Origin of the sequence: Pandoraea sp. SD6-2 (assembly GCF_000389825.1) — a bacterium.
Classification (GTDB): Bacteria; Pseudomonadota; Gammaproteobacteria; order Burkholderiales; family Burkholderiaceae; genus Pandoraea; species Pandoraea communis.
The window spans coordinates 173,014-215,103 of sequence record NZ_KB944456.1 but is presented as its reverse complement, the minus strand read 5'-3'; the positions used below and the strand labels follow the sequence as shown (position 1 = coordinate 215,103).

Here is a 42,090-nt window from a genome sequence, read left to right as displayed (position 1 = left end):
GGGGGGGGGGGAGTGGACGTAACGTTACGTCGATGCGTAGCCGCTGTACCCAACGCCGGGGGGTCGGCTTCTGCGGTGTTCGAGAAGCGATTGGACAATGCGAGACGCCGCCTCCTGCGCTGAAAACACGCAAGCCTCGATCGACGCGCCGCGCAAATAATCGCCAGCGAACGAGAGACCGTCGATCATGTGCCGACGGTCCTCCAGCAATGCCCGCAACCGATAGTGGTGCGGCGCGTAGGCGCACAGCCCCGGGTCGAACAGATGGGCGACGACATCCCGCCGGTCCGAGCGCTCCACCGGGACGTATTGGCGCAGGGTCGCCTCGGCGAGATCCAGTAACGCTTCGGCATGCGAATCATCGACACTATCGGCATGCCCGGCACGTTCGATAAGCTCGCGTGCTTTACGACCGCTGAACGTATAGCGCACCATGTCCAGCCGATCGACGCCATAGGCGCCAGCGTTGCTCAACGCCTGGTCCGGACCAAATGACAGGCCCCGCACCTGGGCTGAGAATATTGGCCGGCGATACATCGCCACCAGAACCAGCACCGGGAAGTAGCGAATCCCGTCGAATGCTGCCGCGAGTACCGCATCGTGCTCACGAAGCAGGTCGGCACTGACGCCCGCTGGCGTCGCAAGCACCACGTGGTCGTATTCCATGTCACGGGTGCGGCCGTCGGCGTGACGCACCGACAAACCGCAGACCCGGCCGTTGCGAACCGCGATACGCTCGACGCGAGCCTCGCAGCGGACCTGTACCGAAGCGGTTGCCGCGTCGACGAAGGCACCCATGCCGTCCTTGAACTGATCGTAGGTATCGAGCCACATCCCCAGGTGGGTGCCGAAGTTGCCAAGGTAGATCTCGTCGGGCTCCGCGCCGTTCATTCGTACCGACATTGCCCGCACGACGGCGCGGCAAAATTCCGGGCTGAAGTGCGAACTGAGCGGCGAGTCGTCGTAGTGTCTGGCCAGACTTGCGAATGACGGGCCGTCAAGAAACCGGTTGCGCGCATCGAGCCACACTCGCAGGCAAAGTCCGCCGAGGCGCAAGGCGTCTGCCGGCGGGCAGCCCCGCATGTATGCGAAGGTACTACTCAGGCGACGCGTGCTGTCCAGCGTGACAATCCGGCCATTCCGGATACGTGACGTGTTGATGCCGAAAGGCTCGAACGCAAATGGACCGAGTTCGTGGGCGAGTGTGCGAAAACGCTCGTAGTGCCGACCGATGTTCTTGCCGCCCAGATCGATCCGGCAACCGTCGAGCGTGGCGGAACAGATCCGGCCGCCCACCGTCGCTTGCCGTTCGATCAACTCAGCAGGAATGCCGGCCTTGCGCAGATAGTGCACCGTCGCAATGCCGGATATGCCGCCGCCAACGACGGCGCATGCCGCAGTGGATGTCATCGTAGAGCCCCCGCATGTTCATGGGACATGCTTCAAGTGTCGTGACAATGACACTCGAATATCACGACATCCTAAGCATAGGTGAATGAAACAAACCGCTGTAATCCCATAGCGCGTTTACTCATAGTGAACTGTCACAGTCACTTGATAAACGTCGTGTCCTTTGCATCCCGTTGGAATTTCCAGGGCCGTTCGACGACGCGATGCCGGTTTGCACGCGTGCCTTCGCGCACAAACAGAAAGGGCCGGGTTCTGTGGAATACAGAACCCGGCCCTTGACCGAAAGACTTTGCAAACGAACGTTACGCGCTCAGTGCTTCACCTCATATGCCGTCTTTCGACGCGTGTCACTCATGCATGGCATGCGAGCATCGTCGCTACTGCACGCGTGGCGTCCCTTCGTTATCGTTGGCGCCGCTGATGTCGGCGGCCCCGGCAAGTAACGCCACATAGTGGCGCAACGCGCGCGCTCGGGCTTGTTCGTACAACAGCGCGGCAATACGCTCGGCCACGCGCTCAAACGGCGGCATGCGCCCTTTCACGCGGCGCTCGATACGTACGACATGGAAGCCATAGCGTGTGTTCACGAGTCTCGGCAACACGCCCAGACGGTCACCGCAGAACAGCACCAGCTCAAACTCCGGCGCGCCGCTACCGCGGGCAAGCATGCCCAGACTGCCGCCTGCGCGCCCTGACGGACAATCCGACATCGATTGCGCCACCGACTCGAACGAGGCCGGCTCGGCGAGCACGGCATCCAGTGCCGATTGCGCGCGTTGCAACGTGGTGGACAGCGGCACGCCCGCCGACAGCGCAAACAGAATGTGACTCGCCTGCACTTTATCGCCGACGCGAAACTGACTCGCATGTTCGTGGAAATAGGCCCGGCATTCGGCTTCGGTCGGACGACGTACCTGCACATCGCGGGTGAAAAGCGCGTCGACGATCGCGTCGTCGCTCGCGTTCGCGTCATTGGCATCGGTCAGCAGCCGCAAGTCGCGCGCGCGCTGGCGCAGCAACTCGCGGCTGACGAGCGCGCGCTGGGCAGCCGCTTCCGGATCGGCCGCGTCTCGATGCAGATCGATCTCATCGGCGACGCGGCGTGCGTCGATGACAATCCCATTGACACTCAAAGACATGACGGACTCCCACGAAAACCTTCATTGCCCCCGCTCATACGCACGCATCGGTCCCTTTCCGCGTGCCAATCGCCTGCCGTCAGAACTCGTTCTGAATACGACGGTAGGCACGTGCGAGCTGCACGTTCGTGCGGCTCACCGACTCGGAAAACTCACGCGCGTCGACGGTGACTTTCGGAATGGTCGCGAGATCGGTCTCGCGGCTGATGTGTGTGGTCGAGGGAATGTAGAAATTCTCGGGAATATCGCGTCCATCGACCACGCTGTTGTGCCGCACCACCACGCCGTCGTGCACGACGCAGTTGAACAGCACCGAATTGAACCCGATGAAGACGTTGCTGCCGATAACACAAGGCCCGTGCACGATGGAGCGATGGGCAATCGATGTGTTTTCGCCGATGGAAACGCGTGCGCCGTCCTTCGAATGGATCACAACCCCGTCCTGGATATTGGAGTTGGCGCCGATCACGATCGGCTCCATCCCGCCGTTCTCATCGACCTCATCGGCACGCAACACCGCGTAAGGTCCGATGAAGACGTTCTCCCCGACGATGATCTGGCCGCACAGAATGGCCGTGGGATCGACGAACGAGGTCTCGTGCACCACGGGGTAATCCCCGCGCGGGTTCTTTCTCAACATTGTTCAGTGACTCCGGACCGCTCGCTCGTACGCCGGGTTGCAGCAGGACATCGCGCATCTCGCACGACACATCGCTGTCTGAGCTGACCACGTCGGAATACGCCCAGTGGGCGAGCGGGGGAAAGGGAACACGGACGGGCGCCGTGATGCGGATTCTCTCACCGCCGCGAACGGTATATCGAAGTTGTAGGCGATGAGAGACAGAAAGGCAAATACACGCGATGACGGTGCGTGCACCCGTTGCGCGCCGCACACACCCGCGTGCGGCGCATGAGAAGCTCAGTGTTGCGCGCGCGCGGCCGGCGCCGGCGAATCGTTCGCGGTGCCAGTCGGACGGCCTCGCCAGTAGCCCGCGAGCAGCGACCCCGAAAGGTTGTGCCACACGGAGAACAGTGCGCCCGGCAGTGCGGCCAGCGGCGTGAAGTAGATCTTGCCGAGCGTGGCGGCCAGCCCCGAGTTCTGCATGCCGACTTCGATGGCCAGCGTGCGGCAGATCGATTCGTCGAACCCCAGCAAACGTCCGCCCCAGTAACCGCCGAGCAGACCCAGTCCGTTGTGCAATATCACGCCGACCATCACCAACGGCCCGACCGTGGCGATGTTGCCCTGATTGGCACCGACCACCGCGCCGATGATGAGCACGATAGCGACCATCGAGACGAGCGGCAGGTAGCCTTCGACAGCGCGTACCGCACGACCGAGATAGCGGTTGATGAGCAGCCCCGCGCCGATCGGCAGCGCCACGATCTGAAGAATCGACAGCAACATGCCCTCGACGTCGACCGCAATCGAGGCATCGACATACAGGCGCGTGAGCAACGGCGTGGCGAACACACCGACGAGCGTGGACATGGCGCTGATCGTGACCGACAGCGCTACGTCGCCGCGCGCCAGATAGATCATGACATTCGACGCCGTGCCGCTCGCCACACTGCCCACGAGCACCATACCGGCCGTCAGATCCGGCGGCATGTGCAACACGCGCGCAATGATCCAGGCCGCCAGCGGCATGACAAGATAGTGCAGCACCACACCAGCGACAATCGGCGCAGGACGCGTGAATACGCGCTTGAAATCGTCGAAGGTGAGCGTCACGCCCATCGCGAACATCACGACGGTCAGGAGCGCCGTGACGTGCGGCGTAATGCCGGAGAAGCTGCCGGGCGAATAAAAGGCGAGAACGGACAGCAGCAGGGCCCACAACGGGAACAGCCGGGTGACACGGGCAATCATGAAATCCTCGAAGAACAGGTACGCGGCGCGTGCGCTGACGAGCCGGTGCGGCCGGGTCACGCCCGGCATCATCGCCTCTGCCACACCCGAGCCGCCGGGCGCAAAAGGTTAATATTTTACTTATTTTGCGCGACCCGGCCTTCCGGAACCGTCCGGATGACGCTGACCGGTGCGAATCGCGGGCCGCGCCGCGACCTCGCATGACGGCGAGACGAATGCCAGACGCGCAACTCAAGTTCATCGGAATGTTGAGTTGCGCGCGCACCGTTAATACCTCTTGCGAACGCTCAGTCTCGCTTGGGTTTGCCCATCAGCAGCGCGCCCCCGGCGCCGTCACGACGCGCCGGGCGCGGACCTCGCTGGGCGAAGTCGCCGCGCTCGCCACCGCCGCCCTGTACACGAGGAGCGTTCGGTGCGTTGCGGCCTTCCTGACCTTGACGCGGCGTAGCGGAATTCTGTGCGGCACGCGTTGGTGCGCGTTGGGCATCGCCCTGGCGCTTGGGCGCCTGTTGGCGTTGCTGGGCACCTTGGCCGGCATTGCCGGCGTTCATGCCGGTACCTGCCTTGCCACCGTTGCCACCATTCCCCCCCTGACGGCCGCCGCGCTCGCCTTCGCGACGCGGCTTCGGCTCATCGCTGTGCCGTGCACCCCGGCCCGCGTCGCGCGGCTCACGGGCTTCACGCGGGGCGCGTGCCGGTTGGCGCGCGTCGTCACCGCCGCTGCGTCCGCCACGACCGCCAGCGCCACGGCCCTGTTGCGTCTTGCGAATCGGTTGCGCCACGGCATGCGGGTCCGGCTCGAAGCCCGGAATCACTTCGCGGTCGATCGTGCGCTTGATGAGGCGCTCGATCTGCGTGAGCAGTTGATGTTCGTCCACGCACACGAGCGATACGGCTTCGCCGTTCGCGCCTGCACGGCCCGTGCGGCCGATACGGTGCACGTAGTCTTCCGCCACTTCCGGCAGATCGAAGTTGACCACATGCGGCAGTTGGTCGATGTCGATACCGCGTGCGGCGATATCGGTCGCGACCAGCACTTGCAGCGTGCCGCTCTTGAATTCGGCGAGCGCACGCGTACGCGCGCCCTGACTCTTGTTACCGTGGATGGCGAGCGCGGGAATGCCGCCCTTCGTCAACTGTTCGGCCAGACGGTTCGCACCGTGCTTGGTGCGGGTGAACACGAGCACCTGAAACCAGTTGTGCTCGCGCACGAGGTGCTCCAGCAGTTCGCGCTTGCGGTCGCGATCGACCGGGTGAATCTTCTGTGCGACGGTCTCGGCCGTAGTGTTGCGACGTGCCACTTCGATGAGCGCGGGCGACTTGAGCAGGCCATCTGCCAGTTGCTTGATTTCGTCGGAGAACGTGGCCGAGAACAGCAGGTTCTGACGCTGCGCAGGCAACACCGCCAGCACCCGGCGGATATCGCGGATGAAGCCCATGTCGAGCATGCGATCGGCTTCGTCCAGCACGAGAATCTCGACGCCGGACAGGTCGACCGTCTTCTGCTGCATGTGATCGAGCAGACGGCCCGGCGTGGCGACGAGAATATCTACGCCACGCGCCAATTGCTTGACCTGCGGCACCATCGACACACCACCGAACACGGTCATGGATGTCAGGCGCAGGTACTTGCCGTATTGCGTGACGCTTTCCTCGACCTGTGCGGCCAGCTCGCGCGTAGGAGTCAGCACGAGGGCACGCACGGGTCGCTTGCCGTTCGCCTGCGCGGGACGTGCACGCGAAGCGAGCATTTGCAGAATCGGCAGCGTGAAGCCTGCCGTCTTGCCGGTCCCGGTCTGGGCACCGGCGAGGAGGTCGCCGCCTTGCAGGACGGCCGGAATCGCTTGCAGTTGAATCGGAGTCGGGTGCGTATAGCCAAGGTCGGCAACCGCACGCAGGATGTCGGCCGATAGGCCGAGCGTTTCAAAAGACATATAAAGACCAATGCGCGGACTCCACGATGTGTGTCCCCGCGCGTATCGATGTTGTTTATTTTTGGTGGAATGCCCGCGTAGGGCGTGCGACGGGCATCGCGCTCATAGGGGGCGATGCGCCGGATGACGCCGGCAAGACGACCCGCCGGCGATGAAATCAAGCGGCTTGGCGGGCGAGGCCGTCGCGGGTACGGCCGTGTCTTGAAAGCGAGTAGTTTACCATGTGCCCTTTCCCAAGTCAGTCGACATCGGTTTTTGGACGTCCGCAAGGCCCAATATTCGGATATTCCACCACGCGTGCGAACACCCCGGCCGAGCCGCTACACTGACGCCATTGCCCCAACGCCCTGCCGCCTGCCCCGTGCGATTCGACCTGACCGATCTGCGTCTTTGCCTGCTGGTTGCCGACGCCGGCAGCATCACCGGCGGCGCCGAACGCGCCCATCTGACGCTGGCCTCCGCCAGCGCGCGCATACGCGGTCTCGAAGAGGCGCTGGGCGTTGCGCTGTTCATGCGTCACCGCCAGGGGGTCATTCCCACACCTGCGGGACGCGCACTGCTCGCTCACGCGCGACGCGTGCTCGCCCAGATCGAGCAAATGCGCGGCGAATTGGGCGAATACGCGGCCGGGCTCAAAGGCAACGTACGCATCGCCGCCAACACCGTTGCGATGTCCGAGTTCCTGCCAGATCTGCTGGGCGCGTTCCTCGCCGAGCATCCGAGCGTCGAGATATCACTGCGCGAGCAGACGAGTCCGGCCGTCGTGCAAGCGGTGCTCGAAGGGTCGGCCGACATCGGCGTCGTCTCCGACTGGATCGAATTGACGGGGCTGGAGACGGTGCCGTTCCGGCAAGACCGGCTGGTCGTCGTCACGCCGCCGGGTCATGGGCTGGCCGCACAGCAAGACGTGGCATTCATCGACGTACTGGACGGCGAGTTCGTGGGCCTGCCTGAACAGAGTGCACTGGCCGAGCATCTGGACGGCCACGCGAAACGTGCGGGACGGCCCCTGCACTACCGCCTGCGCCTGCGCGACTTCGACAGCCTGTGCCGGGCCGTGGCCGCCGGAGCGGCGCTGGGTATCGTGCCACTGAGCGCCGCCCGGCGCTCGGCGGCTGTGCTGGGCATCGGCATCGTGCCGCTCTCGGACCCATGGGCGCTGCGCATGCTGGTGCTGTGCGTGCGAGCGCGCGACGCCCTGCCCGTCTACGCCCGGCAGCTGCTCGATCGGCTGGCGGCGCCCGTCGCCACAAAAGAAAACGGCACGACATAAACGTCGTGCCGTTGTGCCACTGCGCCACCCCTGTGGCGCGAAAACGAAACGTATTACATCGCCGCCGGCGTCGATGCACTGCGTCCGCGCAGCAGCGCGTAGAGGATGATCGCGCCGAACGTGGCGCAACCGATGCCGCCCAGCGAGAAGTTACCGAACTTCAGCGTGAAGTCGCCCGCACCGAGCACCAGCGTGACGGCTGCGACGATCAGGTTGCGGTTATCCGAGAAGTCGACCTTGTTCTGCACCCAGATGCGCGCACCGGCCACCGTAATCAGACCGAACACCACGATCGACACGCCGCCCAGCACCGGGCCGGGAATCGTCTGGATGACCGCGCCGAACTTCGGCGAGAAGCCCAGCACCAGCGCGATCACCGCCGCCACGGCGAAGACCACCGTCGAATAGATCTTCGTGACGGCCATCACGCCGATGTTCTCTGCATACGTGGTCACGCCCGTGCCGCCGACGCTGCCCGACACAATGGTCGCCAACCCGTCGCCGAGGAACGCGCGGCCCATGTAGCGGTCGAGATTCTGCCCGGTCATGGCGCTCACCGCCTTGATATGACCGAGGTTCTCCGCCACCAGAATGATGGCGACGGGAGCGAGCAGCACCATAGCTTCCGGCTTGAACACCGGCGCAGCGAAATGCGGCAGGCCGAACCATGCGGCGTTTGCCACGATGGAGAAGTCGATGGGCTTACCGAGGCCCATGCCGTTGGTCAGCACGGCGTAGAGCACGTAGGCGAGCAACAGGCCCACGAGAATCAACAGACGCTGCACCATGCCGCGCGCGAACACCGCGACCAGCCCCACACACAGCACCGTCACGAGCGCCATCCACGTATCGAAGCTGGTGGCCGAGACGCCCTTCACGGCGACCGGCGCAAGGTTCAGGCCGATGACGGCCACCACGGCCCCCGTCACCACTGGCGGCATGAGCGCTTCGATCCAGCGGGTGCCCACGGCCATCACGATCAGGCCGATGACGGCGTAGAGCACGCCGCACGCAATGATGCCGCCGAGCGCCACCGGGATATTCAGGTTCGGACCGCTGCCGGCATAGCCCGTCACCGAGATGACGAGACCGATGAAGGCGAAGCTCGAACCGAGATAGCTGGGCACACGCCCGCCCACGAGCACGAAGAACAGCAACGTGCCGATGCCCGACATGAAGATCGCGAGATTCGGGTCGAAGCCCATGAGCAACGGCGCGAGCACGGTCGAGCCGAACATGGCGACCACGTGTTGCACCCCCATCGCGATGGTCTGCGGCCAGGGCAGACGCTCATCCGGGGCGATCACGCGGCCGGTGCCCGTGTCCTGTTGCTGCCACTTCGGGAAATAACCCTCAGCCATGTCGATCTTCTCCTGTGTGCCGTGCCACCTCGTGCGACATGTGTGGAACGAGCGGCGCGTGGGTCGATGGGAAAACTGGCGGCAGTGTACGGAGCGCCCGCACGGAAGGCAAGGCGAGAAAAAGCACACCCCGATACGTTGGCCGGGCACGACAGCCCGCCGTCAACGCTTGCCGACCCCCTGGAGAATGACGTCGGCCAACCCGGTGTAGTTGCCGTCGAAATGATGACCGCCCGGCATCTTCACGACCTGAACGCGCTTGGGATCGAGCCCCGGGCAGTTGCTGTCGTTTTCGTCGGCGCCATATACGCACATGGCCATCCCGTCAGGCAGACGCTCCACTTCCGGACGAATCGGCAGACCGTTCTGGCTCGACATCACCCAGTTGGTCATACGGAATTCGAAATCCGCTTTCTGGCCGAGTCCCATCAGCACAAGCAACCCGACACGCTCGCGGGCCACGGGGGGCAGACGATTGACCATGAACGGCAGCACGTCGGCGCCTTGTGAGTAGCCGATGAGGATCACGCGCTTCTTGTTCCAGCGCGTTTGATAGAAGCGCATGAGGCGATCGATGTCGAGCGCGCCGGACGCCGGCGTGCGCGCCGACCAGAAGTAGCGCAGCGAATCGATGCCGACCACGGGAATGCCGTGCGCGGAGAGCGCGCCGGCGACGTCGCGGTCGAGTCCGGCCCAACCGCCGTCGCCCGAGAGCAGGATGGCGAAGGTGTCAGCCATGTTCGCCGCTGGCTTGCCCGTGGCCGGCACCTCGATGACCGGCAAGTCGGCCACCGCCGCAGGCGGACGGGCCGTGCCGGCCACGTGATGCGCGTTCAGACGCCGGAATGCGTTCTTGTACTGCGTCACCCAATCGGCCAGCACAGGGATCGACGGGGCGCCCGTGGCGGATGGCGTGCCGGAGGTATCGACAGCCCCCAGACTGCCCGCGAGCCCGCCGACGAGCCAGGTCGCGTTCGGCGTGCGCGCGGCGAATTCCTGCGCCACCCGATCCGAGCAGCGCGGCGCACGCGCGGCGGGGCCGCCCATCGGACCGCCCATCGTCATCCACGGCGCACTCATGACGGGCGCGGGCAGCAATCGCATCGGCGCGCCGCCTGCCGTGTGCGTGATGCCGCGTCCGAAATGCACGCCTTCGCCCTGGCACAGCGGCCGGGACATCGGCAGCACCGGACAGAAGTCGACGGACAACGCGCCCGAGAACGTGTCGCTTCCCGCCTGCGCGAGCATCGCGTAGGCAAACGTACCGCCTACGCCATCGCCAACGAGAATCGGCGGGGTATAGCCGGGCAGCTTCACCGCCGCCTCGACCCATCGGCCAAAGTTGTCGAGATCGCCCGCCGCGTAGACGCAGGCAATGTCGTCTTTGGTGTAGTTGGCTATCAACCGGGCGGTGTCGATGCCAGCTACGAGCGCCCCGGTGTCCGCGAGCGCGCGGGCCATGCGTTCGGCACGCGGCGTCCAGCCGTCGTCGTCAGAGAAGAACAGCACCGTCGCGTTCGGCTCGCCTTGCGGACGGAAGATGGGCACAGACTCGAAGCGGCCATGCGTCATGATCTCCGGCGCGGCGTTGCCTGCGCCGGAGGCTGCGGCAGCCTGGGGCAACACCTGCGCAGGCACGCTCGACGCTGCGGCCGGGGGCTGTGCGACCGGCCCCGTCCTGGGGGCGGGTTTGAGCACATTGGGGCGCGTTGCCGCTGCCGCCGCAGTCGCCATCGATGCCGTCGATGCCATCGGGGTCGACACCTGGGCCAGTACGGCGGCGGACGTCATCGTCACCGCGCATGCGGCGACACTGACACCGATGCGACGCGCCCAGCGCGGGGCGTGAGTGTCGTACGCGCGATTACGCGATCTCGCATGCTTTTCGTCCGCCTTGCCGCGCGTCACCATCGTGTTCCCCGTCATTTGGTAATCATCCCTTTCCAGCCACCGCCCACCAGCGCCGCCACGTCGGCCAGCGTGAACATCGGCGCGATACCGCCCGGCGTCATCAGATAACGCGCTTCCCATTGCGGATCGAATTTGTCCTTGAAGCTGCGCAGCCCCCGGAAGTTGTAGAAGCGCGCGCCGTGCGCGAACATCATGCGGCCGAAGCGATGCCAGCGAGGCGCGAGCTGATGCGTCTGCATGCCCGACATGGGCGCCATGCCCAGACCGAAACGCTGATAGCCCTGCGCTTTGAAATGCAGCATCAGCTTCGCGAACAGGAAGTCCATCGTGCCCGGCGGCGCATCGGGGACTTGTCGCATCAGGTCGATGCTCGCCTCGATGCGCTGTACGTCGGGGCACATTAGCGTGGCGAACGCCACAAGCCGCTCGTTGCGACGCACGAGCGCCACCGGCTGACGTGCGACGTAGGCATCGTCGAACGCGCCGAGCGAGAAGCCCTTCTCACGCGTGTGCTGTCGCGCGAGCCATGCATTCGACACCCTCCGCATCTCCGCGATGTACGGCGCTACGGCCTCGGGCGGCACGATCTCCAGCGTCAGCCCGTCGCGCTCGCCGCGCGTCACCCCATGGCGCAGATTCGCGCGACGCGAGCCTTGCAGGCTGAACTCCGGCAGCGAGACAAACGCCTCCTCACCGAGCTTGAAAGCGCGCAGTCCGGCGTCGATATACAGCGGCAGCGCCTGCGGACGCGTCTTGTAGAACGCCGCGCGCCCGCCATGTGCGTCGGCCAGTTCGATGAAGCGCCAGATCAGTTCGGGCCACTCCTTCTGATCGCCGACCGGGTCCGAGAGCGATATCCACGAGCGGCGATGCTTCGCGTACATGATGAACGCGTTGCCCGATGGCGAGAACAGAAAGCTCTTGTCGCCCATGAGCGCGAGACAGGCGTCGGCAGCCGCTTGCTTGCGGATGACGGCCCGCGCGCGCGCCAGTTCTTCTTCGCTTGCCGGCACCACCGCGCCGGGGGACTGACGCAGCAGTTGCCACAGCGACAGCCCCAGGCCCATCACGGCCACCACCATCAACGCACGCATGGAGCGCGGCGCATCGCCGTCGAACGTGAACTGCCACCAGAGCTGATTCGCGTAGCCCACGCGGCGGTACGCCATGAACATCAGCCATGTACACGCGCCCAGCACCGACAGCACCGCAATGATCCAGCCCGGCTCGAACGTCTGCGTGAAGAGCGACGAGCGCCGGTCGAACTGCTTGCGCGAGACGAGCAACAACGTGGCGAGCACGGCCAGCACGAAGCACTCCGACAGCGCGATGCCCTTCGGAATTGCCAGCACCGCCGCGATGATCGTCAGGCCGAGCGAGCCCCACCATGCCGCATCGAGCCGGTGCAGCAGACCACGCGCGAGGAACAGCATCGCCAGCCCGGCCACACTGCCGAGCAAGTGCGACAGCTCCACAAGGAACAGCGGCACATGAGCGCGCAGGAAGTCTTCCGCATCGCGGGTGGCCGGCGTCACGCCCGAGATCAGCAGCATCACCCCGGCAACGAGCGTGAGCGCCGCCAACAGGCCGGGAAAGAGCCGCACGGCCGCTCGCCCAATCGGTGCCGCCGGACCCTGACGCAGTTCGAAACCGGCGAGCAGGCACGCCGCGAGCATCAACGGCAGCAGGTAGTAGATGCCGCGATAGAGCACCAGCGCCCCGGCCACCTGACTGACGGGGGCGTGGCCGTGCGTCGCGAGAAGAATCACGGCCTCGAACACCCCTACGCCGCCCGGCACATGACTGAGCACACCGAGTGCCATGGCAATCGCATAGAAGACGACGAAGGTCGGCAGATCCACCACGCCCGCAGGCAGCAGGCACCACAATGCGGCAGCGGCCATGCCCAGATCGGCGGCGGAGATCAGCAACTGGCGCAATGCGAGGTCAATGGGCGGCAGCGGCACAGGCCAACGGCCGAACAGAGACACCGTGCGCCTACGGGCGCACAGGATGAGAAAGGCGACCGCCCCGGCCAGCAGCAGCACGGCGAATGCCTGCAGCATCCAAGCCGGAATCGGCACCAGCGCCGAGACGCGCGATGCGCCCCACAACATGCCGAGCGAACCGAACACCGTCATGCCTAGCCCGAACGCCCCGGCGTTGAACGCCACGGCGTGCGCGACCTTCGACGCATCGATGCCGGCGGCCGCATACATCCGCATCCGTACGGTGCCGCCCGTGAGCACCCCAAGGCCGACGGAGTTGCCCAACGCGTAAGCGATGAACGAGGTAAGTACGACGGTCGAACGCCTGACCGTCGCCCCGGCGAAGCGCAGCCCGGAAATGTCATAACCGGTCAGCGCCGCGTAGCTCGCCAGGGTTGCCAGCATGGCAAGCACCAGGCGCGTCAGGGGCGTGTTGTGAATCGCGGCAACGATATCGTCGTAATGCACATGGCGCAGCATGTGATGCAGCGCGTCGAAGACGAAGAGCCCGAGCAGCGCGATACCGGCGACGATCAGCCAGGGCCGTGCGGCGCTCCACGGAACACGCCGGAGCCAGCGCAACGGGGCTGGCAGTGCGAGCCAGGCGGCCTCGGCGGGTGGCAGCGGTGGAATGGGGGGCGGCCCGGGCGGGCTGCCACTCGCCCCGCCGGCGGCAGGTGCCGCAGCATGGGGTCCGCCGGTGGTCATTGGCAGCGCCACCGGGGAAGGAGCATCTGCGGGCCGGCTCGGGCGCGCGCGGGAGGGTTCAGTCATGTATCGGTCGAGCCTTTGGGCCGGCACGACGCCATCTTCGGGACGCCGCCCCTACGGCCTATGGGCGAGTCGGAGCCTGTTTGGGCGATAGCTTACACCCCGATGCGTGACAGGTCTTGTCCGTGACGGCTGACAAAACGGCCGTCGTCCCCGGAGAGCCCCGTGTGGCGAGAGATCCCGCCCGATCTCTTGCGATGCGAGGGAATGGCGGCGGTCCGATACCGGTGACATCCGGCGCGCCGTGCTCCGCCTCGGCGGGTTGCCTCCGCACGATTGCGCATAGCTATGAGCGGCAGGCCGCGATATGTGCAACTTAATGTAAAATACCGGGTTTTTATAGCCATTTGAACGAAGTTTTTCCTAAACTTCGATTTCGAAGATCGCCGCAATGCGGCACGTGCGCACACCGAACCATTCCGGCTCCGAAGAGAGTCGCTTCGCGGTTCGAAGCATCGTGCGCGGGGGGAGTTGTCATGAACGTCGAACGGCATAGCCGTCCGGCAGGGGCACGTCTGAATACGCCGTTGGCATTGCGATGCAATTCGCATGCCGTCGTGCGCGCTATGGGCCGATGCGGTGCGTCTGTGCGCCGTGCTGTCCTGGGTGTCCTGCTGGGCGCTGCCACGCTGATGATCGCGAGCCATGCGCTCGCACAATCCACTTCACAGGCGAGCGCTGCGAGCGCCGGCAATACAGTCGTCGCGCTACCGTCGTCCGGCATGGCCGTGCCGATCCAACCGGCCGTCCCGATCGGTCAATCGACCCTCGCACAGGGTGTCGCGCAACTCAAGGAGCGCTACAACCTGTCGCACGTCTGGTTACGCACCGAATCGGATGCCGGAGGCGTGCTCGACGCGGCGACGCCGGGCGACGAGGTTCAACAGTTACTGCCCGTCGCCAGTCTGTCGAAATCGGTGACGGCCATCGGCATTGCCTTGCTCGTGCAACAGGGCAAGCTCTCGCTCGACGCCAGACTCGGCGATCTGCTCGACGCTTATTCGAAGCAACACGGCAAGCCCCTCGATCCGTCGCTGCGCGAGTTGACCGTGAGACGTTTGCTCGCGCATCGCGCAGGTCTGGCGACGAACGGTTTCAACGATCCTGTCAATGGTCTGTTCAGCGGGCTCGCGATCCGGCGCGTCGGCGGCAGCGCCGATTTTTTCAACTATCTCGACGCGGGCGAAGCCGGGCACTCTAGCGGCAAGTCGGATTTCGTCTACTCCAACGTCTCGTACCTGCTGCTCGGCATGGTGATCGAAGCCGTCTCCGGTGAGGATTACAAGGACTTCTGCGAGAAGAACATCTTCGCACCGCTCGGAGTGACAGAGGCCAAGCTGCCGGATAGCTGGCGTCTGCTGGCGCCGTTCGCCGGATGGCAGATGTCGACGGGCGCACTGCTCAAGGTGTGGCAGGTATTCGACATTCGCCATCCGGGCCTGCTCACCGAGAAGACGTTGCGCACGCTGTTGCTCGACAAGCAGTCGGGGCCGGTGAATGCCGATCGCGACGTGTATTACACGCTCGGCGTATTCATGCTGACGGGCGCCGGCGAGCGCAGTTACCGCATCAGTCACGACGGCATTGCCGACTTCTTCCGCACGCAGTCGACCTATTACACCGTGGTGGAGAAAACCGTGCCGGGCGACAGTTGGGCGCTAGTCGTGTCGCCCATTCCCTCGCGCGGTCAGTTCGGTGCGATTCAGCGCGACGTGCGCCGGATCATTCGTCAGGCGCGGCTGGTGCCTTGATGCCGGCGGCGACGTCGACACCACCGAAATCGCACACCCACTTACCCGCGATCAGCGCGCGCTTCTGCGACGCAGTCAATTGCTTGACGCGATACTCGGCCCGCGATGCCGCCGAACGGTCGGCAAACGCAAGCGCGAGGAGCACGCGCGAGGGCGCATAGGCACGCGTGAAGCGCGCCCCCTTGCCCGCGACATGCGCCGCGTAGCGCGCCTCCACATCGACGGTGATGCCGGTGTAGATGCGTCCGCCTGCGCACTCCAGCAGGTAGAGGAACCAGGGTTTCGGGGTTGCGGCGGTCATGACTTTGTTCATTCCGTACACACGGATACTTCCTGCATCGACTCATTGAAGATCATGTGAGGCCTGCGCCTGGCATTTCTGTCGGCCACGCGCAATCCCGGTGAAGACTTCATCGCAGCCGGGCGATCCGAATTATGGCGTATGAGGTGCCAGGTCGCCTACGAGACCAGCGGACAACTCGACTTATCGTCGAATCGGCATCGACAATTCCCCCAAGCCTCCACGGGTGACCACTGAGGCAGCGAGCAAAATTCAAATCGGGGCAATCTTTGATTTTTGTATCCAATTGGATACAATCTGCATGCACATCATCAATCAGAGTGGAGCGTTCCGCAGGTGGCTGAACGGGCTTCGGGATACGGCAGCCAAAGCAAGAATCCTTGTGCGCATCAAGCGCGCTGAGATGCGCGGGCGAAAACCCTGTGGAGTCGCATCAAGAAGGAATTATCAAGATGAGTCACGCTGACATAACATGCTTCGATGCATCGGAGTATTTGGACAGTGACGAAATGATCGCCGAGTACCTGAATGCGGCGCTCGACGAGAATGACGCCGCGATCTTCCTTTCTGCGGTTGCCGACGTCGCGAAAGCGAAAGGCATGACGCAGGTGGCGCTGGCGGCCGGTCTCGGCCGAGAAAGTCTGTACAAAGCACTTGCGCCAAACGCTCAACCTCGCTTCTTTACAATATTGCGAGTCATGCATGCGTTGGGGGTCACGTTTTCGGCCGTCCCCAATCGAACAGCGCACCGCTGAATTCGAGCGAGTTGTGAAGTCACCTTTGCGTTGTACGTAGCAGACGATAACGCCCCCCTTCTGGCCCATCATCAAAACGACAAGCGCCATGACTGACTCTGCTTCACCCGAGACACAGCACCTGCCGCCCGCTGCCGACATCCTGCGCCGCGAGCGATTGCATGCCCGCGTGCGTGCCCTTGGCGGTTACGCCGCCTATGTACTGCTCGCACTCGCTCTATGGGCGGCCAGCCATGGCAGCACCACGCTTGGCCTGTCACCCACGGCGGCGCAGGCGGCCGTGCTCGTCCTCTTCACTATCGGTGCGTGGGCGTTCGGCATGTTCCCCGAACCGATCACGACGCTGACGTTCTTCCTGCTCGCCGTGCTACTGCACGTGGCGAAGCCCGAGGTGATCTTCGCGGGCTTTCATTCGGCGGCGTGGTGGCTTGTCTTCGGTGGCGCCGTCACGGGCATCGCCGTGCGCACGACGGGACTCGGTTCGCGTCTCGCGGCGACGGTCTTCGCACTGAAGCGTCCGACGTATCCGCGTTATGTCGCATCGGTGATGGTCGCGTGCGTGGGATTGGCCTTCGTCATGCCGTCGACGACCGGCCGGATTCTGCTGCTCATCCCCATCGTGCTCGCGCTCGCCGAGCGCATCGGTCTTACCGAAGGACGGCGCGGACGCACCGGCCTCGTGATGACAGTCGCCGCCGCGAGCTATATGCCGCCCACGACGATCCTGCCCGCGAACATTCCGAACAGCGTGCTCATGGGCGCGGCGGACTCGTTCTATGGCGTAAAGCTGCACTACGCGCCGTATCTGCTGCTGCACTTCCCGGTACTCGGTGCGCTCAAAGCTGCGGTGCTGGTGTGGGCGATCTGCCGCCTGTTCCCGGACGACGGCCCGCTGACCAACGCGCCGACCAATGCCGCACCGCCGCTCACGCGCGATGCGCGACGCCTGTCGGTACTGCTCGCGCTCGCCCTCGCCGGTTTCGCCACCGACGCGTGGCATGGCATTTCTCCCGCGTGGATCTCCGTGGCCGCCGCCATCCTCTGTCTGCTACCCGCCATTCACATCGTCACGCCGAAGACCTTCACCGAACAGATGCACATCACGCCGCTCGTCTACGTTGCCGGCTTTCTCGGCATTGGCGCCGTAGTGGCAGATACGGGACTGGGAGAAAAGGTCGCGCAGCTCTGTCTGGATGCCGTCGGCATGACCCCAGGCACACCCGCGATCAATGCCGCGTGGCTGATTGCCATCGGTGCGGCCATCGGGCTCGTGGCGACGCTACCCGGACTGCCCGCCGTGCTCACGCCACTGGCAGGGCACCTTTCCACCGCCAGTGGCCTGCCGCTCTATACCGTACTGATGCTGCAAGTGCCGGTGTTCTCTACCGTGCTGCTGCCCTATCAAAGCCCGCCGATGATGATTGCGATGCATTTGGGTGGCGTCGGTATGCGCGATGGCACGCGGCTTACCCTCGTCATGACGATCGTTACGCTCGTCTTTCTCTTTCCGCTCGACTATCTCTGGTGGCGTCTGCTTGGCATGCTGCCCTGAATTCCCCTGCCAAGCCATACGGTGGCCGACGCGATGCGGGCACCGCGCAAGCCCTATCCCCGACTGGGTTCGCGGCAAAAGACCAGCCAACGGTCGCCGTCCTCCTCCCGCCAGAACGCCCCTTCGCGCTCGAGAATCGCGCCGAGCCGCAGACGTACAGTGCGAAGGCGGGTGTCACTCACACCGGGCAGGATCATGCCGCGCACGTAGCCGACATGCGGCACCGTGCGCAATAGCGTGCGGATCAGTTGGCAAAAGCGCCGCACGGCATGCTCCCCCGCTTTCGACTCCGGACTCAGCCGGAAATCGGTGATCGTGAGCACCATGCCCGAGGCCACTTTGTCGAGACGATGACAAAGGGACAGCTCGCCGTTCTCGACGCGCTGTCCCACTGCGACGCGCGTGCGCTCGCAGACTTCAACGCGCGCCGAAAAACGGTGACTCCTGAAAAATGCCGCAACGGCGCGCTCGCAGACTGTCATGGGCTTATCGGATGGTGTCGTACATCTTCGTGATCTGCTGCCCGATCATGCCGTACATCGAGCGCGACACATCGCGGATATCGGCACTCGACGAATCGATTCGCTGACGCAGCCGATCGTTGGTGCGACGCGTCTCGTCAGTGAGCGACATCTCGAATTCGCCGAGCACGTCGTTGTCGCGACCGGCGAGTGATTCGTCGTTCGACACGATATCGAACGGCGACTTCACGAACTGGCTGAAACCTTTCGTCGTCTCGCCGACCGCGGTGCCAACCGTTCTCAGTTTGCCGAGTTCACTGCCGAAACCCGCCGCCCCGGAGCCGACACCGCCTACCAGCGAGAACGTCCCCGAAACGATTCCTCCGATGGCCGAATGCAGGCCTGCGGAATAGTGCGACTGGTTGGCCTTGTACTTCTCCGAGCGTGCCGTCAAACCGCGCTCGAAAACCATCGCGTCATGACGCGTGCGATACGATTGATCGGTATTGCGCTCGGCAATTCGCATGGCGAGAAACAGTGCGATGAGCGTTTGCGCGGACTGAAGCCCATCGACCTTCTCCCGGATACGCGGCAACACTTGCGAATCCTCGGCGCCAGACGCGGCACGTTGTTGGGCTTCGAGGGTTGCGATGTCCGTCTGACGATGCGCCGAAGACGTCGAATTCAATGCAGTAATCATGTCGTCACTCCGTACGTAGAAGGCACGACGGATGCCGTGCCTGATGAATCAGCACTCACTCACGCTCTTGCGAGCGAGGCTGCAATTCGGATGCGCATCTCGCCGGTCTTCTGCACCTGCTCACCCATCGATACGGCAATGTCGCTCTGCTGTCCCACGAGCGTTTCCATGGACTTCGCGGTGCGCTTCTTGTCATCGCCGTTTATTTGCATGAGCATTTGCAACCACATCATGTCGACGGCAAGGTCGCGAGCTTCCAGTTGCAGTTTCGCGCGCTGTACGCCGACGATTCCCTGCCCAAGGGCACTGGCGCCGGAGAACACGCCGCGCACGGCACTTGAGAGCGACCACGAGCCGCGCGCCAGCGCGAAGTAGCCTTGCAAGTTCATACTCGACGTGAACGATTGGGTCAGCGTCTTGGCACTCACGGCCTTGCCGCGAGCGACCTGCTTCGCGGCGTTCTTCACAACCTTGTCGAAAGCGCGCGAGGCCATCTGCTCGACCATCTGCTGCGTGAACTGCTCGGCCATGCGATTGAAACCCGCTTTCGCCAGTCGGCGCGCGCCTTGTGTGCCGTTTTGCAGCAACGACCGGCCAACGCGCTTGCCAACCTCGTTGCCCACCACGAATCCGACCTCCGAGACCACGCGCGTCTTGATCGCGCCGATAGCGGCCTTGTCACCCGACTTGACGGCCTGCTCCAACGCTTCGCTCGCGCCGGCCTTGAACACGCGGCTCGCCGCCTTGGTGGTCGCACGCTTGGCGAGGAACCCGCCAATCGACGTACCAAAGCCGATGACCATGCCAAGCATCTGGAACGCCAACTGTGCATGCCCCCACTTGGCGGCTTCCTTCTCGTGGTAATCCGCGTTCTTCGGGTCGACCAGCGCCATCGTCTTGTGGAACGCCGCGCCGAGCCCGGCGATCCCCGCCCCCACATCGGCCACGCCGCCGGCAATCATCAGCGGGTTCATCGTGAGGACGCCCGTCACCACCTTGACCGCACCGACCACAACATCGACCGCCGCGATGAGCCAGTCGAACACCACGCCGAAGATGCCGCCCTTGCGCGCCTTGTTCGCATCTTCGGTCTTCGCGTCCATCTGCTCGCGATACTTCTTGATGTCCTCCTGACGCAGCTTCTCCTGCCGCACCCCCAGCAACTCCAGCGCACGCTGCGTAGACTTCGCGGTGTCGCCCAATGCGTCCATCGCGAGCATCGAGGCCATCATGGCGAGCGTGGACGGATCGACATTCTCAAGGGCGGAGAGGTTCGCTTCGCCCTGCGGATTCGTCGAACGCAGGGCGTTTGCCGCGAGTCCGCTGCCTGCCGCGAAGAGATGGCCGAGCAGGCGGGCAAACGCCCCATCGGCCTCGCGCCAATCGGCGCCGGTCGACGTGTCCGGCGCGAAGTCCTCGGTGCGGAGCCAGTCGCTGCGCTCACGCCGTTTGCGCGTGGCATCGCCCGATTCGATCGCTTCGTCTGCCGAGTCGGCGGCGGATGCGTCGGTGACGCGGCTGTTCCAGGCCGGCACGTAGCCGGCCTGCGGGGAATGAATGACTGTCATAGGGTTTGAGGTTCCGAAGAGACATTCAGCGCGTCGCGCCGCGCACGGGCCGAGCGCGCCAGTGCGTCGTGCTCGGGCAGTTGGCCGCACACACGCAGCGTGGCGTCATAGGACTTGCGTGCGAATTCCCGGTTGCCCGTATGCTCGTAACTCATCCCGGCGAGATACGGCGGACGCGGATCGGATACGCGAATTACGCCCGCCTTCGCGAAGCACGGCAGTGCCTGCTCGTGCTGCCCGAGCCGCTGGTAGCAGAGCCCGAGCCCGTACCAATCGTCGAACGACCATTGGTCGAGCGTGGCGAGCACGAAGTACACACGTTGCGCGGCCGCGATCTGTCCTTGAGCGAAACGCTGACCGGCGTGCGCACGAACGCGCGCCAGATCGTCCTCGTCGAGATCGGCCAGCATGCGCAGTGCGCCGCCGCTTTCGAAGAACTGCGAGAGGACGGCTTGCGCTTCGTCCGCGTCGAGTTCCGGCAGCGTGGCTTCCGGGGGCGTTGGCGTGCTCACGTGCGCATCGACCCGTTGATCTGGTTGAGCTGCGAGCCTTGCGAGCTGTAGATGGTGTTCACCAGCGTCGAGGCGCCGTTGTATTCCTGAAGTTTCTTGTTGATCTTGATCTGGTCGACCGTGCGGCTGTCGGACGCCTGCTCGGTGAAGCCCTCGGCGGCGGCTTTGAGCGAGCGCAGGTTGGCGGCCGAGTATTCGCCCGTGTAGGTCGTGTAGCCGCTCTCCCCGACCCGCTTGTCGCGCGACTCCCACTCCTTCATCGTCTTCTTCGTGCCGTCGGCGTACACGGTGATCTCGATGTTGTACTTGTCGAAGAATCCGCGAATGCCGTCACCGACCGCCACTTTCTTCGACGTGTCCGAGCCGATGTCGTTAATCAGCGATTCGATCTGATTCGACACGTCACGCGCCTCTTGCCCTTCCTTCTGGCGCCGCTGCATCTCCTGAATCATGTTTTGCGCTTCGCCGTTGTTCATCTCCATCATCAACATCGCGTATTGCGCGAGCGTTCCGTGAAAATCGAGCGAAATCTTGCGCCCCCCGACGTTGACGTCGCGCGTCAGACCCGACGACGGGTAAGCGAAGCTGGAGGTGGGCTGGATAGTCATCATGAGGTTGGATCCTGAAATAAGTGAAATCGAGGCCGGAAGGCGACCTGAAAGCAGTACCCGGTGGCACACGCCACCCCTTACAGGCTGTTCACGATCTTCTTCGTGACTTCGCCAAGTCGGGCGATCACCGCGTTGTAGAGCGTGAGGGTGTTGTCGTAGCTGGTAACGAAGCGCTTGAGCTGGATTTGCTCGCTCGTACTCGATGCGCCGTCGGTCAACGCCAGCGACTGGAGTTGCGACGCGAGGGCTTGCAGACTTGCGGCGTCAAACGGCGCGTCGGCGGCTTGCGGCGATACGAGTGCGTGCTCGACGGCGAAGTCGCGCAGCGTTTTCGGCAGCACTTCCTGCTTCGCGCCATCCGCAGCGCGCTTTGCCATCTCGCTTGCCAACGTCGCAAACCCGCTGGCTTCACGGGCGACGTTCACGCGAGTCTGTGCCGACGCGAGCCATGTATCGGCCATCGACTGCAATGTGCTCAGTCGATCGTGGGCGAGGCCCATCGTCGAGAGCAGCGGGTTCTGGGAAGCCGCGGGACTCGCGCCGATGGCGGAGGCGCCGTAGGGGTGGGTGGGCGACGACGCGCCGGAGATTCGATCGATCATGCGCAACCTCGTCTCAGGCGCACACGCGACGTACGGCGGCTGGCGCACGTTTCGCGGGAGAGGCCGGGGTGTCGTCGAGTGGCACGGGCGCATCGGCTCGCATCCGCTCGATGGTGTGCGCAAGCGCGGCGGTCATGCGGCGAATTTCGCGGTCGTCGCGCTGAAAGGCTTCGCTCTCGACGAGCGCCTCAAGACGCTTGAGCTTCTCGCGGGCGTCGGATGTGCCCGCCGCTTCGAGACGGGCGACTTCGTCGAGCACCGCTTGATACTCCTGCATCTGGCGGTGCAACTTGCGCCCGGCCAACTGCATTTCGGCACACGCGCGTTCGTACTGAACGAGAAGCTCGTCTGCCACACCGGTTTCCGGATCGGTGGATGCGGCAGACGGGGGGATCGGGTGTTGCAACGGGTCAGACATGAGAGCGCCTCCGTATGTTGCGGTCAGTCGTTCAAGACATAACGCATCGTACGAAGACGCTCGGTGCTCGCCTTTGCAAAGGCAGCATTCCCTTCCGGTATCACGCCGCGCTTCAGCGAATTCCCATCGCGCGGCGGATTCCCTCGTGGCGGATCACTCAGGCCACGCCGAAGCCCCCTCCTCCCGGCGTTTCGACGACGAAGATATCGCCCGGCTGCATCTGCGTACGTCCGATGTGTGCCAGGGCTTCGCGTGAGCCGTCCACCCGTTCGACATAGTTCGCTCCCAGCGCGCCAACGGCGCCGCCCTGTGCACCGAAAGGTGCATGAATGCGATTGTTGGAGAGAATCGACGCCGTCATCGGCGTGAGGAAACGAATACGCCGCACCGCGCCGTTACCGCCATGCCAACGCCCCGCGCCGCCCGATCCGGTGCGAATACGATGGCTCTCCAGCCGTACCGGATAGCGCCACTCCAGCACTTCCGGATCGGTCAGACGCGAATTCGTCATGTGCGTCTGCACGGCGTCTGCGCCGTGGAAGCCGTCGCCCGCACCGCTGCCGCCCGCGATGGTCTCGTAGTACTGATACGTCTCGTTGCCGAACGTGAAGTTGTTCATCGTTCCCTGACTCGACGCCACACGGCCCAGCGCACCGTAAAGTGCGTTGGTGATGGCGGACGACGTCTCCACATTGCCCGACACCACCGCCGCCGGGTAGACGGGGTTGAGCATCGAACCCTGCGGCACGATCACTGTCAGCGGTTTCAGACAGCCCGCATTGAGCGGAATGTCGTCGTCGACCAGCGTGCGGAAGACGTACAGGACGGCGGCCATGCACACGGCGCGCGGCGCGTTGAAGTTGTTAGGCAGTTGCGCCGACGTTCCCGTGAAATCGATGGTTGCCGTGTGAGTGGCGTGATCGACGCGAATGGCGACCTCGATCACCGCGCCGTTATCCAGTGCGTAGCGGTAATGCCCGTCGGCCAGCGCGCCGATCACACGTCGCACGGCGGCTTCGGCGTTGTCCTGCACATGCCCCATGTAGGCGAGCACGACGTCGCGCCCGAATTCGCTCACCATGCGGCGCAGTTCGTCCACGCCCTTCTGGTTCGCCGCCACCTGCGCCCGCAGGTCGGCCATGTTCTGGTCGACATTGCGTGCCGGATAGCGAGCACCGGCCAGCAGGTCGCGCGTCTCCCGATCACGCAGTTCGCCCGCCGCAACCAGTTGCCAGTTGTCGATCAGCACCCCCTCTTCTTCGACGTGCGTCGAGTCGGGCGGCATCGAGCCGGGCGTAATGCCGCCGATATCCGCATGATGGCCGCGCGAGCCGACATAGAAGAGGGGCTCGGTCGCATCCTCCTCATTGCTGCCCTCACCCGTCACGAACACCGGTGTAATCACCGTAACGTCAGGCAAGTGCGTGCCACCGTGATACGGATCGTTGAGCATGAAGACATCGCCCTCACGCATCGCACCGCGATTGCGTTCGATCACGGTCTTGATGCTCTCGCCCATCGACCCCAGATGCACCGGCATGTGCGGTGCGTTGGCGATGAGGTTACCGTCGCGGTCGAACAACGCGCAGGAGAAGTCCAGACGCTCTTTGATGTTGACCGAATACGCCGTGTTCTGAAGACGCAACCCCATCTGCTCGGCAATCGACATGAAGAGATTGTTGAATATCTCGAGGCGCACGGGATCGGCTTGCGTTGCCCCTTCGCCCGCCTCGCGTTGCGTCTCACGTGGCACCACGCGCGTGAGCACGAGATTGCCCTGAGCGCTCATCTGGGCTTGCCAGCCCGGCTCGACCACGGTCGTGCCGCTCTTCTCGGCGACGATGGCGGGGCCATCGACGGTATCGCCGGCGAGCAGCGTGTCGCGGGCGAACAGCGCCGCTTCGTGCCACGCGCCGCCCGCGTACAGCGTCACGTGATCGACGACCTGCGGCGCACCCGACGTGCGCGTTTCAAGCGGGGCGATGTCGACCGGTGCGTCCGAGTGACCGATGGCTTCGACCGACGCCACTTCGACAATCAGCGCCGCGCCGTCCATCAGGAACGAGTAACGCTGGCGATAGGCGGCTTCAAAGGCGGCGCGCATCTGTGCGACGTCGCCAAACGGCACGGCCAGCGCCGAATCGGTACCGGCGTAGCGCACATGAACCCGACGCACGGTCTCGATGCGCGACGGCGGCACGCCTTGCGACAACAACGCGCCTGCCGCCTCGTCCGCCAACGCGTCGAATGCGTCGTCAAGCGCGGTCAATCCTTCCTCCGACAGCGGCGCTTCGATCATGCGTTCGCGCATCGCCGTCTGATCCGCGAGCCCCATGCCATACGCCGAGAGCACCCCGGCGAGCGGATGCGCGAAGACCCTGGTCATGCCGAGGGCATCGGCCACGCCACAGGCGTGTTGACCGCCCGCGCCGCCGAACGTCGTCAGCACATAGCGGCTCACGTCGTGGCCACGCTGCACCGAGATTTTCTTGATGGCGTTGGCCATGCTCCCGATCGCAATCTCGAGGAAGCCTTCGGCGAGCGCTTCGGGCGTCTGACGCCGGCCCGTTGCCCGCTCGATGTCATTGGCCAGTGCCGTGAACTTCGCGACAACCACATCCCGATCCAGCGGCTCGTTGGCATTCGGACCGAACACCTTCGGAAAGTGCGCCGGCTGAATCTTGCCGAGCATGACGTTGCAGTCGGTGACCGTGAGCGGCCCGCCGCGACGGTACGCCGCCGGCCCCGGATTCGCGCCCGCGGAATCCGGCCCCACGCGCAAACGCGTGCCGTCGAACGACAACACCGACCCGCCGCCTGCCGCCACCGTGTGAATGCTCATCATCGGCGCGCGCATGCGTACGCCCGCGACTTGCGTCTCGAACACGCGCTCGAACTCACCGTTGTAGTGCGACACGTCGGTCGACGTGCCCCCCATGTCGAAACCGATCACGCGCTCGAAGCCTGCCGCGCTCGATGCGCGCACCATACCGACGATACCGCCCGCCGGTCCTGACAAGATGGCGTCCTTGCCCTGAAAGTTATCGGCGCGCGTGAGGCCGCCGCTACTCTGCATGAATTGCAGATTGACGCCCGGCATCTCCTGCGCGACCTGCTCGACATAGCGGCGCAGAATCGGCGACAGATAGGCGTCGACGACGGTCGTGTCGCCGCGCGAGACGAGCTTCATGAGCGGCGAGACTTCGTGCGAGACGGAGACCTGCGTGAAGCCCAGCGCGCGTGCCATCGTCGCCAGCGCCTTTTCGTGCGCCTGATAGCGATACCCGTGCATCAGCACGATGGCGAGTGCGCGAACGCCCTTCGCATAGACCGCCTCGAGGGCGCTGCGCGCCGCATCGAGGTCTAGTTCGCGCACGACTTCCCCGTGCGCACCGACGCGCTCATCGACTTCCACCACGTGCGCATACAGCGCTTCCGGCAACGCGATGTCCAGATCGAACAGGCGCGGCCGATTCTGATACGCGATGCGCAGTGCGTCGCGAAAGCCCTGCGTCGTCACCAGCGCGAGCGGCTCGCCTTTGCGTTCGAGTAGCGCATTGGTCGCGACGGTCGTACCCATCTTCACCATGTCGACCTGTGCGGGCGTGATCGGCTCGCCCGGCGCCAGATCCAGCAGGTGACGAATACCCGCGACGGCGGCGTCGCGATACTGCTCCGGGTTCTCGGAGAGCAGCTTGTGCGTGACGAGCGCGCCGTCCGGGCGGCGAGCCACGATGTCGGTAAAGGTACCGCCACGGTCAATCCAGAACTGCCAGCGCGAAGGTGTCTGATGCGCAGGCGCGCGATTTTGGTCGGAGGGCGTGAGAGCGTTCGTCATGGAGTTACTCGCAAAGCAAGGGTCAAACGAGAATCGAAGGGGGTGACGGTGCAGAGATACCGTCGTCATTCATGTTGGCGCGGGGCGCACGTCTCCCGGCACGGGGCCCGCCCAACATCGTCGGACGGGGCCGCGCACTCACGGTTTTCGTTACCGGGGAGCGTTAGTGAAGCGTCTGATGAAATGTCATCGGACGCGGCAGCGACGGCTGCCGCGGTAGTTCATCGGCGCACACCTCGCGGTGTCATGACGCGCGCGTCTCGAGCGATTCGAGTTCGCGGCCGCGCGTCTCGGGCAAGGTGAGCGCCGCGAGGATGAGCACGCCGTAGGCGAACGCTGCGAAGATGCCGATGGTCGGACCCAGGCCGTATTGCTTCGAGAGCATGCCGATCAGGAACGGGAAGAGCGCACCGACGGCACGGCCGACGTTGTAGCAAAAGCCCTGTCCGGAACCGCGCACCCGCGTCGGGAACAGTTCAGTCAGGAAGGCGCCCATGCCGCTGAAGATGCCCGACGCGAAGAAGCCGAGCGGGAAACCGAGCCAGAACATTGCGCTGTCGGTCAGGGGCAGCGACGTGTACGAGAACGCGATCACCATCGACCCCACGGCGAACAGGATGAAGTTCGGCTTGCGGCCCAGCCGGTCGGTCAAATACGAACTGACCAGATAGCCGACCCACGAGCCGAAGATGATCATTGCGAGATAGCCGCCGGTGCCCATCACCGTGAGATGGCGCTCCGTCTTCAGATACGTCGGCAGCCACGTCGTAATGGCGTAGTAGCCACCTTGCGCCCCCGTGGTCAGCAGCGCGGCGCGAATCGTCGTCGAGAGCAGTGCCGGGCTGAAAATGGCAGCCAGGCCCGGTGCGTCTTCCGACTTCTGTTTGGCCTTCTCGTTGCGGTACACCTCGGGCTCTTGCACATAGCGACGGATGAAGAGCACGAGCAGTGCCGGCAGCAGGCCGATCAGGAACAGGGCACGCCAGGCCATCTCGGCGGGCAGCAGCGAGAACAGCACAGAGTAGAGAATCGCCGTCAGACCCCAACCGATGGCCCAGCCCGATTGCACCAGACCAACGGCCTTGCCTCGATCACGCGCGCGGATGACTTCACCGATAAGCACGGCGCCTGCCGTCCATTCGCCGCCGAAGCCGAAGCCCATGAGCGCACGCGCGGCCAGCAACTGGTGGTAGTTCTGCGCAAGACCGCAAAGCCCTGTGAAGACGGCAAACCACAGGACGGTGAGTTGCAGCGTGCGAACGCGTCCGATGCGATCCGACAGAATACCGGCCACCCAGCCGCCCAGCGCCGAAGCGAGTAGCGTGAGCGTGCCGATGAAGCCGGCGTCCGCGAGGCTGATGCCCCACGTGGCAACCAGCGTCGGGATGACGAAGCTCAGCATTTGGGTGTCCATGCCGTCGAGCATGTAACCGACCTTGCAGCTCCAGAAGGCGCGTTTTTCGCGCGGCGTGGCGTCGCCGTACCAACCGAACAGGCTGCCGCTAGCCTCGGGAGGGGCAGACGAGGCCGGTGCGGCGGGCGGCGCGAGAGGGGTTTTGCTTTCCATGAGAAATAAGACTCCGGTGATGTCCTGACTTGCGTGTGATGTCGACAAATCCGCACATGCGGTGTGCGTGTGGGATCGGCGGCGAGCCAACCCTCGCTGGCCGCCTCCCGTCTTGGCGCGATACGGGGAGAAACTTCCGCTCCCTAACGCGGTGATTGCCTGCTGCGCCCTTTTGCTTCGGCCCGGGTCGCGGCCTCGTGCGACTGCTTGATTTCCGATGCGCGGCGGCGCTTTGTTACGGGGAAGACGCGTTATGCACCCTCGCCCGCCGAGTGGTTCCCGACCCGCCGCCCCAGTGGCCGGACTCGTCTTACCTGGTTAGAACACGGCGAGCGACGCGTTCGGAATATCCGTAACAAGCATGTAGCCGGGCCGATGTGCGATGGCGAGCGGGAGCTTGGCTTCCATGAGCGCCGTCTGGGGCGTCACACCGCAGGCCCAATACACCGGCAACTCGCCGTCGCGAATGGTGACCGCATCGCCGAACTCGGGCTTGGCCAAATCTTCGATGCCCAGGGCTGACGGGTCGCCGATATGGATCGGCGCCCCATGCACGCCGGGGAAGCGGCTCGTGATCTGCACGGCACGAATGGCGTCGGCCCCCTTCATCGGGCGCATCGACACGACCAGTTCGCCGCCGAATTTTCCAGCGCGCTGATTCGCGATCTTGGTGCGGTACATCGGCACGTTGCAGCCCTCTTCCACATGACGCAGCGGGATACCCGCCTTGGCCAGCATGTCTTCGAACGAGAACGAGCAACCGATAGCGAAAACGACGAAATCGCTTTGCCAGTACTCGGCGAGGTTATCCACCTGCTTGGTGAGCTTGCCTTCACGGTAGATGTTGTAGCCCGGTACGTCGGCGCGAATGTCTACCTCGCGGCCCAGCGCCGGTACATGCCACTGCCCCGGCTCGCCCACGCCCAGCAGCGGGCAAGCCTTTGGATTGCTCTGGCAAAAGCGCAGAAAGTCGTGCGCATACGCCATCGGCAGAATAGCCAGATTGGCCTGCGCGAAGTCGCCGCAGTAACCGGCGGTCGGCCCGCGGAATTGCCCGCTGCGAACGGCCTGACGGAATTCAAAGGGCGTGATCGTGTCGCGTTGCGAGAGGAAATCGTTCGGCATGGCTCGGTGGTTCATGGCAGCTCTGGCGTCGGAGAAGAAATGCCGTTGCGGCATCGGATGGGGAAAGCATAGAAAGAAAAAAAAGTTGTCGCTAACGAGTTTTTATACGCGCCACCGTATAGAATTTCTTAACAACTTCACGGGTTTTCCCGAAGTTCGTTGCATTTCTTTTCATTGCACCGTTGGGCGTTTTGGGCACGCTCCCGTCTTGGTCCCGACACGCCGGGTCATATGAACACACGCTTTCTCGAAACCTTCGTCACGCTGGCCAAGCTGCGCAACTTTCGCGCGACGGCTGCGGCGCTGCACGCGACGCCCGCGGCGATCTCGCAACGGCTCAAAGTGTTGGAAGAGGAGTTGAAAACCGCACTCGTCGACCGCGACAGCCGTGAGTTCCGGCTCACCCCGAACGGCGAATACCTGCTGGGTTATGCGAAGGCGGTCGTGGAGGCGGCGCGGCGTCTGCAAACGGCCGCGTCGGGCGAGAGCACGATGCGCGGACGGTTGCGTCTCGGCGTGATCGAGACCGTTGTCCATAGCTGGCTGCCGCACTATTTGCGGCGATTGGCGGCCGACTACCCCACGTTGGAAGTCGAGTTGACGGTCGACGTCTCGGTGCAGTTGCAGCGACGCCTGATTGCTGACGAACTCGACCTCATCATCCGCGTGGAGGGCAGCGACGACAGCAGCGTGGTGTGCGACGCACTTGCCAATTACCCGGTGCACTGGATCGCGCGCACGGGCATGTTTCCGAACTCACGCAGCAGCCTGGCGAAGCAGGTGCTGCAACATCCGATCCTCACTTACGGGCGCGGCACGGCGCCGCATCGTGCGCTAGAGGACATTGTGGAGAAGCTGGCGGGCGTGCACGGCGTGCCGCTCTCGGAGACGCGCATCACCGGCTCGCCGTCGATTGCCGTGATCGTGCAGTTGGTTCGCGACGGGTTCGGGGTCGCGGCGATTCCGCGTCTGTTCGTCGACGATCTGATTGCGAGCGGAGAAGTCGCGGAGCTGCCGTTGCAGCCGGCGCCGCCGTCCATCGTGGTGTCGATGTCGCGGCGCGCCGACGCGCCGCTCTTCGTTCACGGTGCCGCGACCGCAGCGCGCACCGCTTGCGCCGAGTACTGCCGCAAAAGCGACCGCCGGCTGGTGGAATTGCTGTAACGGGCGGCTCAGCGGAAGTGCGCGAGCCGCGTGAGGAACGTGTAGTCCGCCTCGGCAGCCATCAGCCCCATCAACACCAGCAGTGCCAGCGGCGGAATCAGGATCGCATAGACGAGCGCGAGACGCTCCCAGCGCATGTGCATGAACACCGCCACGATAAGCCCTGCCTTGGCCACCATCAGCGCGAGTATCAGCCCCCAGCGCAGATAGCCTTGCAGGTTGGCATAGTCGACCAGATACGACAGCGTCGAGAGCACGAACAGCAGCCCCCATACCTTGAGGTAGATGCCGACCGAGTGCTGTTGCCCCTTCGCGTCTGCCCCGGAAACGGCCGTGTGCACAACCGGTGTTGTCGTGGATTCCATCGCGCCTCCTACCAGAGATAAAACAGCGCAAAGATAAACACCCAGACGAGATCGACGAAGTGCCAGTAAAGGCCCGCGATCTCGACGAGTTGATAGTTATCGCGCCGCTCGAGCGTACCGTTGAGCACTTTGCGCATCACCGTGAGCAGATAGATGACGCCCGCACTCACGTGCAGCCCGTGAAAGCCGGTAATCATGAAGAAGCACGCACCGAACTGCGCCGCGCCCATCGCATTGCCCCAGGGCCGGATGCCTTCGTGAACGATCAGGTTGGTCCACTCGAATGCCTGCATGCCGACGAAAGCGATGCCGAGATACGCCGTGGCGAGAATGCAGGCCGCCGTCTTGTCGCGGTCGCGGCGGTATGCGAAGTTCACCGCCATCGCCATGCTGCCGCTGCTGCTGATGAGCACGAAGGTCATGATGGCGATGAGCAGCAACGGCACCGGATGACCGTTCACGTTGAGCGCGAAGATCTCTGCCGGGTTCGGCCACGCGGCGGTCGTCGATATGCGCACCGTCATGTAGCCGATGAGGAAGCTGCTGAACACGAACGTGTCCGAGAGCAGGAAGATCCACATCATCGCCTTGCCCCACGGCACGTGGAACGCGGCCCGGTCTCCCGACCAGTCGGTGACAACACCGCGCCAGCCGTCAGGCGGCGGCGCAGCGCGGGGAACGGCAGACGATGACGTATTCACGATGCAACTCCTCGTGCCATGGCAAACGCATCACATCACGGACTCAACCCGCCGGTGCCGCACAAGCGCTGCGCGATCTCCGGTGTGAGGTTGACGATCGCGGCGAACAGCACGACCCACAGCACGAACAGAAAGTGCCAGTACTGCGCCGTCAGCGACAGGCGGCGGGCGCGCGTGGTGGACGTGAAGCGGCGCGGTATCAGACATGCCCACGCCACCAGCCCGCCGATCAGATGCAATGCGTGCAGACCTGTCAGCAGAAAAAAGAAGCTGTTCGCAGGATTGCCGGACACCCCGTAGCGGTGCGCCACCAGATCGCGCCAGACCCACAGTTGGCCCGCAACGAAGGCGAGCGCCAGCACGCCCGCGAGACCCCAGTCGCGCCGCGAGCGCCGCCATTCGCCGCGCCGGGCCTGCGAGGCCGACGACTGCATCACGATGCACGCGGCGCCCAGCAAGCCCGTGGTGACCCACAACGCGTTGACGGGTGGCAGCGCACGCCAGTCCCCGAGACTCATGCGCATCACGTAAGCGACGAGCATTAACGAGAACAGCATGCCGATCACGCCCATAAGCCACCAGAGCGCGATCTGCGACGCCGCGCGGCGGCGCGGCGGCGCGACGGGCACGCCTCCCGAGGGCATCGGCGGCCAGGACGGCGCGGGTCTCATGATGTAGCTCCCTTGGGCGACTCGGGTGAACCAGGCGAATCCGGTGGAGACGGCGGCAACGGCGGGGGGATGTCGCGGCGAGGCAGCGCCGCCGAATCGCCGTACACGAGCGTGGCCGGCCGGCGAGGGTCGGGCGCGAGGTTCTGCGGCACGAAGTCGTCAATATCGCCCGGCACGCTGTACTCGTAGGGCCAGCGATAGGCCACCGGCAGCACCGGCCCCCAATTGCCGTGAACCGGCGGCACGTCGGGCGTCTGCCATTCGAGCGAAGCGGCACGCCACGGATTCGCGCCCGCCGGTTTGCCGTGGCGCAGACTCCAGGCCAGATTGAACAGGAACAGGAACTGACCGGTGGCGACAATAAACGCCGCCACCGAAATGTAGGCGTTCATCGTGTGCGCCGATTCGGGAATGAAGCTGTAGTTCTGGAACTCGTAGTAGCGACGCGGCATGCCGAGCACGCCGAGGTAGTGCATCGGGAAGAAGATCGCGTAGGTGCCGAGAAACGTGATCCAGAAATGCCATTGGCCGAGACGATCGTTCAGTCGCTTGCCGGTGATCAGCGGATACCAGTGATAGATGCCGCCGAAGATCACCAGCAGCGGCGAGACGCCCATCACCATGTGAAAGTGAGCGACGACGAAGTAGGTATTCGACAACGGCATGTCCACGCTGACGTTGCCGAGGAAGAGTCCGGTAAGCCCGCCGATCACGAAGGTGCTGATGAAGCCGATGGCAAACAGCATCGGCACCGTGAGGTGAATGTCGCCGCGCCACAGCGTGAGCACCCAGTTGTAGACCTTGATGGCAGTCGGGATCGCGATGATGAGTGTGGTTGTCGCGAAGAAGAAGCCGAAATAGGGATTCATGCCGCTGATGAACATGTGGTGCGCCCAGACGACGACCGAGAGCACGCCGATGGCGAGAATCGCCCAGACCATCATGCGGTAGCCGAAGATGTTCTTGCGCGCATGCACACTGATGAGATCCGAGACGATGCCGAACGCGGGCAACGCGACGATGTACACCTCAGGATGGCCGAAGAACCAGAACAGATGCTGGAACAGCAGCGGGCTGCCGCCGCGATAGTCGAGCGGCTGCCCCATCGACACGATGGCCGGCATGAAGAAGCTCGTATGCAGGGTCTTGTCGAGCAGCATCATCACGGCGGAGACAAACAACGCGGGGAACGCGAGGAGTGCCAGCACCGTTGCCATCACGATGCCCCAGACCGTGAGCGGCATGCGCAGCAACGTCATGCCCTCGGTGCGCGCTTGCAGCACCGTCGTGACGTAATTCAGGCCCCCCATCGTCGCTGCCACGATGAAGATCGCCAGCGAGACGAGCATCAGCACGATGCCCCATTCGGTACCCGGCGTGCCCGGCAGGATCGCTTGCGGGGGATAAAGCGTCCAGCCCGCGCCTGTCGGGCCGCCCGGTACGAAGAAGCTCACCATCAGCACGATGACCGCCAGCAGGTAAACCCAGTAACTGAGCATGTTCAGGAACGGGAAGACCATGTCGCGCGCGCCGACCATCAGCGGGATCAGGTAATTGCCGAAGCCGCCGAGGAAAAGTGCCGTGAGCAGATAGATCACCATGATCATGCCGTGCATGGTGACGTACTGATAGTAGTGATTGGCGTCGATGAAGGAGAACTTGCCGGGGAAGCCCAGTTGCATGCGCATGAGGTTCGAGAGCACGAGCCCCACGAGGCCGACCGCGATGGCCGTGCACGCGTATTGCACCGCGATCACCTTGTGATCCTGACTCCAGACGTATTTCGTCCAGAAATCGTAGGAACCGCCGGGGTGTGCGCCGGCATGGGCAGCGCTGTCGGAACTGTCGGGATCTCCGGTCATGAGATGTCTCCCTGTGTTGTTGTGGGTGCGGTGGCTTCTCTCGGTTTCGTATTCCGGTGCGGCTTCTCAACGTTGCTTCTTGGTGATGCTTCTCAGCGTTGCCTGTCGGTATCGCCTCGGTCAGGTGTTTTGCCGCCTACGGGGCAGGCCGGATCATCGGCACACTCGGCTGTGACGGGCCCGACGACGGGTTACCGGACTGCCGTGGCGGGATCGCCAGCGGCGGTGCGTTGGTATTCGGGTCGTTCTGCAACGGCAGGCCGGCCGTCCCTCCCTGTCGGCGGGCGGGTTGCGACGGTCGCTGCGTACCGGCATACGGCGACGCGGAGGGCGTCAGCGGCGCGAACTGGACCGGTGGGCGGGGGGTTTGCACAGCGTCCTGCGCCAATTGAATGGTAGGCGCAGGCGTCTGCGGGGCCGCCTGCACGGACGTCGACACGAGGATGGAAGCGACAGCGGTAACAGCGGCGGTATGAAGCATGCGTGTCGGCCTATTAGCGGTAGAGACGGGCATAGGGGGCGTGGTGGCCTGCGCAGCAACAGGTGCGGCGGGCGAAGACGCCTGGGTAGCCGGCTGCGCCGGTGTCAGCCCGGGCGACGCCGCAGTGCTTAATGTCTTGATGTAAGCGATGAGCGCCTTTAGCTCGTCGTCGGTCAGATCGAGCTTCGGCATGATCGGTGCAAAGCCTTTGGGCACGCGAGCGGTTGGATTGCGAATGAAAGCGGAAAGGTACGCCTCGTCGACGTGTGCCGAACTGCCGTCCTGAAACGTCTCCGTCTTGCCGAACAGGCCGTGCCAAGTGGGTCCGACACCGGGCGCGCCGTCGACGGTGTGGCAACTGGCACATCCCTTGGCCTGCGCCAGCAACTTCCCTTTGGCGGCGAGCGGGTCAAGCATCGCCGCGCCCGCATGTTGTGCTTGCAGTGCAGCAAATGTGGGCAGTTTGGCGACCCAGGCATCGTAGGCGGGCTTGTCGTCGACGACGACCACGCCACGCATGTTCGCATGCCCCACGCCGCAGAGTTGGGCGCAAAGGATGTCGAAACGTCCGGTGCGCGTGGGGGTGAGCCACATTTGCGTGACCATGCCGGGCACCATGTTCATCCGCGTGCGGAACGGCGGGACGTAAAAATCGTGCAGGACGTCTTTTGCGCGCAGCAGCAATTTCACAGGCTCGCCGACGAGCAGATGGAGTTCCGGGGCGTCGACGATGCGATTGTCCTGATTCGCAGGGTCCTTGGGATTGAGGCCGAGCGGGTTCTCGGCGGTGACATAGCTGGGGTCGGAAGCGCCGAGACGGCCGTCCGGACCGGGCAGGCGAAAGCGCCACTGCCACTGTTGACCGACAACCTCGACGACGCGCGCATTGGCGGGGGGATCGATGAGCTTGGCATAGACGAACAGGCCGGGCGCGAGCATGGCGGCAATGCCAACGGTGGTAATGCCGATCAGCCAGCCTTCGAGACGCCGGTTATGCGGCTCGTAGGCGGCCCGATGACCGTCGCGATGGCGATAGCGGAAGATCGCCCAGGCGACGAAGAGATTCACGACAACGAAGGCTACGCCGGTGATGATCAGCGTAATGGTGAGGGTGTCGTCCATCTGGCGCCAGTTCGACGCCAGCGGGGTCAGCCACCACGGGCTCCAGAAGTGGAAGGCGAGCGCGGCGGCGACAATGACGATCAGGAGGATCGGGAGGGCCATGGCGCGCAGTGATACCAATGCGCGCGGACGCCAAAGTGCACGCCCGCCCGGCGTTTGCCGTACGAATCGTCTTGCACGATGCCGACCTCCTTGTTGTCTATCCTCCTTGCGCACCCCGCATTCGTGGCGCAATCGCTCCTCTGTGGAGCATGCACCATGAGCTTGGTGTCATTAAGGCTAGACGCTCATGCGCGCCTGTCAAGTTCTCAGCAAGCGACGTCGGTGCTGCGCCGCAACAATTCACTGCTGCCTGCGCCTCACAGGAGCAATACAATCAAGGGCGTAGCCTGGGAAGACGGTGCGCTAGAACCGTGAATTCGAATTCGCGCCATATTGCCATCCAACGCACGAGAACCGATCGTTTACCTCTCGGCGTTGACGGCTTGTGTGCCATTACCGTTCTCGACCAGTCCATAGACTTCGATGGTCGCGCAGCCCCTCCGGTAAAGTGGACTCGCCGGCCACATTCCCCCGCCAGCGGCGATCCATCAGGGGTTCGTACCACCGGCCTTCCTGCCATCGATACGATGCAAGACGGGCGGTGCGCTTACCGAGTCGAGTTCGGCCCCAGTGGCCAGCGCGATCGACATGAGCAGATCGCGTGTTGCGCCCGAATCCCGACGGTCCAGCCCGTACTCCAAACGGTTCATGAGGTTCACCAAGCGCTCGCCGACGACGCAAGGCTCGTTCGCCTTCATGATCTTGGGATGAGATGTCCCCTCCGCATTGCTGCTTGCTATCAGCAGTTCTTCGTAGAGTTTTTCGCCCGGACGTAGACCTGTGACCTCGATTTCGATATCACCGTCAGGGCAATCTGCGTCGCACACGGTGTGCCCTGCAAGACGAATCATGTTGCGCGCCAAGTCGATGATCTTCACGGGTTCGCCCATATTGAGGAGGAAGACTTCTCCGCCCTGCGCCATGCTGCCCGCCTGAATCACCAGCTCGACGGCCTCGTGAATCGACATGAAATATCGTGTGACGTCTTCATGGGTCACCGTCACGGGCCCGCCGTTCTGAATCTGCTCCTTGAACAGCGGAATCACCGACCCGCTCGACCCCAGCACATTGCCGAAGCGCACTGCGCAGAAACGCTGTCCCGTGCCGCGTTCGGCAGCAGTACGCGCGGCATCCTGCACCACCAGTTCGGCCCAGCGCTTGGTTGCACCCATCACATTCGTCGGCCGTACTGCCTTGTCCGTCGAAATCAGGACAAATGTTTCCACACCCGCCGCCAATGCGCTTTGCGCCAGCGCACGCGTGCCAAGCACGTTATTTCGAGTGCCCTCGATGACGTTGGCCTCCACCAGCGGCACATGCTTATGCGCCGCGGCGTGGTAGACCGTCTGAATGCGATTGTCTTCGATCAGGCGTCGCATGAGCGCCTCGTCCGTCACCGACCCGAGGCAAGCCTGTACCGGGATATCCACAAGACCGCGGATATGCCGCTCAATCTGATAAAGCGCATGTTCGCTCGATTCGACGAGCACCATGCGCGAAGGGTTCTGCAAAGCAATCTGCCGGCAGAGTTCCGAGCCGATCGACCCTCCGGCGCCTGAGACAAGCACGCGCTTGTCAGTAATACTGCGTCCGAGCAAAGACGGGTCGGCTGCGACCGGATCGCGTCCGAGCAGATCACCGATGTTCACTTCGCGCACCATATTCACCAGGTGGCGGCCACTCGCAATATCAACGAGCGCGGGCAAGATACGCACGTGCACCCGATGCCGCTCCAGCAAAGCCACGACTTCCCGGCGTCGAGCTGCCGACACCGACGGAAGCGTCACGATGACATCGTGAATACCGAACTGGTCGATCAGTGACCGCAAACGCTTCGGCGAGTAGACGCGAACCCCCGCGACGTCGGTGCCGTGCAGGCGCGGATCGTCGTCCAGGAAACCCGCCGGCAATAATTCCTTGCCTTGCCGCAACGATGCCGCCAGTTGGCGCCCAGCCGCGCCAGCGCCGTAAATCATCACCTGGCGCCCGCGAAAGCGCTCCTTGACCGGCTTCCAAAGTACCCAGCGCGCAAGAAACCGGCTGCCACCCAGCAGAATGAATCCGATCATCCAGTACATCAGCGGCACGGACCGGGGCATGCCTTCGTATCCGGTCATCGATGTCAGAAACGCCAACCCGGTCCAGCACAGCGCCGCCAGTGTCATAGCCCGTGCGGCAGCCCACAGCGCGTACTCCCCCACGTAGCGAATGATCGAACGGTACAGCCCGAAGACAACGAAAAACGGCAGCGCAAGCAAAGGCGCCGCCGCCAAAAGCAGTACTTGCCGGGAATTCGGTACGAAGAAATCTCCGAGACGGATCGAGTATGCCGCCCATCCCGCGAACGTCATCAGTACGATGTCCGTCACCAACATTAGCACCTGTTTGTACGGCCTCGGCATGCTCGTCAGGTGCGAACTGAAAATTTTACGCATGGTCAGGCCTCCCGGCACCGAGTTTGCTCCCCGTAACGACCAACGGAGCGTAAGCGGCCACAAGGCACGCCCAGCTTGCCTCAGGCCATGCCAACGATAGCCAGGCTAGCGGCAGCAACCAGAAAACATTCAATCCCACGAACAGAAGCGTGACACGTTTATGGGAGCCCCAGCGCCTCGAGAGTCGCTGGTACGCGTGGCTTCGATGAGCCTGCGACCATCGCTGCCCCGACGCCATCCGCCGTACCAGCGTCACGGTTGCATCCGCGACGAATGCTGCGGCGAGAATCGCCCAGGCCGAATAGGTCATCCATCCGGCACGGGTGCTGATCAGAACCAGACCGAACATGACGAACGCCAGATAAGTGCTGCCCACGTCCCCCATGAAAATCTTCGCAGGCGGCCAATTCATGCAGAGGAATCCGAACGACGCCGCCGCCAGCGCGATCATCCATTGCCAGACCGGCGTGCCAGACAAGTCGGGTTGTACATACACACCGAGTGCAGCCGCGCCGAGCAGCATGAAAATGCATTGCGTCGCAGCAATGCCGTCGATGCCATCCATGAAATTAAACAGATTGATCCACCATACATTGGTGATCGTCAGCGGCACCGCTAACCAAAGTCCCGGGATGACCCATTGCGCGCTCAGCGGTAACGCAGCCGGCGACCAATACAGCCAGATCAACGCACCGCTTGCCAGCAACTGCACGGCGAAACGGAGTTTTGCGGACACTTGTGCAACGTCGTCCCAGAAACCGACAACTGCGATCAGCAACGACAGAAGCGTCAGCCCCTGGCGGATTTCACCGTCTCCCACCCAGACGGCGGTGGCGACACCAGCCAGCACAATGCCCACCCCCCCGCCCTGTGGCGTAGGCCGTGCATGCGACGAGCGGTGGTTCGGCGCTTGCACGAGGTGCAAGCGAACCGCATGACGCCGCAAGAATACGGCGGCAACCCACGCAACTCCCGCGGCAAACAACCATAAAAATAGTCCGTGAAGCGTCATCACTCTTCTTCCAGGCATCGAGCCGGTAACGGGTGTCAGCGCTCATGTTCCGTGAGTCGGAAACGGTAATTGCGCGCCACGCCGGCCGACGCTCCCTATCGATCGTTCAGCGTCTGCGGCGTTCCCCGGCGCGACGCTATTCTCATATTAAGCCGCCGCTTCCGGCAGACGCTTATCGAGCGAAGCACGCGATCTTTCGTTCATGGCTTCGCCCGTTTAACACTATGAGCCCCCCCGACTCAGACGCTCACACCGGCTGGCGCCAAACGACACGTTGAATGTAGTCGATGTAGCTCAGAATGACGCGAGCCACTTTCTCGGAGACATTCGGGGCGTTGTAGTCGGCCACCATGCGCAGCAAACGATGGTCGTCCCGTGGCTGGCTTTCCAAAATCGCAAGTGCCTGCTTGACGCGCGCCCAACGCAGACCCGTCAACATGACGGCACCCTCTTCCATCCCCTCGGGACGCTCGTGCGCCTGGCGAATATTAAGGGCGGGGAAGTTGAGCACCGACGACTCTTCGGTAATCGTTCCGCTGTCGGACAGTACTGCGCGAGCGCGCATCTGAAGATGTACGTAATCAAAGAAGCCGAGTGGCTTCAGGAGCTCAACGCGATTGTCCAGCGTAAGGCCCGCAGCCTCGATCCGCTTGCGAGTTCGTGGGTGCGTCGAGACGATGACACGCCGATCGTATTGCGCAGCAAGTTGATTCAGTACGTCGGCCAACTGTGCAAGCTCTTCCGGTGCGTCGACATTCTCTTCGCGATGGCAGCTTACGACAAAATACTCATTCGCCTTCAACGCAAGGTCGGTCAGTACTGTCGAAGCGTCGATCGCCGGCCGGTAGTGCGTCAGAACCTCATACATCGGACTGCCAGTCTTGACGATGCGATCCGGCGAAATGCCCTCGCGCAGCAGATATTCGCGCGCGATATCGCTGTAGGGCATGTTGATATCCGACGTATGGTCGACAATCTTCCGATTAGTCTCTTCCGGAACACGCGCATCAAAACACCGGTTACCCGCTTCCATATGGAACACGGGGATATGCCTGCGCTTGGCGGAGATGGCCGCCAGACAGCTGTTCGTATCGCCCAGAATGAGTACCCCGTCCGGCGCCTCCTCGGCAAGGACAGGGTCCACCTTGGCAATCACGTTGCCGATCGTCTCGGCAACGGTCGTGCCGACCGCATCGAGAAAGTGATCCGGCTTCCGAAGTCCCAGATCATCGAAAAAAATCTGGTTCAGCTCATAGTCGTAGTTCTGGCCCGTGTGGACAAGAACGTGATCGAAGTACCGGTCGAGCGCGGCGATCACGCGCGAAAGACGGATGATCTCCGGACGGGTACCCAGGACAGTAACAATTTTCAAACGCTTGGTCATGGTCTTACACGGGCTCAGCGAAGGTATCGGGATTGGCCGGGTCGAAAATGTCGCCGGACCAGAACATCGTCAGCAAGTCCCCACTACCTGTATTGGTGATGTTGTGCGTATGCAGTGTCGGCATGTCGACATAGCATGGCGAATCGCCGGTCACGCGAAATTCAGTGACATCATCGGTCAACAGACGCCGCAAGCGGATTGTTGCCTCGCCGCTCAACACCAGGAAGCGCTCGATCTTGAAAAAATGAAAATGGTTGCCGCGGGTAATGCCGGGATGTGTCGTGGACAGAAATGCCTGCCCTTCCCGGTCGGTCTTGACGGCTTCGAACAGACTACCGCGCGCATCGGTGCGCAACGGCAACACGACAGGGTAATGCTGCGGGTAGAGATACGACCGGTAGGTGTTAAAAAGCGCCAATTCGAAGCGGTCGGCCAATACCGGGATCACGCCTTCGTCGCGATAGCGCTGCTGGAACTTCGTCAACAACGCCAGCAACTGCGTCACCGAAATCGGACGGCCAGACAATGTTTGGTCACCAGCGACGGGGTCGGCAAGAAGTGCGCCGATCGCCAACGACACTTCATGGCAATGCACGTAGTCGAAGGTCGCATCGACCTTGATCTCGGGCGTCTCCCCGTTGACGAGTTGGTGGCAAAAGGTCGCAACGACGGAATTGTAGAAGGGCCGACCGTGCTCACCGAAGACGTTCGGCAAAATCAGGTTGGTCAGTTTCGCACCGCTACGGATCGCCCATGCACGCAGCGTCTCGGCGGCAGCTCGCTTGGAGTGCCCATACGGCGTGCCACGGTAGATATGCGTCGAGTTCGAATAGATGACGTACGGCGTCGCCCCCGTCGCCTCGCAAGCGGCAACGAGCGAGTCTGCCAGACCGACATTGGTCGCCGTCACTTCCGCTTCATTGCCGCGGTTCGCGCCCGCAAGATGGACGATGACGTCACAGCGTTTGACAAATGCCTCAAGCAATTCGGTCCGCGCGAAAGTTTCCCTTCCGGCGCAAACGATCGACAGCGTCTTATCCGTGGACAGGAAGCTCCGCAGGTGCCAAGCAATGAGGCCATTGCTTCCGGTGATCCCGACTGTCTTCATGCCTTGCCCTTTGCGGCACGATGTGCATCCAACTGGTGCACCACCTCAGGCAGGCTGAGCAAGAGCGTTTCGATCTCCGGCACCGTCAGACGGCGGGTGTTATGCGAGTGGTAGTCGTCGGTACTTGCCTCGACGACCGAACCTTCGGTAAAGAACTTTCCGTAGTTGAGATCGCGGCCGTCCATCGGTACGCGATAGTAGTCGCCAAGATCGTCCGCCCGCACAAGTTCCTCGCGGGTCGCCAGCGTCTCGTAGACCTTTT

33 protein-coding genes and 1 pseudogene (1 of these 34 only partly in view) are annotated in these 42,090 nt (G+C 63.5%); 5 read left to right on the top strand and 29 right to left on the bottom strand.

From position 1 onward, the window contains the following. Positions 1–24: 24 nt before the first annotated feature. The 5 genes from C266_RS23040 to C266_RS23020 all read right to left on the bottom strand — a co-directional run bounded on the left by C266_RS23040 (position 25) and on the right by C266_RS23020 (position 6,356). Positions 25–1,410: an NAD(P)/FAD-dependent oxidoreductase gene (locus C266_RS23040; RefSeq protein ID WP_010807583.1), complete on the bottom strand. Its 1,386-nt coding sequence runs from the start codon at positions 1,408–1,410 to the stop codon at positions 25–27. Between the two features lie 377 nt (positions 1,411–1,787). Then, positions 1,788–2,549, bottom strand: a complete 762-nt coding sequence (locus C266_RS23035; RefSeq protein ID WP_010807584.1) for a peptidylprolyl isomerase — start codon at positions 2,547–2,549, stop codon at positions 1,788–1,790. A 79-nt stretch (positions 2,550–2,628) separates the two neighbouring features. Beyond that, positions 2,629–3,189 (bottom strand): DapH/DapD/GlmU-related protein, encoded by a 561-nt coding sequence (locus C266_RS23030; protein WP_010807585.1) that lies wholly within the window; start codon positions 3,187–3,189, stop codon positions 2,629–2,631. A 279-nt stretch (positions 3,190–3,468) separates the two neighbouring features. Next, on the bottom strand, positions 3,469–4,422 hold the full coding sequence (locus C266_RS23025; protein ID WP_036664237.1) for a bile acid:sodium symporter family protein: 954 nt from the start codon (positions 4,420–4,422) through the stop codon (positions 3,469–3,471). A gap of 287 nt (positions 4,423–4,709) precedes the next feature. Beyond that, complete coding sequence (locus C266_RS23020) at positions 4,710–6,356, bottom strand: DEAD/DEAH box helicase (protein WP_010807587.1); 1,647 nt, start codon at positions 6,354–6,356, stop codon at positions 4,710–4,712. 361 nt (positions 6,357–6,717) lie between these two features. Here C266_RS23020 and C266_RS23015 point away from each other — a divergent pair, with 361 nt between their 5' ends. Then, entirely contained in the window at positions 6,718–7,629 is a 912-nt protein-coding gene (locus tag C266_RS23015; protein WP_010807588.1) for a LysR substrate-binding domain-containing protein, read from the top strand. A gap of 53 nt (positions 7,630–7,682) precedes the next feature. Here the strand turns inward: C266_RS23015 and C266_RS23010 are convergent, their stop codons facing one another. From C266_RS23010 to mprF, 3 genes are all read right to left on the bottom strand, one after another. Further along, positions 7,683–8,990 (bottom strand): solute carrier family 23 protein, encoded by a 1,308-nt coding sequence (locus C266_RS23010; RefSeq protein WP_010807589.1) that lies wholly within the window; start codon positions 8,988–8,990, stop codon positions 7,683–7,685. A gap of 162 nt (positions 8,991–9,152) precedes the next feature. Beyond that, a complete protein-coding gene (locus C266_RS23005) occupies positions 9,153–10,916 on the bottom strand; it encodes a virulence factor family protein (protein ID WP_010807590.1) in 1,764 nt (587 codons plus the stop codon). Further along, complete coding sequence (mprF, locus tag C266_RS23000; protein ID WP_010807591.1) at positions 10,913–13,597, bottom strand: bifunctional lysylphosphatidylglycerol flippase/synthetase MprF; 2,685 nt, start codon at positions 13,595–13,597, stop codon at positions 10,913–10,915. The genes C266_RS23005 and mprF overlap by 4 nt, the downstream gene beginning before the upstream one ends. 539 nt (positions 13,598–14,136) lie before the next feature. Here mprF and C266_RS22995 point away from each other — a divergent pair. Next, positions 14,137–15,411, top strand: coding sequence for a serine hydrolase (locus C266_RS22995; protein ID WP_010807592.1), 1,275 nt, complete (start codon positions 14,137–14,139; stop codon positions 15,409–15,411). Here the strand turns inward: C266_RS22995 and C266_RS22990 are convergent. Beyond that, entirely contained in the window at positions 15,383–15,712 is a 330-nt protein-coding gene (locus tag C266_RS22990) for a GIY-YIG nuclease family protein (protein WP_246831218.1), read from the bottom strand. The genes C266_RS22995 and C266_RS22990 overlap by 29 nt on opposite strands. A gap of 452 nt (positions 15,713–16,164) precedes the next feature. On the opposite strand from C266_RS22990, the gene C266_RS22985 reads away from it, so the two are divergent. Together C266_RS22985 and C266_RS22980 are read left to right on the top strand one after the other, a co-directional pair. Continuing rightward, positions 16,165–16,467, top strand: coding sequence for an addiction module antidote protein (locus C266_RS22985; RefSeq protein WP_010807594.1), 303 nt, complete (start codon positions 16,165–16,167; stop codon positions 16,465–16,467). An 88-nt stretch (positions 16,468–16,555) separates the two neighbouring features. Next, positions 16,556–18,019, top strand: coding sequence for an SLC13 family permease (locus C266_RS22980; protein ID WP_010807595.1), 1,464 nt, complete (start codon positions 16,556–16,558; stop codon positions 18,017–18,019). Between the two features lie 53 nt (positions 18,020–18,072). Here the strand turns inward: C266_RS22980 and C266_RS22975 are convergent, their stop codons facing one another. The 10 genes from C266_RS22975 to C266_RS22930 form a co-directional block, all read right to left on the bottom strand. After that, positions 18,073–18,501, bottom strand: a complete 429-nt coding sequence (locus C266_RS22975) for a secretion system effector SseE (protein ID WP_010807596.1) — start codon at positions 18,499–18,501, stop codon at positions 18,073–18,075. Between the two features lie 4 nt (positions 18,502–18,505). Continuing rightward, on the bottom strand, positions 18,506–19,180 hold the full coding sequence (locus tag C266_RS22970; protein ID WP_010807597.1) for a hypothetical protein: 675 nt from the start codon (positions 19,178–19,180) through the stop codon (positions 18,506–18,508). Between the two features lie 59 nt (positions 19,181–19,239). Continuing rightward, complete coding sequence (gene sctE / locus C266_RS22965) at positions 19,240–20,748, bottom strand: type III secretion system translocon subunit SctE (RefSeq protein ID WP_010807598.1); 1,509 nt, start codon at positions 20,746–20,748, stop codon at positions 19,240–19,242. Further along, on the bottom strand, positions 20,745–21,260 hold the full coding sequence (locus tag C266_RS22960; protein WP_010807599.1) for a tetratricopeptide repeat protein: 516 nt from the start codon (positions 21,258–21,260) through the stop codon (positions 20,745–20,747). Before C266_RS22960 ends, sctE begins: the two co-directional genes overlap by 4 nt. Beyond that, positions 21,257–21,871 (bottom strand): hypothetical protein, encoded by a 615-nt coding sequence (locus tag C266_RS22955; RefSeq protein ID WP_010807600.1) that lies wholly within the window; start codon positions 21,869–21,871, stop codon positions 21,257–21,259. Before C266_RS22955 ends, C266_RS22960 begins: the two co-directional genes overlap by 4 nt. A gap of 77 nt (positions 21,872–21,948) precedes the next feature. Continuing rightward, the gene (locus C266_RS22950) at positions 21,949–22,473 is read right to left on the bottom strand and encodes a hypothetical protein (RefSeq protein WP_010807601.1); all 525 of its coding nucleotides are present in this window, start codon (positions 22,471–22,473) and stop codon (positions 21,949–21,951) included. Positions 22,474–22,486: 13 nt separating this feature from the next. Continuing rightward, positions 22,487–22,891, bottom strand: a complete 405-nt coding sequence (locus C266_RS22945) for a hypothetical protein (protein WP_010807602.1) — start codon at positions 22,889–22,891, stop codon at positions 22,487–22,489. 157 nt (positions 22,892–23,048) lie between these two features. Beyond that, positions 23,049–26,729, bottom strand: coding sequence for a hydantoinase B/oxoprolinase family protein (locus C266_RS22940; protein WP_010807603.1), 3,681 nt, complete (start codon positions 26,727–26,729; stop codon positions 23,049–23,051). Positions 26,730–26,973: 244 nt separating this feature from the next. Beyond that, positions 26,974–28,296 carry an MFS transporter gene (locus C266_RS22935; protein WP_010807604.1) on the bottom strand — a complete coding sequence of 441 codons (1,323 nt, stop codon included), beginning with the start codon at positions 28,294–28,296 and terminating at the stop codon, positions 26,974–26,976. A 318-nt stretch (positions 28,297–28,614) separates the two neighbouring features. Continuing rightward, a complete protein-coding gene (locus C266_RS22930) occupies positions 28,615–29,388 on the bottom strand; it encodes a putative hydro-lyase (protein WP_036664227.1) in 774 nt (257 codons plus the stop codon). A gap of 264 nt (positions 29,389–29,652) precedes the next feature. Between C266_RS22930 and C266_RS22925 the strand changes: the two genes are divergently transcribed. Next, positions 29,653–30,585 (top strand): LysR family transcriptional regulator, encoded by a 933-nt coding sequence (locus C266_RS22925; RefSeq protein WP_010807606.1) that lies wholly within the window; start codon positions 29,653–29,655, stop codon positions 30,583–30,585. 8 nt (positions 30,586–30,593) lie between these two features. Here C266_RS22925 and C266_RS22920 read toward each other — a convergent pair whose 3' ends face one another. The 10 genes and pseudogenes from C266_RS22920 to C266_RS22875 all read right to left on the bottom strand — a co-directional run. Beyond that, a complete protein-coding gene (locus C266_RS22920) occupies positions 30,594–30,950 on the bottom strand; it encodes a cytochrome C oxidase subunit IV family protein (RefSeq protein WP_010807607.1) in 357 nt (118 codons plus the stop codon). 8 nt (positions 30,951–30,958) lie between these two features. Then, positions 30,959–31,651 (bottom strand): heme-copper oxidase subunit III family protein, encoded by a 693-nt coding sequence (locus tag C266_RS22915; protein ID WP_010807608.1) that lies wholly within the window; start codon positions 31,649–31,651, stop codon positions 30,959–30,961. Positions 31,652–31,686: 35 nt separating this feature from the next. Continuing rightward, positions 31,687–32,322 carry a cytochrome c oxidase subunit 3 gene (locus C266_RS22910; RefSeq protein WP_051126517.1) on the bottom strand — a complete coding sequence of 212 codons (636 nt, stop codon included), beginning with the start codon at positions 32,320–32,322 and terminating at the stop codon, positions 31,687–31,689. Then, the gene (ctaD, locus tag C266_RS22905) at positions 32,319–34,184 is read right to left on the bottom strand and encodes a cytochrome c oxidase subunit I (RefSeq protein WP_010807610.1); all 1,866 of its coding nucleotides are present in this window, start codon (positions 34,182–34,184) and stop codon (positions 32,319–32,321) included. The genes C266_RS22910 and ctaD overlap by 4 nt, the downstream gene beginning before the upstream one ends. A gap of 592 nt (positions 34,185–34,776) precedes the next feature. Continuing rightward, positions 34,777–35,889 (bottom strand): annotated as a pseudogene (locus C266_RS22900) (c-type cytochrome); the annotation flags it as partial. A 488-nt stretch (positions 35,890–36,377) separates the two neighbouring features. Next, positions 36,378–38,324 (bottom strand): nucleoside-diphosphate sugar epimerase/dehydratase, encoded by a 1,947-nt coding sequence (locus C266_RS22895; protein ID WP_010807612.1) that lies wholly within the window; start codon positions 38,322–38,324, stop codon positions 36,378–36,380. Then, positions 38,317–39,240, bottom strand: a complete 924-nt coding sequence (locus C266_RS22890; protein WP_246831220.1) for a glycosyltransferase family 4 protein — start codon at positions 39,238–39,240, stop codon at positions 38,317–38,319. Before C266_RS22890 ends, C266_RS22895 begins: the two co-directional genes overlap by 8 nt. Positions 39,241–39,583: 343 nt before the next feature. Then, positions 39,584–40,720, bottom strand: a complete 1,137-nt coding sequence (wecB, locus tag C266_RS22885) for a non-hydrolyzing UDP-N-acetylglucosamine 2-epimerase (RefSeq protein WP_010807614.1) — start codon at positions 40,718–40,720, stop codon at positions 39,584–39,586. Positions 40,721–40,724: 4 nt separating this feature from the next. Continuing rightward, a complete protein-coding gene (locus tag C266_RS22880; protein WP_010807615.1) occupies positions 40,725–41,828 on the bottom strand; it encodes an NAD-dependent epimerase/dehydratase family protein in 1,104 nt (367 codons plus the stop codon). Continuing rightward, positions 41,825–42,090: the 3' end of a polysaccharide biosynthesis protein gene (locus C266_RS22875; protein ID WP_010807616.1), read on the bottom strand. It continues 769 nt past the right edge of the window; only the last 266 of its 1,035 coding nucleotides appear in the window; its start codon lies beyond the right edge, outside the window — the gene reads right to left on this strand; its stop codon occupies positions 41,825–41,827. The genes C266_RS22880 and C266_RS22875 overlap by 4 nt, the downstream gene beginning before the upstream one ends.

Bases quoted from the DNA above. Each gene is read 5' to 3' on its own strand.
- C266_RS23040 (WP_010807583.1), bottom strand. From the start codon at position 1,410: ATGACATCCACTGCGGCATGCGCCGTCGTTGGCGGCGGCATATCCGGC.
- C266_RS23035 (WP_010807584.1), bottom strand. From the start codon at position 2,549: ATGTCTTTGAGTGTCAATGGGATTGTCATCGACGCACGCCGCGTCGCC.
- C266_RS23030 (WP_010807585.1), bottom strand. From the start codon at position 3,189: ATGTTGAGAAAGAACCCGCGCGGGGATTACCCCGTGGTGCACGAGACC.
- C266_RS23025 (WP_036664237.1), bottom strand. From the start codon at position 4,422: ATGATTGCCCGTGTCACCCGGCTGTTCCCGTTGTGGGCCCTGCTGCTG.
- C266_RS23020 (WP_010807587.1), bottom strand. From the start codon at position 6,356: ATGTCTTTTGAAACGCTCGGCCTATCGGCCGACATCCTGCGTGCGGTT.
- C266_RS23010 (WP_010807589.1), bottom strand. From the start codon at position 8,990: ATGGCTGAGGGTTATTTCCCGAAGTGGCAGCAACAGGACACGGGCACC.
- C266_RS23005 (WP_010807590.1), bottom strand. From the start codon at position 10,916: ATGACGGGGAACACGATGGTGACGCGCGGCAAGGCGGACGAAAAGCAT.
- mprF (WP_010807591.1), bottom strand. From the start codon at position 13,597: ATGACCACCGGCGGACCCCATGCTGCGGCACCTGCCGCCGGCGGGGCG.
- C266_RS22995 (WP_010807592.1), top strand. From the start codon at position 14,137: ATGAACGTCGAACGGCATAGCCGTCCGGCAGGGGCACGTCTGAATACG.
- C266_RS22990 (WP_246831218.1), bottom strand. From the start codon at position 15,712: ATGACCGCCGCAACCCCGAAACCCTGGTTCCTCTACCTGCTGGAGTGC.
- C266_RS22985 (WP_010807594.1), top strand. From the start codon at position 16,165: ATGAGTCACGCTGACATAACATGCTTCGATGCATCGGAGTATTTGGAC.
- C266_RS22980 (WP_010807595.1), top strand. From the start codon at position 16,556: ATGACTGACTCTGCTTCACCCGAGACACAGCACCTGCCGCCCGCTGCC.
- C266_RS22975 (WP_010807596.1), bottom strand. From the start codon at position 18,501: ATGACAGTCTGCGAGCGCGCCGTTGCGGCATTTTTCAGGAGTCACCGT.
- C266_RS22970 (WP_010807597.1), bottom strand. From the start codon at position 19,180: ATGATTACTGCATTGAATTCGACGTCTTCGGCGCATCGTCAGACGGAC.
- sctE (WP_010807598.1), bottom strand. From the start codon at position 20,748: ATGACAGTCATTCATTCCCCGCAGGCCGGCTACGTGCCGGCCTGGAAC.
- C266_RS22955 (WP_010807600.1), bottom strand. From the start codon at position 21,871: ATGATGACTATCCAGCCCACCTCCAGCTTCGCTTACCCGTCGTCGGGT.
- C266_RS22950 (WP_010807601.1), bottom strand. From the start codon at position 22,473: ATGATCGATCGAATCTCCGGCGCGTCGTCGCCCACCCACCCCTACGGC.
- C266_RS22945 (WP_010807602.1), bottom strand. From the start codon at position 22,891: ATGTCTGACCCGTTGCAACACCCGATCCCCCCGTCTGCCGCATCCACC.
- C266_RS22940 (WP_010807603.1), bottom strand. From the start codon at position 26,729: ATGACGAACGCTCTCACGCCCTCCGACCAAAATCGCGCGCCTGCGCAT.
- C266_RS22935 (WP_010807604.1), bottom strand. From the start codon at position 28,296: ATGGAAAGCAAAACCCCTCTCGCGCCGCCCGCCGCACCGGCCTCGTCT.
- C266_RS22925 (WP_010807606.1), top strand. From the start codon at position 29,653: ATGAACACACGCTTTCTCGAAACCTTCGTCACGCTGGCCAAGCTGCGC.
- C266_RS22920 (WP_010807607.1), bottom strand. From the start codon at position 30,950: ATGGAATCCACGACAACACCGGTTGTGCACACGGCCGTTTCCGGGGCA.
- C266_RS22910 (WP_051126517.1), bottom strand. From the start codon at position 32,322: ATGAGACCCGCGCCGTCCTGGCCGCCGATGCCCTCGGGAGGCGTGCCC.
- ctaD (WP_010807610.1), bottom strand. From the start codon at position 34,184: ATGACCGGAGATCCCGACAGTTCCGACAGCGCTGCCCATGCCGGCGCA.
- C266_RS22895 (WP_010807612.1), bottom strand. From the start codon at position 38,324: ATGCGTAAAATTTTCAGTTCGCACCTGACGAGCATGCCGAGGCCGTAC.
- wecB (WP_010807614.1), bottom strand. From the start codon at position 40,720: ATGACCAAGCGTTTGAAAATTGTTACTGTCCTGGGTACCCGTCCGGAG.
- C266_RS22880 (WP_010807615.1), bottom strand. From the start codon at position 41,828: ATGAAGACAGTCGGGATCACCGGAAGCAATGGCCTCATTGCTTGGCAC.